The sequence below is a fragment of the Acetobacter sp. AC2005 genome (assembly GCF_037901235.1).
GTDB lineage: Bacteria > Pseudomonadota > Alphaproteobacteria > Acetobacterales > Acetobacteraceae > Acetobacter > Acetobacter oryzoeni.
This window is the reverse complement of sequence record NZ_CP149627.1, coordinates 1-57,671: the sequence shown is the minus strand read 5'-3', so window position 1 is coordinate 57,671 and position 57,671 is coordinate 1. Positions and strand designations below refer to the sequence as shown.

Here is a 57,671-nt window from a genome sequence, read left to right as displayed (position 1 = left end):
TGCCTGCCAGAAGCAAATGGAATGGCAAGGAAGGTTGCTTGATTGAGGTTAGAGAACAAACTTTATAAAATATAAATGCACAAAATAGCATTGGGTGATCCTGTAATGGGCTAACCCGATGCTATATAAGGGATGCTCTGGCTAAGGTTTTGACGGAGACGTTATCTTTTGCCAAAGCCTGAAAACGACTTCTCCCACTTGTCAGATTAAACTTGCCGTAGGTATAATCAAAAAAGTAATTTATCGATGGTTCTACGCGAGTAGATTAAAAGGGAACCCCGTGCTTCTGTAGGTTATACAGGAAAGTCGGGGGCTGCTCCCGCAACTGTAGGCGGTATGTTATCTCTTCGGTGCCAGAAATGGCAGGCCACTGGTGATTTCACTGGGAAGGCCAGAAGGGTGACGCGAAGCCGTGAGTCAGGATATCTGCCATTGATTGTGCAACCATACTGCCGGACGGGATGATCCGGAAGTGGGGGATATAGATCATGCAGATTATAATACCTGCATATTCCAGATTATTTTGCGTGCAGAACCTGCACTCTTTCAGCGTTGACCCTCTTCCTGCTTAAAAACTGATTATCAGTGCAGATCTATTGGCTTTGTGTTCATGCCATAGGGGTAAACTGCGCGTGTTGCTTTGTAAGTAAAAGCTGGAAAGTTTATGAGACATGACATTACAAAACTGCGCATCCCACTGTGCGGAGCTTGATAGCCTTATCCTGTGTTATTTGCAGGAACGACATAGTTTGTCTTTTGGCCGTGTAGAAAGGGTTCAATCGTGAGGTTACCTTTTATTTCTACAACAAGCCATGCTTCACATCCGTTGCTTGAAAAAATTATCATGCTTGCGCCAGACAGAACGTGTATTTCCAAATTTTTCGGGCCAGAATATTTTCTACCTGTTGAAGTACAACTGCAACAAAACGGCTATGATTTGTTCGAGTGTATGATTACAGGTTTACCCGTTCATCATCAGGCACGGGGTGATTATCTAGAAGCGCACTTTAGGCCATTGCTGGATGCAACACTGGATATGGTAATGGCATTGCAACATGTTTCTGCTTGCACGTCAGGAACAGAATATGTGCAAACTTATATTGCCGTGCAAAATCTTATTGGTGCACAAAAAGCTGCAATGGCTATGTATTGCAGTACTTACAATTACGAAAAAAAATCTGTTGAATAGAGAATGTTCTTTAAAAATCTTCAGCTATGCATAAGGAGAATTTGTTTTTCTGATAGACGTTTGGTAGGTAATTTTAACAAAATCGATGGTTTCGTGCAAACGGATTAAAAGGGAACGCTGTGATATCCATGCGCTGGTTGGCACCAGTAATGGATTAAGTCAGAGACTGTGCCCGCAACTGTAGGCAGAGATTTTTTCGGATATGTGTTTTATTGTAAACATAAAACAGTCACTGGTGCTGGCGTACCGGGAAGGCAGCCGAAAAAGATAGATCTGCAAGTCAGGAGACCTGCCATCGTTGTTTCACCATGTCGTCGGGCGGGATGAACCGAAGGCAGGACGAAAAACATGTACAGATCAGTATGGCAGATGGCTGCCTGTCGGTTAACGAATGTTATGGTGGCGAGCACTGGGTCGGAGCAGGTCCAATGCAGCGAAATGCTTTTGTTCGCAAGTGCATGAACCTGTCTTGGCCATAACCCCGACATACAGCCATGAGAGTTGCTATGAGCCACATCATCAATTTCCCGGCCCAAAGTGGAGCTTCCAGACCTTATCTGTCTTCGAAATTACTGACAGAAGGACAGCGCCGCTTTATTCTTTCTCTCCCCATAAGCGGAGATTATGGTATTCCAGCAACAGATATCGGAAGTATACGCACTTCTTTGATATTGATGGGGTATGTCGAGGCAGGGTATTCCTCTCGCTGGGGGCGTGCTGCTGCACGCCTGACGCGCAGAGGGTGTATATTGCATCAAAAACTGATGTCGAAAAAGGGCATCTGATGACACAGCAGGAAAAAAAACCTTCTAACCATCGCGAACTTTCTGTTGGCGAATTGGTCCATATCGCTACAACCGTTTGCCGTGGTGAGCAACAGGTGGTTTGGTCGGACTATTCTATTTTAACCCGTCAAAGATTGATGACAACGATATGGGATTTGACCAGAAACGGAAGTGTAGAAAAATATAATCATCTTACTATCTCCGAGCATGAAGAAAAAAATATCATAAATAAATTAGATGGTTTGTACTTATTAAATAATAAGAAAATATTGGATTTTATAAGAATGTTTTTAGGCTTTATAAGTCCGCTTCATGCGTTGCATTATAGGAATGAAATCATTAAAATTTTATCGTATTAACTATTTATTATTCCATATTTTCCGGCCCATGTCTTGCTTGTAGCAGGGAATGGGCCGGGGTACACATACAATGGTTTTTATGGATGATAGCCTTGTTGGCTATCATAATCCCCTTGAAAAATCATTTTATGAAACGGTGAATGTGTACATTTATGAAGATGCACGTTTTTGAGTATCATGATTCAGTCCTCCAGTATCAGGCGAGATACCTCGTGCACGCAAAAGTTGAATTGCCCCGGGTTTTGTGGAGACGTTTTTTATCTGATTTAAGCGGCTAATGCATGTGATTTCTGTTGTGCATAAAAGCGTGCCTCAGCTTCTGCTGGCGGGATGTTTCCAATGGAGGACAGGAGCCGCCGATTATTGAACCAGTCGACCCATTTAAGTGTTGCCAGTTCAACAGCTTCCCTGGCCCCTGCCGATAGATGAGTTCGGTTTTGTAAAGTCCGTTAATGGTCTCTGCTAAGGCGTTATCATAGGAATCCCCAACACTGCCGACAGAAGCAACGAGCCCCGCTTCAGCCAGTCTTTGCGTGTAACGAATGGACACATATTGACAGCCGCGGTCGGAATGGTGGGTCACTTTTCCCTCAGGTCGCCTCTGGCACAGAGCCTGCTCGAGAGCATCCAGCACGAAGTCGGTATGAGCCGTTGAGGAGACGCGCCAACCCACAATAACCCGTGCGAATACATCAATGATGAAGGCCACATAAACAAAGCCCTGCCATGTGGAAAGTAGAGTAGGAAGCGCATATGCGCTTCCCCTCTCCGAACCGTACGTGCACCTTTCAGCGCATACGGCTCTCCGTTCAGGCTCGGCTTAGAGCCATTGCCACATCATGATAACGGGAGGTGACCGTGCTCCGTGCTTCGTCCCTGAAGATATAGGGGTTTTGCTCGGGGTTCCGCCACCGGAATTGCGCTTTTGGGCTCGTGACGAGCCGTCGCAGCGCCTTTCCGACAAGATTGCCTTGTTCGCTTCGTCCATAGACCAGCCAAGTCTTGGACTGGCCCGTCTCCGGCACTCGATAGCATTTTCGCATCAGAGGCCTGATACGAGAACGATATTTCTGCGCCAGCCAGTGCGCCAGTTTCCAGAACACGACAGTGTCGATACGCCGGAATGTGCGCGCTGTGAAGTCCGTGAACCGGTAGAATGCCGCCCATCCTGCCAAGCGACGGTTCAGGGAGGCAATCATGTCAACCGCATTGATATCGTGATGTCCAGTGAGCGCCTCGGACAGTCCGTGAACAAAGGCCTTGGCTTTCTCCTTGGGTATTGTCGTGACCACGGACATACGCCCGCGTGATCCCCGTTTCCGAATGATCCGATTTCCCAGAAAGACAAAACCGTCGTCAACATGGGTGATATGGGATTTCTCCATATTCATCTTCAGTTTCAGACGGTTTTCCAGGAAATCCCGGCATTCCTCACGGATGGTTTCGGCATGTGCCTTTGTCCCTTTGACGATGACGACAAAATCATCGGCATAGCGACAATAGGCAACAGCGGGTTTCCACTGCCGGTTCTCACGAACCGTGATGGGCCGTTGCTGCTGTATGCCAAAATTCCATGCCCAACGGTCCTTTCGCGCTTTGTGGCTCAGGTATTTCGTCTCCAGCCATGTATCAAACTCATGGAGCATGATATTGGACAGAAGCGGTGACAGAACGCCACCTTGCGGAACACCCTCGCTGGCCGCCACGAACAGACCACGCTCGATGTGGCCTGCCTTAAGGATACGCCAGAGCAGATCAATGAACCGATCGTCCATTATCCGCCGCCGGATGCTGCGAAGAAGCAGCCTATGATGGACAGTGTCGAAGTAGCTCGCAAGATCACCTTCGATGACCCAGCGTCCCCTCGTGTCACTGCCATCCTGAAGCTGCAATTTCACCGTCCGGACAGCATGATGCACGCTGCGTTCCGGTCTGAACCCGTAGGAGAGACGATGGAAATCGCTTTCCCATATTGGGTCCATGACCATCAGCATAGCGCGTTGGACAATGCGGTCTGTCAAGGTCGGAATACCCAGCGGGCGCTGCTTGCCGTTCGCTTTCGGGATATAGATGCGCCTGACCGGCTTCGGGCAATACGTGCCGTTCAGCAGGTCCACACGCAGGTTTGCCAGATGTTGATCCAGCGTGTTCTGCATGTGACGCTTGTCTATTCCGTCTATGCCCGGTGTATGGGCGCCGCTCGACGCCAATACGATCCGGGCCGCTTCGGCAAGCCACTCCCGGCTGGCCATGAGCCGCAACAGGCGGTCGAACCGTCGGTTCGGGTCCGCTGCAGCCCATGTTGCAAGCTTGTGCTGCATTTCCCTGATTATCAAAGGTCTTCACCTCATTAGGTCAGTTAGTTTGCACTTCAAGCAGTCTGAACTGTTCCCCTTCGCCATGTGGCAGGCTTTCCCTGCCGCAGACTACTACGGGAACTCCGCCAGCTTGATGGACATCAGGGTCAACTCCCTTGGCATTCCACCAAGCCTTCCCTCGTTCGTATGCTGGACATCAGCGCGTTGGGGAGGCTGCCGGTCGCAGTCCTTTTCCTTGCGTTCCGCAAGTCGATACCGATGCCGTGGTCTGGCTGTGTTCTCCCCACGGCTCCCAGCAGACACCATACGTGTGTGCCTGCATTCGGACCCCGCTGACTTACATCTCCAGCGGCGTCATCAGTATTCCGCCTGTTAAACCGTGTAGGCAGAGGCGACATTTCAGCCCTCGGATGCGGGTTAACCGGTTCGTGTTCCTCAACCTTCCAACGCTTCAGCCTCGGGAACCATCTCGGCTTAACGGTTTCGCCTCAGTCCCCTTTACCTGCGGGCTACGTCACCCTGCCAGTTGACAGCAGGTCACCGCCGCTTGGGCTCATGTTCCCCCACAGCAGGGAACAAGGCAGTAGTTCTGTTCCTCCTTTCTCCTTTGCATTCCAGTCATACGCTCCCCCAGACCATCCGGGGCGAGGCGCACCGTAAGTAAAATCCGAAACCCAGAGTCTGTTGGGGGCAGGAGCATGAAACTGGCGCTGCACCAGATCCTGCGGACACGGACGTTGCGGATCAGGCCGTGTGGTTCTGCCCCCCTTGCCACGAATGACGCCTTTCAGCCCCATCCGGCGCATCAGCCGCTCTACCGTGCAGCGGGCGACATCCAGGCCTTCACGTCTGAGCTGATGCCAGACCTTGCGCGCTCCATAGACGCAGAAATTATTATTCCACACTCTACGGATGTCATCGCACAGTTCTTTGTCTTTCTGGCTGCGCACACACGGATTTTTCTGTCTGGCAACAGTTGCATAATAGGCAGATGGTGCAATCGACAGAACCCTGCAGATTGACCCGACACCATATGTCTGCCGGTGCTCCTCAATGAAGCGTGTCATGGCTTGAAGATGCGGTCGAGCTCTCCTTCCGCAAAATATGCCGACGCCTTACGCAGGATTTCATTGGCCTGCCGCAATTCGCAGTTCTCTCGCTCCAGTTGCCTGATCTTCTCTCGATCAGGCAGGTCACTCACCGCAGGCGCATTGGCACGTTCATGCAGACGGGTCCATTTTGACAGCGTGTCAGGATGAATATCCAGCTTTGGCGCTATCATCATCACTGCAGACCACCGCGAAGGATGGTTCTTCTCTTCCTCCAGAACCATGCGGGCTGCACGGTCACGAAACTCAGGCGGAAAACGCTTCGATTTATTGCTCATGAATTCTTCTTACCTCACGGGTCTTTCTGTCTCCACAAAACCCGGGGCAATTCACCCCGTGCGTCCCGGCTCGGGCATCAGTGGCGCGATGCGCGCCCATTCCTCCTCCGTCATATCAGACGGATAACGCTTCGTCTTGCGGGTAATCCTGGCCATGCGGCCTCTCTGCTCTGGCGTCCACATCCAGAGCTTGAATCACACTTCAGCGACTTTCCAAACAGGCTCTTATGTAAAAACCATATATAAAATATCTGAGTATTGTATTTTTATATTGATACCAATCAATAAACTCTAAGGTTCATAGGTATATACACTTGTCTTGCGGCATGGTCTGTGATGTCAGCCGCAAAATAGGAGGCGAGTTACTATGCCAAAATCAGTAGTTAATCCCGAATTCCTTCCCATTCTTGAGAAAATGCCATCTTTTGATGGTCTTTCGTCGCTTTCACTGCCAGAAGTGCGAGAAGTTTTTCTAACATCTGTGCGCCTTATAGAAGGTCGGCCTCTGCCAGATGTTATCACGCGGGAAGAATACGTACCGGGGTTGAACAATGCCCCAGATGTGCGTGTGGTTGTTTATACGCCGCGTGAAGTGCAGCCCAACGCACCTGCTATGGTTTATATTCATGGTGGCGGTCTTGTTTCTGGCCATCCAGAAGTGGATGACCCCAAATGCCAAAAGCTGGCCAGTGATCTGGGCTTTCAGATTTTCTCGGTAGATTATCGGCTGGCGCCTGAGGTCAAATATCCCGGTGCGATTGAAGACTGTTACGCAGTGCTGAAATGGGTGCATGAAAACGCCAGCAAACTTGGTATTTCGCGTGATAAGGTTGTTGTTGCGGGTGAAAGTGCAGGTGGTGGTTTAAGTGCAGCGCTGAGCCTGATGGCGCGTGACAAAAAAGAATATAAACTGGCTTTTCAGTTGCTTATTTACCCCATGCTGGATGATCGCACGGCAATAAACAGTGATCCGGGCGCTAATTTTGGCGAATTTGTCTGGACACGTTCTGCCAACAAATACGCATGGCAGGCTTATCTGGGTGATAAAGCGGGTGGCCCGCAAACGCCACCATATGCAGCAGCTGGCCGAGCAACTGATCTGGCAGGTTTGCCTCCCACCTTTATTGGTGTGGGATCAATGGATCTGTTTTTGAAAGAAGACCTTGATTACGCAACCCGCCTGATGGCAGCGGCCGTGCCAACGGAAGTTATGGTGGTGCCGGGGGCGTATCATGTGTTTGATATGTATGTGCCAGATGCCGAACTTTCCCGTAGGTTTATGGATGCCTACTGTGCAGCACTTAAACGCACATTGAATCTGTAATATCAACAGTGCCTGACAGGTTGTTTAGCCTGTCAGGCTGTGGTGTTAGCTTTACCCACCACCTCTGCATGAAGCCATTTCTCGGGTGGAAACTGCTTCCGATGCAGCCTTGCGAAGCTGCAAGGCACAACTTTGCGCAGAAATAATCATTCTTTGTGCGCTAGCAGAAAAGGGCAGCCTGCCGCCGCTTTTGCCTGCTGCAATAAGTGCAAGATCCTTATACGCATCTACAAAAATATTTTGTGCAACACTGCCAATATCCTCACAGCCGCCTAAATCTGTCGGCTGGAACATGTTTTTTGCGCGAAAACAAAGCAGAGAGATGGAGGGTTTGAAAAACCCTCTGGTTTTAGGTCTCTCTCTGTGATTCCCTCTTTTGTGTGATGATTGGGGGGATGGCTCATGAAACAGTCTGGTTTTTTTTGGACTTGTGACGGTTTTGTGCCGGTATGTGATCTCTTTTACGCGCCTTTGGCCTCGAAAGCGAGGGGGCTGATACTCCCGAGATAGGAATGGCGCCGTCGCGAATTATAGAAGCCGTTGATGTATTGAAAGATGGCGGCAGTTGCCTGACGCCGTGTTGGCCAACTTTGTCTCCAGAGCATTTCGGCCTTGAGGCTCTTGAAAAAGGTCTCGACCACGGCGTTGTCGTAGCAGTTTCCCTTGCCGGACATAGACGGTATCATCCTGTATTCCATTAATTTTTTCTGGAAATCATGGGAGCAGTATTGGCTGCCGCGATCAGAATGGAAAATGCAGCCAGACAACGGATTGCGTAGACGTACCGCCATATCGAGCGCCCTGATCGCGAGGTCCTTTCTCATCCGGTCACTGGCGGCCCAACCGATAACGCGGCGGCTGAACAGGTCAATGACGACGGCAAGGTAAAGCCAGCCTTCGCTGGTCCAGATATAACTGATGTCGCCTGCCCATTTCCGATTGGCGGTATCGGCCATGAAGTTGCGGTCCAGAATATTGTCAGCAAAACCAAGGGAATGCCGACTATCGGTCGTAACTTTGTGCCGACGTGTACGCACGGGACGAATATCGTTGGCTTTCATCAGTCGCCCCACACGACGCTCACCAACATCAAGCCCTGCTTCCTTGAGTTCCATGGTCATCCGCGGACGACCATAGGTCCGGTTGCTCAGGGCATAATGCTCGCGGATATGCGCTAGAACCTTCAGGTCAGTGCGCTGGCGCTCGCACAGGGGCCTGGAAACCCACGCCCGATAGCCACGCGTCGAGACTTGCAGGACCCGACACAAGCGCACGATGGGCCAGCGGTCACGATGTTCCCTGATAAACGCGAACCTCACGTCTTTTGGCTCGCGAAGAACTGCGTGGCTTTTTTTAATATGTCCCTCTCCTCCCGCAGAACACGGTTTTCCAGGCGAAGACGCTCGTTCTCCCGGGCGAGGTCCATCTGCGTTTCAGACACTGTCGCTGTCAGATCGCTCGACCGATACTGCGAAATCCAGTGGCTCAGCGTTGATTTGCCAATCCCCAGATCCGCCGCAACCCGTGCCCTGGGCAAACCGCTGCTCAGCGCGATCCTGACCGCCTCACGGCGAAACTCTTCCGTCTGCTTCAATGCCATGGTCTCATGCCTTTTCCTATTGAAAGCTTTAAACGCTTAGTCAACCGGCACAAAACCGTCACAAGTCCATCCTTCCACTCTCGTGAAAATATCACACCATCAAACCCCGGGACTAAACACCTAAGTTACGGCTTTCAATTCATAGTCCACATGGAACCCATCGTAAGGAAATACGACTTTATCGCCGATCTTTTCAAGCAGACCTGCTGCCAACAAGACTTGAATATCACCGTGAGTAGCTTTCACGTCCCGTCCAATGAGCTTACTCAGACCTCTTATCGACATGGGCTTTCGGCCTGACATCACCTGCAACAACTCCTGACGACGTGGTGTCAGCGTTCTCCACATGAGATCAAGCGTTATGAATGTATGACGGGGCTCCTGTTTTTTACCTTCAAACGCTGCAGCCAGTCGTTTGCCCACCTCATCCAAACCATCGAAACCAATCAGAAGAATTTCTTTCTTCTTCTGGCTACGCAGAACGTCTTTCATTTCAACCATTCTCTCACATCCTCCAAAAAATCATCTTTTAAGGTCTGCAAATCTTGAAATGTGTAAGAAACTTCTACGGCTCCTATGTGCTTATGGTCTCCTTTTCCTGACTCATTGTCATATCGCAGAACGCATTTGCCATCCGATATCAGAGCCAGACGATACTTGTAGTGGTGCAAACTGCCTCTCAAGGGAGAAGGAACCTCCCAGACCACCAATTCGATAAACACCCGTTCTGAAAGGGTGATTTTCTCTTTCATAATGGAACGGGCTTTCGTCATGGAGACGATTATAATTTAGCATGTTGTCGTTGTCCACAACAACAACGATTCCTTGGCGCGACGGCACCACTGATAGAACACCAATTGTTGAGTATATTTACCCTATACCATACTTAACTTCAAACTCCGTCTTTTATCCGAAACAGGCCCCCTTCCCCATATCTACTTGCGATAATTCCACTTATCGCAACTAGGTAGAGGACCATAAAAAAAGGCCCTGTGTGTCGAAAACCAGAAGATAATGATAATCCGCCGCTGACTGCCGTTTTTGTCGCCGAAAAAACCACTTAATCGCGATAAAAATGCAGAAGATAATGATAAAAATCCACTGATTGACGATAAATTAGACATAAGAGGCTACAAGCCAAAACGGTGCGGTGACGATCCTTCGCCCCGTATTCTCACCTTGGGGTGCAGCCAGACCATATAATTGTCTGCCGTGAGTGGTTCATTCGCCTCAAACAGAGGCTCAAATTAGATTGACTGCAATTAAGGGCCCAAATGGCGCCAGATTCTCCTCACAGTAAACGACTTTTTTCAACAGAATTCTTTGTAAGAGGACATTCACTCGGTAAGTCGGCTGATCTCGGCTGAATTTTGATACACTGAAAAGAATGTTCATGCTTTAAAGTGACCAGTTTAGTAGTCAGGAGTGTGATATGCAGACTGTGAATTTGGTAGATGCAAAAGCCCACCTCAGTCGCCTGATTGATCAGGCAATGCAGGGCGAGCCTGTTCGCATTATGCGTCGAGGAAAGGTTATTGCACAGATCAACAAGATTACACGCGAGCGTAGACCTATAAACTTGAATGCTTTACGCGCTCTAACGGCAAACATGACACCCCAGACAGTACCAGCAAGAGATATGATGCGGGATATGCGCGACGAGGCACGATATTGAACGTCTATATCGACACATCCGTGCTGGTTGCGGCGCTGACCAACGAAGCCGAGACAGAGCGGATGCAGTCGTGGCTTGCCAGACAAACTCCAGACGATTTGTTTATCAGTGACTGGGTTGCTACTGAATTCTCTTCAGCGCTTTCAATCAAGCTACGGGCAGCACAGATCACAGTGACCGATCGTGCTAATGCTTTAGCCCTATTCACCCGCCTTTCCGCTGAAAGCTTCGAACTTCTGCCTGTAACCACCCAGCAGTTCAAAACGGCAGCTCGTTTCTCAGATCAATATACTTTGGGGCTGCGAGCAGGTGATGCTTTACATCTCGCAATCTGCGCGGATCATGGAGCGACGTTATGCACTCTGGATCGACGCCTCGCTGAGGCAAGACCTCATGTCGGTCTTAGGACAGAATTACTGTAATTTGTTTGTTATGGGAGAATTCTGTTGGAAAAGTCAGGTCGAGGTGCCCAGTTAGAATTTCGTATGCAATCAGGAATGAAAATTCCCCACGATTACAGCATTCTAAATGTTGCAATATCGGACCTGATTGCTGCATAGAAGCTCTGTCGCGATCTTTTTAACAGAATTAAAGCAGGCATGCCACTCCCCGCCCCATCGCCGACATAAACGCTATAAAATAAGAGCTCAAATTTCACTTGCTGTTTTTATCACTAATCAGTGGTTTTTTCTCGGCCAAATAGAATATTATCCATATTAAATGGATTCATAACTCACTGATAAAACAGCATTCGAATTAACATTATCTTCTCGTTTTCGACAAGGTTTGTCGAAATTCCTTAGGCTCAGGACTCATTCTTGAAGATAGAAGATGAAGCTTGCTGCAATGTGGATTGCGGACATGAATGTATGAGCGCAGCGGTCGTATCTGGTCGCAACACGTCGCCAGTCTTTCAGATTTGCGAACATGTTTTCGATCAGATGGCGCTTTTTATACAGATGCCAATTGTAAGGTGGCTTTGATTTCCGGTTCTTCTTCGACGGAATACAGGCTGTGATATTGCGTTCTGCAAGCGATCACCTGATCTGGTTGCTGTCGTAGCCTCTGTCGCCGATGACTTCTTCTGTTTCATCGGGAAGGTCAGCCAGCAGAACATCAGCGCCTTTGAAGTCACTGACCTGCCCCGCAGTCAGATGTAGACGGACCGGTCGGCCATGATCATCGCACACGGCGTGAAGCTTTGAGTTCAGGCCGCCTTTTGTCCGTCCGATATGGCGGGGAAAAGCCCCTTTTTGAGCAGGGACGCCGATGTCCGGTGTGCCTTGAGGTGTGTTGCATCAATCATCAGACGCTTCGAACGGCCAGCCTGTTCTGTCAGGGCGACAAAGATCCTGTCAAAAACACCGAGGCGGCTCCACCGGATAAAGCGATTATACAAAGTCTTGTGCGGACCATACGCTTTCGGGGCATCCTTCCACTGAAGGCCGTTGCGGATGACATAAACGATCCCGCTCAGAACACGCCGGTCATCCACGCGTGGCACGCCGTGCGCCAGAAGAAAAAAAGGCTCAATCCGCTCCATCTGGCGCTCAGACAGCATAAACACATCACTCACAGGCTACCCTCCATCGGTAAACCTGTGAATCACAACCTCTTGCTCAGTTCAATAAATTAATAGGTCCTGAGCCTAGCTGCGGTTTGTCCAGGACACGGGTTGCGGCGGATATGGGGATTAGCAAATCAACGCTGAGCCACTGGATTTCGCAGTCCCGAAATCGGGCCACCGTCAACTGTTCGAAACAGTGAAGATAGGTGAGATACAGTGCTTAACACCCAATATCAGGTTGAGTCGGAACCAAGGCAGGACTGCCATAAAGACAGTTTCACTCTCTGCCTACGGGCTATTTCTCCACGCAGGCAGGAAAGGTAAGGCTTCAGAACGTGGCGGAAAGGCTCACGTTGAATGAACGGCCCATGCCCGGCAAGGCGCGGGTGGTGCCGATATAACGTGTATCACCAAGAGAGAGACCACCCAGCGGCAAGTAGTAAGGCTGGTTGAGCACGTTATCAATTCCGGCATCCAGCGTCAGCATCTTCCAAGTGTAGCTGCCGCCAAGGTTCAGCAGGGCATAGCCTGCGGTGCGGGGTTCGCCGCGCAGCCAGTCCACGGTGTCCTTGGGTTTGACAAAGTTCATCTCCACCCGACCGGTCCAATGGCCCACTGTTTCATGTACAGCCACCGTGCCGTTAAGCGGCATCATGTGGTACAGGCCGGAATGTGTGACCTCATCCTGTCCACGCACCCAGTTGAGGACGCCGGTGACTTCACCCTTGCCATATTTTGCTGTGTCCCACAGCGTGTAATGGCCGGATGCGTTAATGCCGTAGGTCTGGGCATTGTGATTGGCAAATTGCAGCAAATGGTGCCCGTTGGAGAAAGTGCTCAACTGTACCACGTTGATGTAATTGTGCACGTAACTGTAATAGGGCTGGACCGTCAGACCCCAGCGGTTGGCGGCAGTGGGGTCATGCCAGTCCAGCGTCACGCTGGCCGTGTTGGCGATTTCTGACTTCAGATCCATGTTGCCCACATAGCCGTTGCCATCGCCAAACCAGCCGATCATGCTGGAAGACATGGTGCCACGGCCCCACGCATAGCGTTCATACAGGTTGGGCGCGCGGGATTTACGGGCGTAGCCGCCTTCCAGCGTAAAGCTGTCTGTTACCTTCCAGCGAGCCATGGCGGTGACATCAAAATTCACATCCGTCCGCCCCCGGTTGTGGGCGTTGAAGGCGCGGGCAGCCATGGCATCCTTCATGTTCATCATGCCTGTCCATGAATAGGGAGCCACGGCTCCCGTGTTCATCATGATCAGATCATTGCGGAACCCCAGCAGGGTAGAAACGCGCGGCGTCCAGTGGGCTTCCCACTCGGCATAGTGGCCCAGCCGGTCGCGGTGGCCGTTATTGATGTTGTGGTAGGTGTCCGGCCCCATCATCATGCTGCCTTGCAGCGGTGGCCACCAGTCATTCAGTCCCACATGGTCAAACCCGCTGCCCAGCTTGAGGATATGAAAATGCCCTAGCGGAATGGTGGCCTTGAGCGAATAACCCGCCAGACGGGAGTCATTGTTCATGGGCATGCCGGTAGTGGCGGAATGGCCACCCTTGTCTGCCAGCATGTCCATGGCGTGGGTAATGCGCTGCCAGTAGCCACGGGCTTCAAACGTGCCCCAGTCAAATGATCCGGTATATTTGCCGTTTACAAAGGTGGAGCGGTTGTTGGTCATATCCATATACTGGTTGGCAAAGCCCTCGCGCGGGGTATCCTGCTGCCCCACGGTAATGGCCACCAGATGGTTGTCCTTGTGCAGGCCCACCGTTACGGCGTGATTATAGGTCAGGTAATTGGTGGAGTGCACGGTGCCCATGCCCGCGCCACCCCGATAATCGCCTGACTGATCATAAGAACCCGTATAGCGGATGCTGAGCAGATGGTTGGCAACCGTGACGGAACCGGAAGCCCCGTAGGCCCCGCCATTGCTGCGGTAGGTACCGCGCACCCGGCCTGTCACAAGAATTTTTCCCTTGCGGGCAAAGCGTGGGTCTGCCCGCTCCACATCAATGGTGCCGCCCAGACTGTCGCCCCCGCTGCTGACAGGGGTCAGGCCCGCAATGCTGGTGGCAGTCTGCACGCTGTCCGGATCAATGTAGGAGAGGGCGGGATTCATGTGGTTGGGGCAGGCGGGAGAGATGCGCACGCCATCCACAATAGTGGCGACGCGATCATCCGCCATGCCGTTCAGCACGGGCAGATTGGCCAGCCGCCCGCCGCCGTAGGAACTGAACCCCGGCTGGTTACGGAACAGCGAGGACACATCCGGGCTGGAAAGCCGGGACATGCGCTGTGAGCTGGCATCGGGCGAGGACGCTGTCAGTGGGGCATCGGAGAGGGAGGTTTCCTCTTCCTCATCCGTTGAGATATCCAGCCGGGGCAGTGTGACAACGGCACTGCCAGAGGCCGTGTTGCTCTTGCTGGCGCTGACCTGCGCAGCCGCTGTTTGCGCCAGCGCAGCGGAGATGGTGGAGGCCGCGCACACCGCAGCAATGCCCCACGCCCACGTCGGCACGCGGCATCGGTTGATAAGCGTGATCATAAAAACAATCCTGAAAACAAAGCGTGCAGAACCCTTTTTTCTTCGGTCATGAGGCCAAAAGGGCACGAAGAAGCTTTGTTCAGGCAGGAGGCCCACGTGAGGGCGGCAAGCCAAGCTGAACGCTGGGCGGTGCGCGTGGGGTGGAGGCGCTGCTGCCGCGCCGCATCCACCGCAGAATGGGCGGGGGCACCAGTAATAAGGCCACGGGGAGCGCCGCTGGGAGCGAAAGAAGCGGGCAAAGCGGGCACTGCTCCACCCCATGATGGTGGCCGGAATGCGGCTGCGTGGATTTACCCGCAATGGCCGCTGCCATGTGATGGGCATGTGCGGCCATCATATGATGGTGCTGGGTCGGGCCCACTCTGGTGGGCAGGCCCACCGCGCCTTCTGGCGAGGCAAGGCCAGAACCCTTCTGCCCTGCGCCAGCGGACGTTGCATCCAAGACTTCATCGGGCGCGGAGAGGGAAGCTGCAATATCCACGCCCAGAAGGCGGGCTATGGTGGCGCGGGGCAGTTCATCCGGTTGCGCAAAGCTCTGAAGGGCGAGCAGGCTGAGAAAGCCCACCAGTGTCACCACCACCAGCGACAATTTCAGCAGCGTATGCAACGGGTGGGTGGTGCGGGCCATCAGAGCAGCCGGAACTCCTGTCTGTGCGGGCCATGGTGGGTTGGACCAAAGGTGGGACGTGGCTTTGCTTTATTTATCTATGTGAGGATTTGTGTCAAACGTATGACTGCCGCAAAAGTGATCTTTCTGATTGAAGGCGGCGGCGAGAGGTATAAAATCACGGGAAAAAGCCCACACAGACCACGCAGAAAACAGGCAGGCACGCGTGCAGGTCGGCATAAGTGGCAAGGCGTCGCAGCTGTTTGGGTGCTTGGGTGTATCTGCCTTGTGTTGTGGGTATGGGCCGTTCAGGACCAAAGGATGAAGGAACGCGGACGGGTGAAACCGCACGGCAGACTAGGGCAGGATGACGATGCACTAACGCCAGACGTGCGTGCACGGTTAGAGGGGGGCGTATTTTCTGCTCGACAGAGCCGGACTAGCCGGGTGTGGCATCTGGCTCTTCTGGCAGCAGTAGTCGGGCACGGGGTAATTACAGCCTGCCTGCTAGTGACATTTCATCCATGGCATCCGTCGAAAGCACCGGGGCAGAAAGCTGTAGAGATGGTGTTTGAATCTCCTGTCAGCAAGCCCGTCAGCGCTGCGAACCTCACTTTTGTAACCCCGCCTCAGGAACTGGTTCCTACTCCTGAGCAGGTAGAACCACTCAGTGTGCCTCCTACGGCTAATCTCTTTTATGCCACTCAGTCCTCTGAGATAACACCGCCAGACGAGGCGCTTGCTTCCTCGCTGGGAGCGCCTCCCATGCCAGCGGATACACCACCCGTGCCGCGCATGACAAATATCTTTCCGCCTGTTGCCACACAGCGGGCCGCTCCAGCACATGAGCATCGGCCTTCAGCTCACTCTTCTCAAATATCCATGCCTCGCAAGGCGGCAGTACCATCTACACCCAAGACGAGTTTGACTTCGCATTCTCCGAAGGTGGCGACACCTCCTGTTTCCACTTCTGCTCGTACTGCGGCCAGTCAAATTCAGTTGGCTCCTGCAGCACAGAACTCTGCTGCTGCTGCGCAACCAGCGGCGGCATCGGTGGCTCATGTAGCCAACGGGAGCGGGGCACGCACGCTTACTTGCTCCCCACCGCAGACGCATTATCCTCCCATGGCCCGGCATCTGCACGAAGAAGGAGAAGGCGTGGTAGAGATCACTTTGGCAGCAGACGGAGCCATTACTACAACCCGACTGGTGCAGAGTACTGGCTATGATGATCTGGATGCACAGGCACTGGCTGCTGCTCGTGGGTTGCACTGTGCCGCACCGGCTTCAACACCTATGGTAGGGCGAATTCCGGTCGGATTTCATATTCGTTAGGTGGAGGGTTCGAAAAACCCCCTAGTTTTGAGTTCTACTCTGTGATTCCATTTTCCTTGCGTTGATTGGAGTATGGATCATGAAGCAGTCTGGTTTCTTTGATGTTGAAGAGCGGCTTGCCCGGTTGAGCGGGCTTGGCGATCAGCTCGAAGCATTTTCCCGGACTGTGGATTTTGAAGTGTTCCGCTCTGATCTGGACAAGGCTTTGGCCTATTCAGACGGGAGTAAAGGCGGGCATCCGCCATTTGATCCAGTGCTGATGTTCAAAATCCTGGTGATCCAGACGCTCAACAATTTGTCTGATGAACGGACAGAGTATCTGATCAACGACCGCCTGTCGTTCATGCGTTTCCTTGGCCTGGGGCTGTCGGACCGTGTGCCTGATGCCAAAACAGTCTGGCTGTTCCGTGAACGCCTGACCCAGGCGGGGGGCATTGAAAAACTGTTTGACCGGTTTGATGCAACTCTGCGGAACGCAGGCTATCTGCCGATCTCCGGGCAGGCCGTATCCCCGAAGACTGGCAGGACAAGCCGGCAAAGCTGTCGCACAAGGATCGTCATGCGCGATGGACGCTGAAGTTCACGAAGGCGAAGCGGCAGGATGATGGAACCATGCCCTCCAGCGATCTCGTCATTCCATTCTTTGGCTATAAATCGCAGGTATCGATAGCGGTGCCGGGTTTGATGCCATGGAGAAAGTCAGAGAAGCGCAGGCTTCGAAAACGTGCTTGTGGATCAGACCCGGTTCCCGGCATGCCGGGAACCGGGTCTATACTGTCAGGATGAACCAGGCCGGTTCGGGGCTAAAATCCCTGAGAGATCCGCCGATCGTCTCGTCTCCGTGAAGCATGAACCCGGCCCGGCCGCGCTGACGGGGCAAGAGTAACATGATTGTGGCGTCTGCTTTGAGTGAAGTTGATCGGCCACGAATGACACACCTGACTGTGACCGCAGCGTTGGTTCCCTCACCAGAAAGGATCGACCATGACATTCCGTACCATTGGTATTGATCTGGCCATTCGCGGAGATCACCTCGCTCAGATCTATGACGATGGCCGCCCTAATGGCCGTGCAATTCGTTTCAGGCATGATCAGCCCTCACTTGCCGCCTTTGTTCAGACTGCCGTGATGGGGCTGAGGGCGGATGACCACATTCAGGCCATCATGGAGCCAACCGGTATGAGCTGGTTTCCTGTTGCCCACCACCTTGCGGATGCTGGCGTCACCGTAGCCCGCGTCAAGGGAAAGCGGGTCAAGGCTCTACGCCGTTACCTTTCCGAACACGCCAAAACAGATATGGCTGATGCCCAGATCCTGGCGGCCATGCCATCATTTGGTGGACCACGCCTTGATCCAGTCCATATTCCGGATCCACGAAGCCACGCTCTTCAACGTCTGACCAAACAGAGAAGCCGCTTTCAGAACGAGATCGCGGATGCCAGGCGGCGTTTGCTTGATCTCATTCGTTGGGCATCCCCCAGGCTTGAAGCAGTCTTGCCCGACTTAGGAACGCGGCTCTCTTTGGCCCTGTTGCAGAAATGGTTTCACCCCTCGGATGTTTTGAAGGCGCGTCGTACGACGCTCGCCAAATATGTTGCAGCCCATGCGGGAGGGAACCATCCGCGCAGTGGGCCCTTTGTGGAAACGCTGATCACAGGGTTGCGTGAAGCGGCGCAATACGCTCAGGACCTTCATGGGACACACATTGATTTTTCGGAACTGCAGTTCGAGATCGCGATGGAAATTAAGAATGTTCTGGCGAAAATTCAGACTGTTGGAGATCTTGAGCGGCATATTGCTGACCTCTACAAACACCTCGACCCACAGGGTCTTGTGCTCAGTATTCCGGGTGTCGGCCGTCATCTCGCGCCGACCCTGATTGGTATCTTGCAGAACATTGAGCGGTTTCATTCTGAAAAACATTTACGGGGTTTTTGTGGCCTGTTTCCCAGAAGGGCTGATAGTGGTGGTGTGGAGCGAGCGGGCCAGACCCTGACCCAGGGTGGCAATAACCGCATCAAACAAGCACTTTATCTTGCTGCTGATACGGCACGAAAAACAGATCCTGAACTGGCAGAACTTTATTGGAGGCTGATGACAGTGAAAGGTCATCATCACAAACAGGCTTTATGGGGTCGTTTGCGGGAGGGGGCGAAATCCTACGCTAAGCTGAGAACGCGCTTCCCATAATCCCTGAGCTCGCCCTTCGGTCCGACATATCTGTATAGAGTGACGCGCTCGATCCCGAGTTCCTTGCACAGATCGGAAACAGACGTGTCGCGCTGCGCCATGGCGGCCTGGGCGAGACGCACCTGTGCTTTGGTCAGGGCGAATTTTCGCCCTCCCTTTCGTCCGCGCGCTCTGGCTGCGGCAAGGCCAGCCATGGTGCGCTCGCGGATCAGATCCCGCTCGAACTCGGCCAGAGTGGCAAAGATACCGAACACCATGCGGCCGGATGCGGTTGTGGTGTCGATCTGAGCGCCTTTTCCGGTCAGCACACGCAGGCCGATCCTGCGGTCTGACAGATCCTTCACGGTGTTGACCAGGTGGGCGAGCGAGCGCCCGAGGCGATCGAGTTTCCAGACCACCAGCACATCGCCGTCGCGCAAGGATTTGAGGCATGCAGCTAAGCCGGGCCGATCATCGCGGCTACCGGATGCACGATCATCATAAATATTACCTGGCTCGATACCGGCGGCACGCAGGGCGTCGTGCTGGAGGTCGAGGGATTGGGAACCATCGGCTTTGGAGACGCGGGCATATCCGATCAGCATGTTTCTTAAACGTTGGTTTGAAGCGGTGACGAACATGAGCACATAAGCTTGCACTATTGTGTATCTTAACCAGCATCGCAATCAAACTATCTCAAACCTTACCTTGGAAAGAATAAGGAGCATGTATGCCGCGTCGCGTGACCCTGACCGATCGACAGCGCGAGGCGCTGTTTCACTTACCGGTCGATCAAGGTGATCTGCTGCGGCACTATACCCTTAGCGATGAGGATCTCGGGCATATCCGCCAGCGCCGGCGCGCCCACAACCGTTTCGGCTTCGCGCTGCAACTGTGCGTCCTGCGCTACCCGGGCCGGGTACTCACCCCTGGCGAGCTGATCCCGGCACAGGTATCGGATTTCATCGCGGCCCAGCTCGGGCTGAGCCGTGACGATCTACTCCTCTATGCCGCGCGCGAGGAGACCCGGCATGAGCATCTGGCGGACCTACGCCGGATCTACGGCTATCGCTCCTTTTCGGGGCGGGGCGCACGGGATTTGCGCGATTGGATCGCTCGGGAAGCCGAGGCGGCGACATCGAATGAGGATCTTGCCCGTCGCTTCGTTGCAGAGTGTCGCCGCACCCGCACAATCCTTCCCGGTTTCTCAACGATTGAGCGCCTTTGTGCCGATGCACTGGTCAGGGCCGAACGCAGGATCGAAGATCGTATCGCCCATCGCATAACACCAGCCCTGAGCGAGAATTTGGCTCATCTGTTAGAGAATACGGTGGATGGTCGCATCACCCGCTTCGTATGGCTGCGACAGTTCGAAGTTGGCGCAAATTCGGCGGCGGCCAATCGGCTGATGGATCGACTGGAATATCTCCACAAGTTCGATCTTCCGGCAGATTTGCTGGACGGCGTTCCCGCGCATCGTGTGACCCGCCTTCGCCGGCAGGGCGAGCGCTATTACGCCGACGGCATGCGCGATCTGCCCGAAGGCAGGCGGCTTGCAATCCTCGCTGTCTGCACCATGGAATGGCGGTCATCTCTGGCTGATGTCATCGTGGAGACCCACGATCGCATCGTAGGCCGTCTCTATCGGGTCTCCGAACGCCTTTGCAGCACCAAGATCGCCGACGAAAAGGCGGCCGTTCGGGACACGCTGAAGTCTTTTGCTGAAATCGGTGGTGCTTTGCTTGGAGCGCAGGACGATGGCGCATCCCTGGACGGGATAATCACCACCGGTCCAGGCTGGGAACGGTTCAGAACCCTTGTCGCCACGGCCTCTGCGTTGACCAATGTGCTCGCTGCCGACCCGCTCAGCCGTGTGCTGGACGGCTATCATCGCTTCCGCCTCTATGCGCCCAGGATGCTGCGCCTGCTCGACATGCAGGCGGCGCCGATTGCCAAGCCTCTTCTGACGGCTATCGCGCTGCTACAGAGCGGGATCAAATCCGATCCTCCTATGGATTTTCTACGTCCCAACTCCAAATGGCATCGCCATCTTCGCGCTGCGCCCGCCGGCGACTACCGACTTTGGGAAATCGCGGTGCTGTTCCATATCCGCGACGCTTTCCGGTCCGGCGACATATGGCTGGCAAAATCGCGCCGCTATGGCGACCTCAAGCAGATCCTGGTCCCGCCACAGGCGATAGAGCAGACCGCGCGGTTCGCTGTGCCGCTGCAACCCGGCGAATGGCTTGCCGAGCGCAGGGCTCGACTGGATACACAACTGAAGGCGCTTGGCCGCGCGGCGCGAACCGGTACGATCCCAGGCGGCATCATCGAGAACGGCAAGCTGCACATCGACAAGCTGAAGGCTGACACACCCGAAGGCACTGAGGATCTCGTACTCGATCTCTATCAACAGCTCCCGTCCACGAGGATCACCGATTTGTTGCTGGAAGTCGATGAGCGAACCGGATTCTCCGAGGCTTTCACGCATCTGCGCACTGGCGTGCCTTGCCGCGACCAGATCGGCCTGATGAACGTGTTGTTGGCGGAAGGCGTCAATCTTGGTCTACGCAAGATGGCAGCGGCGACCAATACGCACAGCTTCTGGGAATTGCTGCGGATCGCACGCTGGCATGTCGAAGGCAGCGCCTATGATCGGGCGCTCGCCATGATCGTGGAAGCCCATGCCGCTCTGCCTATGTCCGCCTTCTGGGGACAAGGGAAATCCGCATCCAGCGACGGGCAGTTCTTCCTTGCTACCGAGCAGGGCGAAGCGATGAATCTGATCAACGCGAAATATGGCAACGTCCCAGGCCTCAAGGGATACAGCCATGTGTCCGATCAATATGCACCCTTCGCTACCCAGGTCATCCCGGCAACGGTCAGCGAGGCACCTTATATACTCGATGGGCTGCTCATGAATGACGCAGGCCGCCGCGTCCGCCAGCATTTTGCCGACACGGGTGGCTTTACCGATCATGTGTTCGCCGCCAGCTCCTTGCTCGGCTACAGGTTCGCACCGCGTATCCGAGATCTCTCTCAGAAAAGACTCTATGCCTTCACGCCCAACGCGACGCCCGCCAATGTGCGAGCGCTGGTTGGCGGCAAAATCAATGAACCGCTCATCGAGCGCAACTGGCCCGACATCCTGCGCGTCACGGCAACGATCGCAGCGGGCACCGTCGCCCCCAGCCAGATTCTTCGCAAGCTCGCTTCCTACCCGCGCCAGAATGAGCTGGCCCTCGCATTGCGGGAGATCGGTCGCATCGAGCGCACCCTGTTCATGATCGACTGGATTCTCGACGCCGGTCTCCAGCGCCAGGCTCAGATCGGTCTCAACAAGGGCGAGGCCCATCATGCCCTCAAGCGCGCCATCAGCTTCCATCGTCGAGGTGAGATACGCGACCGCTCAGGCGAAGGGCAGCACTATCGTATTGCCGGCATGAACCTGCTCGCCGCCATCATCATCTTCTGGAACACCATGAAACTCGGGGAGGTCGTGGACAGACGCGCCGTGGACGGCATCATCATCTCGCCTGATCTCCTCGCCCATGTCTCACCGCTGGGATGGGAACACATCAACCTCACCGGTGAATATCGCTGGCCTAAATCCTTAGCGTAGGATTTCGCCCCCTCCCGCAAACGACCCCTTCATGAATCTTGACGCTGTCCAGAAAATCTGGATTGCCGCCCGCACCGAACATCATCGTGTCAAGGCCGAAAACCGAAAGTATCGTTGCCCGATCCAAATGATTTATGCTCCCTGCCCAGTGGCTTTGGGCGGTCTTGCTACGGCCAACCTAAGCGCCTGTATTCTTGCTGGTTATTTCCCATAACGATCACCCCACTCTCGGCTCCAAGTGATAGCGGGGGACTGCGCGGACTATGTCCGCTATGCGAAAGGCGAGCCAACCCACTTTTATGTCCGACATGTAGGCGACTACCGCCTGTCTGCTCTGTTTCTGCTGAGCCGACAGACAGTTTAGGGAGTAAGCGGAATGTCTGGTCTGAGCGGAAAATTGAGGAAGCCGACGGTTGTGATCTCTGTTTTCTCACATAAAATAGCTTGACTTACGACAACATATCCACAAAAAAGGATATATGGATACAGAATCCGCCCTCGCTGCTCTGAGCGCCCTGTCGCAGTCCACGCGACTGGAGATCTTCCGCCTGCTGGTGCGCCACGAACCGGACGGACTACCCGCCGGAGACGTCGCGCGGCATCTCGATGTCCCGCAAAACACGATCTCGGCCCATCTCGCCACCCTGACCCGCGCCGGGCTGCTGACCTCGCAACGCCATAGCCGGCTGATCGTCTATCGCGCCTGTCTTCCGCGCCTGCGCGACCTGATGCTCTTCCTCGTCACGGACTGCTGCGCGGGCAGTCCCGAACTCTGCGCGCCCCTGGTCGCGAGCCTGTCCTCCTGCTGTCCGTCCCCGGAATCCTGCTCATGACCATCATGATCTACCACAACCCGGCCTGCGGCACGTCGCGCAACGTGCTGGCACTGATCCGCAATGCCGGGATCGAGCCCACGACCATCGAATATCTGAAAACGCCTCCCGGCCGTGCGGAACTGGTCGATCTGATCGCCCGTATGGGCGTTCCGGTGCGCTCGGTCCTGCGGGAAAAGGGCACGCCCTTTCACGAACTCGGCCTCGATAATCCGGCCCTGAGCGATGATGCGCTGATCGACGCCATGATGGCGCATCCGATCCTGATTAACCGGCCGATCGTCGTCACCCCCCTCGGTGCGGCACTCTGCCGTCCGTCCGAGACGGTTCTGGACATCCTGCCTAACCCGCAGAGAGGCGCTTTCGTCAAAGAGGACGGGGAGAAGATCGTCGATGAATCCGGCAAGCGGATCATCTGATGCTGGCGCTTCTGATTTTCGTTGCCACGCTGGTTTTTGTCATCTGGCAGCCTCGGGGGCTGGGTATCGGCTGGAGCGCAATGGCAGGTGCCGCCGTGGCCCTGGCGGCTGGTGTGATCCACTGGCACGACATTCCTGTCGTCTGGCACATCGTCTGGGACGCAACCTTTACCTTCATCGCGCTGATCGTCATCTCGCTGTTGCTGGATGAGGCCGGGTTCTTCCATTGGGCCGCCCTGCACGTCGTGCGCTGGGGCAAAGGGCGAGGCCGGACGCTATTCCCGCTGATCGTGGTGCTGGGAGCGGCCATTGCAGCGGTTTTCGCCAATGACGGCGCGGCCCTGCTGCTCACGCCCATTGTCATCGCCATCCTCACTCAACTCCGCCTCAGTCCTGCTGCGGCCCTGGCCTTTATTGTCGCCACGGGCTTCGTCGCCGATACCACCAGCCTGCCGCTGGTGATTTCCAATCTGGTGAACATTGTCAGCGCGAATTTCTTCGGCATTGCGTTCGATCGCTATGCCGCGATCATGGTCCCTGTCGATCTGGTAGCCCTTGGTGCAACGCTTGCCGTCCTGTGGCTGTGGTATCGACGGCAGGTGCCTGCGACCTATCCCGTCGCCGAACTGCCCGCACCTGCCACGGCCATTCGTGACCCTCATGTATTCCGGGCGGCATTTCCGCTACTGGCCCTCGTTCTGGCGGCCTATTTCCTGACAGCGCCGTTTCATATCCCGGTCTGTGTCGTAGCCTGCCTGGCCGCCGGAACCCTGTTACTCGTCGCCGGGTATGGCCGGGTGATCGCTGTTCGCAAGGTGCTGCGGGGCGCCCCGTGGCAGATCGTGATCTTCTCCCTGGGCATGTATCTGGTGGTGTATGGGCTGCGCAATGCCGGGCTGACCAACTATCTTGCGACCGCACTGGTCTGGCTCGGTCATCAAGGGACGTTCACGGCCACCATCGGCACCGGCTTTCTGGCGGCTGTTCTGTCGTCCATCATGAACAATATGCCGAGTGTGCTGGTCGGGGCGCTGGCGATCCAGCAGGCTCACGACATCACGCCGCTGACACGCGACCTGATGATCTATGCCAACGTCATCGGCTGCGACCTCGGACCAAAATTCACGCCGATTGGTAGTCTCGCAACACTGCTGTGGCTGCATGTGCTGGCATCCAAGAACCATCGGGTCACATGGGGGCAGTATATGAAAGTTGGACTGGCGATCACCCCGCCCGTCCTGCTGGTCACACTCGCGGCGCTGTCCCTGTGGTTGCCCTGGATCAGCCACTCGTAATGCACGAATGGACCAATATCACAATGACCGAACCTGACTTGCCGGCCCTCCACCCCGAATATCTTGAACGGGTCGATCTCGCGCGGCTGGAACCGCAACCGCGTGTGGACCATCCGCCGCGTATCCTGCTGCTCTATGGCTCTTTGCGTCCCCGATCCTTCAGCCGGTTGCTGGTGCTTGAGGCGGAACGTATCCTGAAGGTACTGGGGGCCGAGACACGGGTGTTCGACCCGACCGGCCTACCGATAGCGGATTCTGTGCCCACGACCCATCCGAAAGTGCAGGAACTGCGGGAACTCTCGATCTGGTCGGAAGGTCAGGTCTGGTGCAGCCCTGAACGGCACGGCAACATGACGGCAGTATTCAAAAACCAGATCGACTGGCTGCCTCTGACCGAAGGCTCGATCCGCCCGACGCAGGGCCGCACGCTGGCGGTCATGCAGGTTTCGGGTGGGTCGCAGAGCTTCAATTCCGTCAATGCCCTGCGGGTGCTGGGGCGGTGGATGCGGATGTTCACCATCCCCAACCAGTCCAGCGTACCAATGGCCTATACGCAGTTCGGTGACGATGACCGCATGAAGCCGTCCCCCCTCTATGACCGGATGGTGGATGTCATGGAGGAACTGATGAAGTTCACATCGCTGTTGCGCGACCGGGCCGACTACCTTGTGGACCGCTATAGCGAACGGAAGACGGAATTCCGTCTCCCGGAAAGCCTGTGAGCCGGGCAATGGCGGAACAGTTCGATGTTGTGATCGTGGGCGGTGGTCAGGCGGCACTCGCCGCATCGTATTTTCTACGACGGACCGGGCTGCGTTACGTCATTCTCGATAACGGGACGCAGGCGGGTGGTGCGTGGGTGCATGGCTGGGACTCCCTGCATCTGTTCTCGCCCGCGTCCTACAGTTCGCTCCCCGGCTGGCCGATGCCCGACACGCCCGATGGCAGCTACCCCACCCGCGACGAGGTACTTGACTATCTGCACCGCTACGAGGCGCGCTATGCGCCGCCGATCCGCCGTCCTGTGACGGTCCGACGTGTGGAACGCGCTGACCAGAAATTCCTGAATGTCCGAACGAACGCGGGTGATTTCCTCAGCCGCGCTGTCATCGGGGCGACCGGCACATGGTCTGCCCCCTTTGTTCCCGATTATCCGGGCCAAAGGTTATTTTCTGGGGCGCAAATCCATTCCTCCCATTATTGTAAAGCGGCACCTTTTACCGGCCAGCGTGTGCTCGTGGTGGGTGGGGGCAACTCCGGTGCGCAGATTATGGCGGAGCTGTCCCTTGTCGCCCAGGCAACATGGAGGGTTCGAAAAACCCTCTGGTTTTACAGCGTGTCGTCAGTTAAGCAGGATGATGATTGAGGCGAACTGCACGGCTGCGAGGAAGGTCGATTTCAGTTTATCGTAGCGGGTTGCGATAGCGCGAAACTGCTTGAGTTTATTGAAGAACCTCTCAACAAGGTTCCGTTCGCGGTAGAGAGAAAAATCGGTTTTCCGTCGTGTCGTTCTGCTGCGTTTTGGCGGGATGACCGGGGTAATCCCGCGCTGTATCAGCCGATCGATCAACCTGTCCGCGTCATACGCCTTGTCAGCAAGGAAAGCCTCCGGGTCGATGTTTTCCAGAAGCGGTTCCGCCTGGGTGATATCGGCATCCTGTCCCGGTGTGATGCCGAGTTCCACCGGATTGCCCAGAGCGTCGCAGATGGCATGGATCTTTGTAGTCAACCCGCCTCGTGATCGTCCGATGGCCTGATCCGTACCCCTTTTTTGAGAGCTCCTGCACTATGCTGATGCGCCCGGACAATTGTGCTGTCGATCATCATGTATTCGTTGTCGTGATCAGCGGCCAGATAACGAAATATCCGTTCGATGACGCCGCTTTCACACCAGCGGCGCAGACGCCGGTGCACGTTTTTCCAGTCCCCGAAACGGGCAGGAAGGTCGCGCCATGGAATGCCCGCGCGATAGCGATACAGCACCGCCTCCACGAACAGACGGTTGTCCGCCGCAGTGCCGCCGACATAGCCTTCTCGACCGGGAAGAAGATCCTTTATCCGCTCCCACTGGTCATCGCGTAAACTATAGCGCCGCATCTCTCTGTCTCCTCCAAAAAACGGGAAAACAGTCAGCACACGCAGACACAAACTACAACCCTCACGTGCCACACTCAGAGCTTAACTGACGACACGCCGTAGGTCTCTCTCTGTGATTCCCTCTTTTGTGTGATGATTGGGGGGATGGCTCATGAAACAGTCTGGTTTTTTTGATGTTGAAGAGCGGCTTGCTCGGTTGAGTGGGCTTGGTGACCAACTTGAAGCATTTTCCCGGACTGTGGATTTTGAGGCGTTCCGCCCTGATCTGGAGCAGGCTCTGGCCTATTCAGACAGGAGCAAAGGCGGCCGTCCGCCGTTTGATCCGGTGCTGATGTTCAAAATCCTAGTCATCCAGACGCTGAACAATCTGTCCGACGACCGAACGGAGTATCTGATCAATGACCGTCTCTCTTTCATGCGCTTTCTTGGTCTGGGGCTTTCGGACCGCGTTCCGGATGCCAAAACGATCTGGTTATTTCGTGAGCGTCTGACCGAGGCAGGCGCCATCCAGCAGTTGTTCGAGCGCTTTGACGCCACCCTGCGTAACGCTGGGTATCTGCCGATGTCCGGCCAGATCCTGGATGCCACGCTGGTGGCAGCGCCAAAGCAGCGCAATACCAACGGGGAGAAAGAGGATCTTCGTGAAGGGCGGATCCCACAGGACTGGCAGGACAAGCCGGCAAAGCTGTCCCACAAGGACAGGCACGCCCGCTGGACGCTGAAGTTCACGAAGGCAAAGCGGCAGGAGGACGGGACGCTCCCGGCCACGGACCTCGCCATTCCGTTCTTTGGTTACAAATCACATGTTTCCATCGATCGAAAGTTTCGACTGATCCGGAAATGGAAGACGACGGATGCCGCTGCCAGTGATGGTGCCAGACTGCGCGAGGGCCTGCTGGATAAAACCAATACGGCCTCAACGGTCTGGGCCGACACCGCATATCGCTCGAAAGCCAATGAGGACTTCATGGAAAAGGAGGGCTTTGTCTCGAAGGTTCACAGGAAAAAGCCGCATCTCAAGCCTATGCCACGCCATATCCAACGGTCCAATGCAGGGAAGTCGGTGATCCGCTCGCGTGTCGAGCATGTCTTTGCCGATCAGAAATCACAGACAGGGCTGTTCGTCCGAACAGTGGGTATCACCCGGGCCACAATGAGGATCGGCCTGGCCAATATTGTCTACAACATGCGCCGCTTCCTCTTCCTCGAGAGGTTGAATGCGGGCACGTAGTCACCCCGGTGGCGATACTCCCCGGTCTGCTCAAATCGCAGAGCAAAAATCAGGATAAGGAACCTGAAATCACGCACAAGAGCACTCAGTCAAAGGTTTTTCGAACCCTCCATCTGGCCCGCTCGGTCAGCCACCCACTCGCCGTTATCGAGCAACTGGATTACGCTGGCGCGCATTTCCGTAGTTTGGACGACCCCATCGACACTACGACCCCGCAGGGTATGTTCTCGCTGCAGGTGCTCGGCGCCGTAGCTCAGCTCGAGCGAGCGCTCATTTCCGAACGCACCAAAGCCGGTCTGTGTGCAGCCCGAAGCTGTGGGCGCGTCGGCGGCAATCCGGGCCTGCGGACTCGCGATGCAAATGCCATCCGCAAAATCCGGCAAAGTCGCAACGCCGCGTATCTCGACGCTGTTCTTGCACGCCTCGACACTTGGCTACCGATCGTGCGGCGAATGCGCCCAAGTCACCCTTGGGGTGATGTCGTACGTGTCCTGAATCGTGGACACCCTAGGTGTTTGGTCCCGGGGTTTGATGGGTTGGATTGATGATGAATCTTTCTGGCTCTGAAGTCCATATTTTGCAGACGTATTCGTAAGGCGTGAGGCCACTCAGCGTCTTGAGCCTTCGCCCGAAATTATAAGCTGCCATGAAGTCGTTGAGGTGTGTCCTCAACTGCTCATGACTGTCGTAATGGAAGCGTTTGACGGTTGCCTCTTTGATTGTCCGGTTCATCCGTTCAACCTGACCATTGGTCCAGGGATGATTGGGTTTCGTCAGACGATGTTCGATCCCGTGGGCTTCGCAGATCATGTCGAAGCGCATGGGACGCGACCAGGCCGTATTGCGATTACGGGGTTGGTCAGCGAACTGGATCCCATTGTCGGTCAGGATGGTGTGGATCCGGTAAGGGATGATGCTCAGGAGATGTTCGAGGAATTCCCAGGCCGTCTTCCGATCAGCTTTCTCGACCAGTTGTGTGACAGCGAATTTGCTTGTCCGGTCAATGGCAACGAAGAGGTACAGCTTGCCTTCAGCGGTCTGGACTTCCGCTATGTCGAGATGAAAGAACCCGATCGGGTAGCGTTTGAAGCGCTGGCGTCTGGCTTTGTCCCCCTCTATGTCCGGCAGTCGTGAAATCCCGTGACGCTGAAGGCAGCGATGCAGGGCCGAGCGTGTCAGATAGGGAATGCTGACCTGCAGGGCATAAAGGCAGTCATCCAGCGGCAGCAACGTATGCCGGCGAAAGGCCACGATCATCGCTTCGTCCGTCTCGGACAGGACCGTTGAGCGCGGCTCTTTAGGACCTGTCTTCTGATCTTCGACACTCTGTCGCTTCCGCCATTTAGCCACTGTCTTCGGGTTGATCCCGAACTCCTCGCTCAGCGCCGCGAGCGAAGCCTGCGATCGCTGTATTGCTGCTCGCACGGCGTGCGTGGTCGTGGCGCTCCCATGACGTATCTGTCCCATAATGCTTCCTTCCACTCTCGTGAAAATATCACACCATCAAACCCCGGGATTAAACACCTAACTCAATACACGTCTTCAAAGACTGATTTTGACGGCACCACTTATCCCAAGCCCTATACAGGTGGAAAGTGGAAAATCCTGATGGTAATCCCCCCATAAAAAGAGTGGCTTTTGGATGAGAATTTTCTCAGCGTAAGAAATGAGGAGATTCTGATGAAGAGTGATCGCTTTACTGACGCGCAGATTATGGGTGTGATCCGCCAGGCTGAGGGCGGCGTCCCGGTTCCTGATCTGTGTCGGGAGCATGGGATCAGCAACGCCACATTTTACCGGTGGCGGGCGAAATATGGCGGCATGGATGCTTTGATGATCAGTCAGATGAAGGCTTTGGAAGAGGAGAACCGTCGGCTGAAGCGCATGTATGCGGATCTGAGCATGCAGACGGATATCCTGAAGGAAGCCCTGGGAAAAAAATGAAGCGGCCAGCCCAGCGCCGGGAACTGGCCGCACAGGCTGTGGCGCATCATGGGGTCAGCATTGCGCTGGCCTGCCGGATTTTTGGGATATCGGAGACCTGCTTTCGCTATCGTCCACGACTGGCGGCGGAGAACGACAGGATTGCCGATCTTCTGGTAGGACTGACCCAGGTTCACAGGAGATGGGGATTTGGCCTGTGTTTCCTGTATCTGCGCAATGTGCAGGGACGTGTCTGGAATCATAAGCGGGTTTATCGGATCTATCGGGAACTGGAGTTCAACCTGCGGATTAAACCCCGCAGGCGTCTGGTTCGCGAAAAGCCTGAAAAGCTGTCGGTTCCGGCCCTTCCCAACAGGGTCTGGTCCATGGATTTCATGGCGGACAGGCTGATGGATGGACGTGCTTTTCGGCTCCTGAACATTCTGGATGATTTCAATCGTGAAGGACTGGCGATTGAGGCTGATTTTTCCCTGCCGGCCTGTCGGGTTGTCCGCTGTCTGGAGCAGGTTATGGAGTGGCGTGGCAGGCCAGAGGCTATCCGAATGGACAATGGCCCTGAATATGTCAGTCATACGTTGGTTTCATGGGCCGAAAAGCAGGGGATTACCCTGATCTATACACAACCGGGCAATCCGCAGCAGAACGCCTATATTGAACGCTACAACAGGACTGTCCGGCAGGAATGGCTGGAGCAGCATCTGTTTGAAAGCATCCAGGACGTACAGGAGGTCGCAACACAGGGCAGTTCACCTTCGGCGCGGACGCAGTGCTCGGCTTTTGAGGACAGGCAATTGTTAACGCAGCAACTCACATCTCGAAAGAGTTGGACTTGTAACGGTTTTGTGCCGGTCATCTGAGCGTTTTAAGCTTGTATCAGGAGACCGACGAAACCATGAAACATACGGAAGATTTCAAGCGCGAGGCCGTGAGGATTGCGTTGAGCAGTGGACTGTCACGCACGCGGGTTGCGACCGATCTGGGCATTGGCAAATCTACGCTGGCGAAATGGATAGTGGATTACCGTCCGGACGAGCCGGGATCGGGACAGCAGGCTGATCTGGCCCGCGAGAATGAACGTCTTCGCCTGGAGAACCGAATTCTGCGGGAGGAGAGGGAAATTCTAAAAAAAGCTACCCAGTTCTTCGCGAGCCAAAAGCTATGAGGTTCGCTTTCATCCATGGACATCGGCATGAATGGTCAATCGAGAGGCTGTGCCAAGTCCTGCGGGTCTCGGCGCGGGGTTACCGGGCCTGGACGTCCCGACCGGTCTGTCAGCACCAGCGCACCGATCTGAAAATGCTGGCGCATATTCGTGAACATTATGCCCTGAGCAACGGCTCCTACGGACGGCCGCGCATGACCATGGAACTGAGGGAAGCGGGGCTTGATGTTGGGGAACGTCGTGTTGGTCGTCTCATGAAGGACAACGGGATCCGGCCCGTACGCACCCGTCGCCACAAGGTCACGACCGACAGCCAGCACCAGTCTGGCATTGTGGCCAACCTTCTGGACGGCGACTTCCTTGCTGAAGGCCCCAACCAGAAATGGGCAGGCGATATCAGCTATATCTGGACTGCCGAGGGCTGGCTCTACCTAGCTGTCGTCATCGATCTGTTCAGTCGTCGTGTAATCGGGTGGGCTGCAAGCGGCCGGATGAAAAAGGATCTGGCCATCCGTGCCTTGGATATGGCGGTGCGGCTGCGTAACCCGGTGCCCGGCTGCATTTTCCACTCCGATCGTGGCAGCCAATACTGTTCTCATGATTTCCGGAAAAAGCTGCAGGCCCATGGAATGCTGGCTTCAATGTCCGGAAAAGGAAACTGTTTTGACAACGCCGCTGTCGAAACGTTTTTCAAAAGCCTGAAGGCAGAATGGCTCTGGAGGCAAAACTGGCCAACCCGTCGTCAGGCGGCTGCTGCCATCTTCCAGTATATCAATGGTTTCTACAATCCACGTCGACGCCATTCATATCTGGGTGGCATCAGCCCTCTCGCTTTCGAAGCAAGAGTGGCATAATCACTTCTGACCGGCACAAAACCGTTACAAGTCCAAGTGTGCGGAACACGCGGTTTGACCAATCAACATTACAGGAGATGAGATAGTGTCTTTAACAGCATCGGCCTCCGTTCAGGTCGGAAAGGGGGCAGCGGGACATGATGCTCGTCCAGCCGGCTTTGCCGCAATATTAGGCGCGCTCGGGGTCGTGTTTGGCGACATCGGCACCAGCCCGCTTTATGCGTTGCGCACGACTGCACAGGTCGTATCGGATCATGGAACCATCGCCGCGAGCGAGGTGTTGGGGGTCGAAAGCCTCCTATTCTGGACGCTGATGCTGATTGTGACGGTAAAATATGTCATTCTTGTTATGCGCGCAGACTATAATGGCGAGGGCGGCATTATCGCCCTGATGTCTCTGGCGCAGCAGACCGCGAAGCGTAGATCCGTCAAGCTTCTTCTTGGCATGACCGGTGTCATAGGAGCCTGCCTGTTCTTTGGCGATGGTATCATCTCACCAGCAGTCTCGGTCATCTCGGCAATCGAGGGCATTGAGGTTTCCTTTCCAGCCGCGAGCCATCTTGTGGTTCCGTTATCGATTGTCGTTTTGATCGGACTGTTCTCGATCCAGTTTCATGGCACGGGCAGGATTGGCATCATCTTTGGTCCGGTGATGGTGGTCTGGTTTCTGATGATCGGGATTTTGGGTGTTCTTGCGATCATTCATCATCCCGGCATTCTGCTCGCACTTTCTCCCATCTATGCAATCATGTTCATCGCCCAACATGGTTATCTGTCGTTCCTGGCCCTTGGTTCCGTAGTCCTGGCCGTGACCGGTGCCGAAGCCCTTTATGCCGATATGAGCCATTTTGGGCGCAGGCCAATTCGTGAAGCATGGTTATTTTTTGTCCTTCCCTGTCTGGCACTCAATTATTTCGGTCAGGGGGCATTGCTGATCTCTGATCCGGCAACGATCTCCAATCCGTTCTTTCTGCTGGGACCGCAATGGCTCCAGGTCCCCATGATCATCATATCGACAATTGCAACTGTCATCGCCAGCCAGGCGTGCATATCCGGTGGGTTCTCCTTGTGCCGGCAATTGATCCAACTCGGTTATGTGCCACGCATGCGAATCATACATACAAACCCCACGGAAGAGAGCCAGATATACCTGCCCGGTCTCAACCATTCGCTCATGGTGGGCGCGTTGCTTCTGGTCATCGCGTTCCGTAGTTCCGAAGCTCTGGCGTCTGCCTATGGCATCGCCGTGACCGGCACATTCCTTTGCACCTGCATTCTGGCGGCAGTTGTTTATCGGGATCGGTACAAATGGTCTCCCTGGGCGACCATCGCCGTGTTTGGCGGTTTTTTTATCATAGACGGAATTTTCTTCGCCTCGAACACATTGAAAATCATTGAGGGCGGATGGGTACCAGTCCTGCTTGCAGCGGTGCTTATCCTGATGATGTTCACGTGGAAAAAAGGACGAAGTCTCGTTCTTGCGCGGCAACAGCATGACGCTGTGCCCGTAGCGGCATTCATGGCACGCCTCCCTCATTCCCGAAGCATCATCCGCGTGCCAGGGACAGGCGTGTTCATGACCGCAAATCCTGAATTTATTCCTACATCTCTTCTTCAGAATCTCAAGCACAACAAGGTACTGCATGAGCATGTCATTCTTCTGACGGTAAAAAATCTCGATCTTCCGCAGGTGATGACTGATCAGCGCGCGGAAGTCGCGGAGGTCGCGCCGAATATTTATCGCGTCACTCTTCGTTACGGCTTCATGGAAATGCCCAACCTGCCGCCCGCGCTGGCGCAACTACAATTTGAGAGTACCGGTTTCGACGTTTCGCAGGCTTCCTACTTCGTCTCTCGCGAATTGCTTGTTCGTTCGCAGCCGTCCCATATCTCGCGTTGGCGCATGGCGCTCTTTCTTCTTATGACAAAAAACGCAACGCCTATTACCGACTTCCTGCGCATTCCACTCGATCGAGTTGTCGAACTTGGCGTCCGTATCGGGATCTGATGACCATCGCGCCGTACGAAGCGGCGTGGTATACCGACAAAAATAAGGTGCATGAAAAAATAGTATAAAATTAAAGCGAAGTTTGACCTGTTCGAACAATGTGTGATGACGATGTTGATTTTCACTGAGAACTGACCCGGGTTTTTCATCAGGAATTGACCCAGCCAGATGCTATTTCAGGCACAGTCGGGCGGGCGGTCAAGAAGAGGATCTGTCCTTTCTGTTTTTTGACGCGGCGGTGCTGGCGCGGAACCTGTAGCTGTCATTTCCTGTCTCGAGGATATGACAGTGATGGGTCAGCCGATCGAGGAGCGTCGTTGTCATCTTCGGGTCACCAAAGACGTCTCCCCATTCACTGAAGCTCAGATTGGTTGTGATGATGACACTGGTGCGCTCGTAGAGGCGGCTGAGCAGATGGAACAGCAGGGCGCCCCCAGACGCACTGAAGGGGAGATAACCGAGTTCATCAAGGATCACGAGATCCAGGCGGAGCAGCCTGTCGGCAATCTGCCCGGCCCGGTTGGCGGTCTTTTCCTGTTCGAGCGCATTGACCAGGTCGACCGTTGACCAGAAGCGCGCCTTCTTGCGGTGATGGGTGATCGCCTGGATGGCCAGCGCGGTCGCCAGGTGGGTTTTCCCGGTTCCCGGACCGCCGATCAGCACGACATTTTCAGCACGCTCGATGAAGTCCCCGCTATGGAGCTGGCGGATCATGGGCTCGTTGACCTGCGTATCGGCAAAGGAGAACCCGGACAGGTCCTTGTAGGCGGGGAACCGGGCGGTCTTTGTCTGGTAGGCGATGGAGCGCACTTCGCGTTCGGCCAGTTCCGCCTTCAGGAGTTGTGAGAGGATGGGGATGGCCGCCTCGAAGGCAGGTGCCCCCTGCTCGATGAGGTCGGCCGTGGCCTGGGACATGCCATACATCCGCAATCCACGGAGCATGACCACAAGTGAAGCAGCCGCAGGATCATGATGCATGGCGGCTGTCCCTTCGCAGGATGTCATACCGCCCTGTATCGGCGCACGGTTCGTGTTCGAGCACCAGGGCCTGTGGGGCATCGAGCCGGGGAACCACGGTTCTCTTGGCATCGATCAGGCGATGAAGCGTATTGAGAACATGGGTCTTGGTCGCCACGCCGTCTTCAAGTGCCAGTTCAACCGCGCAGAGGACAGCCTGCTCATCATGCTGCAGCACAAGGGCCAGGATTTCAGCCATTTCCCGGTCGCCTCCAGGCCGCCTGAGCAGTTGATCCTGCAGGGTCCGGAAGGCGGCTGGCAATTCGGTAAACGGTGCGCCATTGCGTAGGGCGCCCGGTTTGCGCTGGATGACCGCCAGATAATGCCGCCAGTCATACACCGTGCGGCCTGGCACACCATGCGAACGCGTGATGATCCGGTCATGCACGCACAGAACCTGCCCTTCGGCGATAATGCGCAGCCTGTCGGGATAAACCCGCAGGCTGACCGGACGATTGGCAAAGGAGGCCGGCACGCTGTAGCGGTTGCCATCGAACTGGATCAGGCAGGTTGGTGAGACGCGCTTGGTCTGTTCGACAAACCCGTCAAAGGGACGCCCCGGCACCATGAGGTGAGGACGCTCGCTAGCATGGACCTCGGCGATGCTCCGGGCCAGTTCGATATGCTGCAGCCGTTCCCAGCAGTCCAGGCAGCGGGCTTCCAGCCAGGCATTCAGCGCCCCCAGATCAGGAAAGGCAGGCAGATCCTGCCAGATCTGGCGCCGGGCATCCTGCACGGTCTTCTCGATCTGCCCTTTCTCCCATCCGGCTGCCGGATTGCAGAAGGTCGTCTCGAACAGGTAATGGCTGGCCAGGGCCATGAAGCGCAGATTGACCTGACGTGCCTTGCCAGAGCCAATCCGGTCCACAGCGGTCTTCATGTTATCAAAAATACCCCGCCGTGGCACGCCACCGAGCACGCGGAAGGCCTCGGTCAGCGCATCAAAAAGCATCTCGTGGGTCTGCAGGGGATAGGCCCTGAGTATGAAGGCCCGGCTGAAGGACAGTTTGGTGTGGGCAACCTGCAGCTTGACGCGACGGCCGGCAATGACCGCCCAGTCCTCGCCCCAGTCGAACTGGAACGCTTCCCCGGGCTGGAAGCACAGGGGCACAATGAATTGCCCCGGGTTTTGTGGAGACAGAACGACCCGAGAGGTAAGAAGGATTCATGAGCACCAAATCGAAGCGTTTTCCGCCTGAGTTTCGTGACCGTGCAGCCCGCATGGTTCTGGAGGAAGAGAAGAACCATCCTTCGCGGTGGTCTGCAGTGATGATGATAGCGCCAAAGCTGGATATTCATCCTGACACGCTGTCAAAATGGACCCGTCTGCATGAACGTGCCAATGCGCCTGCGGTGAGTGACCTGCCTGATCGAGAGAAGATCAGGCAACTGGAGCGAGAGAACCGCGAATTGCGGCAGGCCAATGAAATCCTGCGTAAGGCGTCGGCATATTTTGCCCAGGCGGAGCTCGACCGCATCTTCAAGCCATGACACGCTTCATTGAGGAGCACCGGCAGACATATGGTGTCGGGTCAATCTGCAGGGTTCTGTCGATTGCACCATCTGCCTATTATGCAACTGTTGCCAGACAGAAAAATCCGTGTGTGCGCAGCCAGAAAGACAAAGAACTGTGCGATGACATCCGTAGAGTGTGGAATAATAATTTCTGCGTCTATGGAGCGCGCAAGGTCTGGCATCAGCTCAGACGTGAAGGTCTGGATGTCGCCCGCTGCACGGTAGAGCGGCTGATGCGCCGGATGGGGCTGAAAGGCGTCATTCGTGGCAAGGGGGTCAGAACCACACGGCCTGATCCGCAACGTCCGTGTCCGCAGGATCTGGTGCAGCGCCAGTTTCATGCTCCTGCCCCCAACAGACTCTGGGTTTCGGATTTTACTTACGTTTCCACATGGCAGGGCTTTGTTTATGTGGCCTTCATCATTGATGTATTCGCACGGGTTATTGTGGGTTGGCGCGTCTCCTCAACGGCTCATACCGACTTCGTGCTGGATGCTCTCGAGCAGGCTCTGTGCCAGAGGCGACCTGAGGGAAAAGTGACCCACCATTCCGACCGCGGCTGTCAATATGTGTCCATTCGTTACACGCAAAGACTGGCTGAAGCGGGGCTCGTTGCTTCTGTCGGCAGTGTTGGGGATTCCTATGATAACGCCTTGGCAGAGACCATTAACGGACTTTACAAAACCGAACTCATCTATCGGCAGGGGCCATGGAAAAACAGGGAAGCTGTTGAACTGGCAACACTTAAATGGGTCGACTGGTTCAATAATCGGCGGCTCCTGTCCTCCATTGGAAACATCCCGCCAGCAGAAGCTGAGGCACGCTTTTATGCACAACAGAAATCACATGCATTAGCCGCTTAAATCAGATAAAAAACGTCTCCACAAAACCCGGGGCAATTCAGGATGACCAGAATTTTGAACATCAGCACCGGATCAAACGGCGGACGTCCGCCTTTACTTCCGTCCGAATAGGCTAGAGCCAGCTCCAGATCAGGGCGGAACACTTCAAAATCCACAGTCCGGGAAAAGGCCTCCAGCTGATCGCCAAGCCCGCTCAGCCGAGCAAGGCGCTCTTCAACATCAAAGAAACCAGGCTGCTTCATCTTCCACCATCCCCAATCAACGCCGAAGAAATGGAATCACACAGAACAGCTCGGAGCCAAAGGGTTTTTCGAACCCTCCAGGTTATGGCGCTGATTGCACAGCGCAGCACAGTGAACGTCAAGGGGCAGTAACCTGCACAGATACATGCACTGGTAGAAAAATGCTGGGGTTGAGGCGGTTCGGAACAATCGGACACAAAATGAGTTTCAGGCATCCATTCTTATATAATCTATTTGCTACCTATTATTTTGCTTAACGTATGGCATGGGAAAGGAGGGAATATAAAAAATAGAAGACCGGTCTATTTTTTATATGGACAGGCAATGTATTCGTCCATATATAAGCTCCTATGAAGATTGCAGAGAAACATCACGCTGCTCGGCAGCACATCCTGAAAGCGGCTAAACCGCTTATCGGCCAGCGTGGTTTTTCGGCTGTTGGTCTGACACAAATATTGGATGTTGCGGGAGTTCCCAAGGGCTCTTTCTACCATTACTTCGAATCAAAAGAAGTATTTGGGGAAGAGCTTCTTAGAACTTATATTGAAGATTATCTGGTAAAAATGGATGATCTTTTTGAAAATGCAGATGGTAATGCAGCCGAAAAAATAGCGCGTTACTGTCAGTTCTGGCGCGATACGCATCTTAGTAAGCAGATTGGGAATAAATGCCTGATTGTTAAACTTGCAGCGGAAGTCTGCGACCTTTCGGAACGGATGCGGGCCATTCTGGAAGGTGGCACCAAGAGTGTTATTGACCGGCTTAGCGCACTTATCACGGCGGGGCAGGGAGAAGGCTCAATAGGCAACCGGCAGGAGCCGGAAATGCTTGCGGCCTCACTTTACCAGCTCTGGCTGGGTTCGACCCTGATAGTGAAAATTACACACAGTTCTCAGCCGTTTGACCAAGCATGGCAGGCAACCAAACGGCTTCTGGAAATCTAGAAAGCAGGGAAAGCGCACAGCGTTTTACTTTGCGCAATAAATAGACGACCGGTCTACTATAAAGATCGATCTTAATAAGGTGTCTCAATGCAGAACTTTGAATTCTATAACCCTACACGCATCCTGTTTGGCAAAGGCATGATAGCTCGGCTTGATGAACAGCTATCGCCCGAAGCCCGCGTGCTTGTGCTTTATGGTGGTGCAAGTGCCGAACGTAGTGGCACGTTGGCTGAAGTTCGGGCAGCGCTGGGGAACCGCACTTTCCGTGAGTTTGGCGGTATTGAAGCCAACCCTACATATGAAACCCTTATGAAGGCCGTGGCTCTGGTGCGGGAGGAAAAGCTCGACTTCCTTTTGGCTGTTGGTGGCGGCTCTGTCATGGATGGCACCAAGTTTGTCGCGGCTGCTGTGCCGTATGAAGGCGAGCCGTGGGATATTCTTGTCAGCAAGGGTAAAGCCGCAACAAAAGCGCTTCCGCTGGGCACGGTTGTCACCTTGCCTGCCACGGGTTCAGAAATGAACTGCCTAAGCGTTATTTCTCGCCAGTCTACGGGTGACAAGTTGTTGTTCTCCAACCCGTTGGTCTATCCGCGTTTTTCTGTGCTGGACCCCATGCGCACCATGAGTTTGCCCATGAAGCAGGTGATTAATGGGGTGGTGGATTCCTTTGTCCATGTGATGGAACAGTACATGACCTATCCGGTCGATGGCATGGCGCAAGATCGCTTCTCAGAAGGGCTGCTGTCCAGCCTGGTTGAGATCGGGCCGCGTATTGTCGCGACACCAGATGATTATGATCTGCGCTCCAACCTCATGTGGGTTGCAACGCTTGCCCTGAATGGCTTGATCGGCGCGGGTGTGCCCCATGATTGGAGCACGCACATGATTGGTCATGAAATTACGGCAAAATACCACATTGATCATGCCCGCACGTTGGCCATCGTATTCCCTGCGTTAATCAAGGTTCGTCGTGCCGAAAAGCGCGCCAAGTTGCTGCAATATGCAACGCGGGTATGGAACCTGACCGATGGTACGGAAGATCAGCGGATTGATGTTGCCATTCGTAAAACTGAGGAATTTTTCGAAGGTTTGGGCGTACCAACCCGTCTGTCTGCCTATGAGATTGGTGCTGAAGGCATCAACGATCTGGTTGGTCAGCTTGAAGATCATGGCATGACGCATCTGGGTGAAAACGGTGATGTTACTCTAGATGTAAGCCGCAAAATTCTGGAAGCCGCTGCCTGACCTGAAGTGTCGCTATCGCCGGGGTGAAGGGGAACAGCCCGTTATCCCGGCAACCAATAAATTAATGAGAAACGAGACTTAAAAATGGCTTACGCCACAACCAATCCTTATACTAACGAAGTTGTTGCAACTTTCCCAGAGGCTACTGATGCGGAAGTTCAGACCGCATTGGCCGAGGCGCATGCTGCTTTCGAAGCTTGGCGCGATACATCCTTTGCAGAGCGAGCAAAGGTAATGAATGCCGCTGCTGCCATTCTGCGTCGTGATGTTGATAAGTATGCCCGTTTGGGCACGCTGGAAATGGGCAAGCTGTTTGAAGAATCTAAAGCAGAAATTATTCTTTCTGCTGAAATTTTTGAATACTATGCAAAACATGCAGAAGCACTTCTGAAGCCGGAATTGTTGCCTGTAGCAGACCCGGCAGAAGGCAAAGCCATGCTGGTGCATGAGCCGCTTGGTATCGTGCTGGCAATTGAGCCGTGGAACTTCCCCTTCTATCAGGTCGTGCGTATTATTGCGCCGCAGCTTTCCGCTGGTAACGCCGTGCTGCTCAAGCATGCTTCCAACCTGCCGCAGTGCGCTGCTGCCTTTGATACACTTATGGCAGAAGCCGGGCTGCCCAAAGGGTTGTTCCGCAACCTGTATGCAGCACGCCCGCACACAGCCATGATTTTGAATGACCCTCGCGTATGCGGTATCGCACTCACGGGGTCAGAAGGCGCAGGCACGGTTATTGCTGGTATTGCTGGCAAGGCACTGAAGAAGGCCACCATGGAACTCGGTGGAGCAGATGCTTTCATTGTGCTTGATGATGCTGACGTTGAAAAAGCAGCGCGTTGGGCGGTCATCGGTCGCCACTGGAATGCTGGCCAAGTTTGTGTTTCTGCAAAGCGCCTGATTGTAGCTGATGCTATTTATGATCAGTTCGTTGCTCTTTACAAAGAAGGTGTCGCAGCTCTCAAAGCAGGTGACCCGATGGACCCCAAAACCACGCTGGCTCCGTTGTCATCTCAGGCTGCTGCTGATGACTTGCGCGATCAGGTCACGCGGGCGATGGATCTTGGTGCCAAAGTTGAGGTAATTGGGGCGCCAGTTCCCGAACAGGGTGCTTTCTTCCAGCCGTTGCTTATGTCCAATCTGGATCAGAAAAACCCTGCACGCCATTGGGAATTTTTTGGACCTGTTACCCAGATCTACCGCGCGAAGGATGAGGCCGACGCCATCCGCATTGCCAATGATTCGCCCTACGGTCTAGGCGGCAGCGTATTCACAAAGGATGAAGCCCGAGGCACCCGTGTAGCACGGGCCATCCGCACCGGTATGGTGGTGATTAACCATCCACTATCGCCCAAGGCAGACCTACCTTTTGGTGGGATTAAAAACTCAGGCTATGGCCGTGAATTGATTGGCCTCGGCATTAAGGAGTTCATCAACCACAAGCTCATCAATGTAGTGGATATCGACGCAGCGTTCTGATTTGTATGATTGGAAGTGGCCAACATTTCTGGATGATTTTCCAAAGATGATGCCTGCACCGTATAGTGTGAAAGCCGCATAGGCCGTAACAGACAACCTAAAAAGGGGCTTCCATTGTGGAGGTCCCTTTTTTGTATGGGGTTTGGTTGCGCTAAAATGGGATTACGGACTTCATCTCTTACGCAACATGTCGGCTTTATTCAGAGGCAGGCTGATGACGATTGCCATCATGATTTGTGATGAACATTAGGTGTTTGGTCCCGGGGTTTGATGGGTTGGATTGATGATGAATCTTTCTGGCTCTGAAGTCCATATTTTGCAGAGGTATTCGTAAGGCGTGAGGCCACTCAGCGTCTTGAGCCTTCGCCCGAAATTATAAGCTGCCATGAAGTCGTTGAGGTGTGTCCTCAACTGCTCATGACTGTCGTAATGGAAGCGTTTGACGGTTGCCTCTTTGATTGTCCGGTTCATCCGTTCAACCTGACCATTGGTCCAGGGATGATTGGGTTTCGTCAGACGATGTTCGATCCCGTGGGCTTCGCAGATCATGTCGAAGCGCATGGGACGCGACCAGGCCGTATTGCGATTACGGGGTTGGTCAGCGAACTGGATCCCATTGTCGGTCAGGATGGTGTGGATCCGGTAAGGGATGATGCTCAGGAGATGTTCGAGGAATTCCCAGGCCGTCTTCCGATCAGCTTTCTCGACCAGTTGTGTGACAGCGAATTTGCTTGTCCGGTCAATGGCAACGAAGAGGTACAGCTTGCCTTCAGCGGTCTGGACTTCCGCTATGTCGAGATGAAAGAACCCGATCGGGTAGCGTTTGAAGCGCTGGCGTTTGGCTTTGTCCCCCTCTATGTCCGGCAGTCGTGAAATCCCGTGACGCTGAAGGCAGCGATGCAGGGCCGAGCGTGTCAGATAGGGAATGCTGACCTGCAGGGCATAAAGGCAGTCATCCAGCGGCAGCAACGTATGCCGGCGAAAGGCCACGATCATCGCTTCGTCCGTCTCGGACAGGACCGTTGAGCGCGGCTCTTTAGGACCTGTCTTCTGATCTTCGACACTCTGTCGCTTCCGCCATTTAGCCACTGTCTTCGGGTTGATCCCGAACTCCTCGCTCAGCGCCGCGAGCGAAGCCTGCGATCGCTGTATTGCTGCTCGCACGGCGTGCGTGGTCGTGGCGCTCCCATGACGTATCTGTCCCATAATGCTTCCTTCCACTCTCGTGAAAATATCACACCATCAAACCCCGGGACTAAACACCTAACTGACGACACGCCGTAGGTAGCTTTTCCAGATGTACGAAAATTCCGGTAACTGGCGGTTCTGAGGACGAAGCAGCCGTGAAAAGCCGTTTAGGTGAATGTCCGATGCCGTGGTTACGGATCTCAATAACCGACCTTCTGCATTCCCCCCCGATCTGCCTGTCTGCTCAGCGATACAGGAGCAGACAGGCAGCAGTCGCCTACATGTCAGACATAGAAAAGAGCCAAACAATGCTCCGAAAGCGGACGTTATCTCTAGAATTAAAATGCTGAGATCTCCGAGTTAACTCGTTATTTTATTATTGCCACGAACGAGCCAATAGACGATCCCCAAGGCCAGGATTGCCGCCGAGAGTGCCAGAACCTCCATGACGTCGAGGCCGCTGAGATCCAGGACAATAAATTTGCGAACGGTCGCCATCATACCGATGAGAAGGACGGACCGCATTCTGACCATGCTGTGCGAGGGTGTGTCGGGCGAGACAAGAATAGAGTGTTTGAATTCCAGTGCAATCAGGACTGTAAAAAACAGACCAAAAAGGCTCTGTAGAACCACAGGATTGGTCGGGGAAAGGGTTGCTGTTCGGAGCATTTCAAAAACGGCGTATAGCACATGTATGAGACCAAGGGCCGCGACGACCATGATGCAGAGCGTAAGAACCAGCATAGCGATCTCTTCAAAAAGATCGAAAATAGAAGAAATCTTCTCAAATCCTGGTATGTTTTTAATCATAGCCTTTGCCGTCCTTTTTAGCCTATGTCTGCGTAGTTAGAAACCTAATACCGCATCAGCTCCGAAAGTGAACTGACCAACATTTCTAAGGTCATTAAATGGCCTCGTTCCGTTCAATGAGCGATCAAACCGGACTTCAGGACGGATCTCGAACAACTTGACGGAATGACCGAGCACGGGACGCCAGGTAGCACCCAGTGTCAGGGCACCGTACGTCGTCGGCGGTGCTGATTGCGTGACGGTGGGTTTACCGAGCGTCGCTTGCATGTAGGCATTATTTGCGATGAAGGATGTTACAAACAGACCGGTATCATCACGATAGATCTCGCCGCGGTAATTTAGAAGAAGTGTGGGAGTTAATTGATAGGAAAGGTAGCTTACGAAGCTGTAGGTGTTGGCATGAAGCCCTTCATCGTGCAGGAAGTTCAGCTCACCGGTGAAGGTCAGTCGGTCTGAAATCTTGTAACTTCCGCTAAGATCATTCCAGTAACGTTGAGCCGAGTTTGCACGCTGTCCGAGGGACCGGGTAGAGTTTTCAGGACCGACGCGACCGAGGTATGTCAGAGACAGTTTGCCATTTGCCAGACTGGACGCTGTCAGACCGAAATATCCCGCAGCAGTATGATTGTTGTCACCTCCCCCGAACGAGACCTGATTGCCCGTGTCCACTCCGAATAATGCGTCGATATGGTCGGTCAGGTGCCATTGAAACATTGCGCCCACATGCTCGAACGGCGTGGAATACTCAGTCGTATAGGACAGGGTATAGAAAGGACGGAGTGAGGGGTCGAGGGATTCCACGCCCATAGGGGAGGCCAGTATGCCAGCCTGCATGTCCAGACCATGGCGGGTTAACCAAGGCAGGTGAACGTCGAGATGGGCCTGAGGCACAATGAACTGGTAACGACTGGTCATTAACCGGTCTGTGATGCCTGCAATATTAAAGTACCGCCCGTCGGCACCGTAGAGCCCCCGGACCATGAAGCCCACGTCGTAAGACGATGCTGTCGTATCGACTGCACGCGCAGCCGTCAGCGTCAGCTGGTCGAGTTGCGCCTGATTGGCCCTGTCACCGAAGAACTGTCCGAAATTAATCCCATTTGCAGGGCGAGAAACGTTTGCGTTTATTCCTCCCTCGATCTGCCCTGCAAGGGTGATGTCATCGAGCCACTCCGTGGCAGGCTTCGCGATCGCATCGTTCATGTCCAGAAGAACCATCGTAATGGCTGCTGTCAGGAAAAAACCTACATTTCCAGATCGGGGCGTCCATTTCAGGAATGCAGATTTGTCCAGATAAACTCTTGTCATCATTGTCGTGCTCTCGCCGGAAAGAAACGCCGCATAAAACGGATCTGACATCAGAAGTCCGGTCGAGCGACATTTCGGAGCTAGTCTCCGAAGACAGGGCGCGACAAGTCGGGAAAGGGATAGAACCAGCGTTTTAGGGCAAATTCCTATGACTTTCCTATAAAGATCGTAGACTTCTTATCTGTCATTCCTATGCGGTCCAGCTGGATATTTAGAGATGCACACAAGGAGCATTCTCGCATGCTGGATATTCTGTATCTCACACTTGGGGTGTTCGGCTTCGGCGTCTGCGTCGCCTACATCTCCATTTGCACGAGGGTCTGATCATGACCTTTGAACTCATCATGGCCAGCGTCGTCACGCTCGGCCTCCTAGGCTACATGACGGCGGTTCTCCTGCGTCCGGAGAAATTCTGACAATGTCATTTTATGGCTGGGTCGCCATCATGGCCTTCCTCATCTGCGTTATTGCGATGACGAGACCGCTTGGTGGTTTCCTCAAACGTGTTCTCGAAGGAGAACAGCATGTTCTCGGGCGGATCTTCGGTCCGGTCGAGCGCGGCATCTATCGCATTGCGGGCATTCACAAGGATCGGGAACAATCCTGGTCGCAATATGCGATCGCGGTCATCGTCTTCAAGGTTATTTGCTTTATTGCAGTTTACACGCTTTTGCGTGTTCAGGGCGTCTTGCCGCTCAATCCAAATGGCATGGGCGGCGTTGCGCCCGATCTTGCCTATAATACCGCCATAAGTTTCCTGACAAATACAAACTGGCAGAGCTATGGCGGCGAAACGACCATGAGTCATCTCACCCAGATGCTTGGGTTGACGGTCCAGAATTTCGTCTCGGCGGCGGCGGGTATTGCGATCGCCGCAGCGGTCATTCGTGGATTTGCGCGTCGTAGTGCAACGTCAATTGGCAATTTCTGGGCTGATCTCGTACGGACGACGCTCTATGTCCTGCTACCGATTTGTGTCGTCTTAGCGTTGTTTTTCGTGCTTGAAGGCGTGCCTCAGACTCTTCTGGGTTCTGTCACTGTCTCCACATTGGAAGGTGCGCGTCAAACGATAGCCTTTGGTCCTGTAGCATCTCAGGAAGCAATCAAAATGCTCGGGACTAATGGGGGCGGTTTCTTCAACGTAAACTCTGCCCATCCGTTTGAAAATCCGAATGCATTAACCAATTTCGTGCAAATGCTCGCCATTTTCGCTTTGGGTGCCGGACTGACCAATATGTTCGGGCGCATGGTCGGCAGAGAGCGGCAAGGATGGGCGATCTTCTCCGCTATGGCCTTGCTTTTTCTTATTGGTACAGGAGTTGCCTACTGGTCGGAAGCCCACGCCAATCCTTTGATCACTGCGCTCGGCGCCGATCCATCTGCGGGAAATATGGAGGGCAAGGAAACGCGCTTTGGGATTATTGGCTCCGCATTGTTTGCGACTGTCACGACAGACGCATCTTGCGGTGCTGTCAACTCAATGCATGAAAGTTTCTTGCCCTTAGGCGGTATGGTGCCGTTACTCAACATAATGCTTGGGGAAATTATATTCGGCGGCGTCGGATCGGGTCTTTATGGCTTCCTGCTGTTTGCCATCATTGCCGTTTTCATGGCGGGCTTGATGGTCGGACGCACACCGGAATATCTCGGAAAAAAAATTGAGGCGCGTGAGATTAAAATGACGATGTTGGCAGTTCTTTGCCTGCCGCTCGTTATGCTGGGTTTCACCGCGCTTGCTGTTGTCGTGTCACCCGGGTTATCGGCTTTATCTGCGAGCGGGCCTCATGGTTTTACTGAAGCACTTTATGCATATACTTCTGCGGCAGGGAACAATGGTAGCGCTTTTGGTGGGCTGACCGCGAACACGTTCTGGAACGTGACGCTCGGTATTGGCATGATGGCAGGCCGTTTCTTCGTCATCATTCCGGTACTGGCCATCGCAGGGGCGATGGCAGCTAAGAAAACAGCCACTCCCACGCCTGGCACATTCCCTACCGATACGGGTCTCTTCATCGCCCTCGTGACAGGCGTGATCCTTATCGTGGGTGGACTCACCTTCCTTCCTGCACTCGCTCTCGGGCCGATCGTCGAGCATCTTGCGATGCTGGGCGGCACCCTGTTTTAAGAGGCGCATCGTTCATGGCACTCCATTTACCTCATTCCGAAGCCCCTCATGGAGGGCGGCATTCGGAACATCGCAGTCAGAGCAGTCTGATGCAGGCGTCGCTTTTGCTGCCTGCGATCAGGGAGAGCTTCCGCAAGCTCGATCCGCGCATCATGTGGCGCAACCCGGTCATGTTTGTCGTGGAGGTCGTGACCATTCTGACGACCGTCCTGCTCATACGCGACATAGTCGCCGGGGGAACACATCTTGGCTTTGCGATCCAGATCAATCTCTGGCTCTGGTTTACACTCCTTTTCGCCAATTTCGCTGAAGCCGTCGCGGAAGGACGTGGCAAGGCGCAGGCCGACAGTCTGCGTCGCACCCGGACTGAAACACTTGGCAAGCGTCTCTTGATGAATGACGAGGGCGGCTATTCGCATCTCGGGTTGTATGAGGAAGTGCCAGCTCCCGAACTCGTAGTGGGGGACGTCGTGCTGGTTCAAGCTGGCGACTTCATTCCAAGCGACGGCGAAGTCGTCGACGGCATTGCGTCGGTTGATGAATCTGCCATCACCGGTGAATCCGCTCCAGTAATCCGCGAAAGCGGTGGTGATCGCTCCGCAGTGACAGGCGGCACGCGCGTCCTGTCAGACTGGGTCATTGTGAGGATTACAGCAGCCCAGGGTTCCACCTTCCTTGATCGGATGATTTCGCTTGTCGAAGGCGCACAACGCCAGAAAACGCCTAACGAGATTGCACTGACGATCCTGCTGGCGGGCATGACGCTGATCTTTATCTTCGCGGTCGCGACGATCCCGAGCTTCGTGCATTACGCGGGCGGCCATATTTCGGTTCTGATCCTCGTCGCGCTGTTCGTGACGCTGATCCCGACGACCATCGGTGCTCTGCTTTCGGCAATCGGTATCGCGGGTATGGATCGGCTGATCCGCTTCAATGTTCTCGCCATGTCGGGTCGCGCGGTAGAAGCAGCAGGGGATGTCGATACGCTGCTACTCGACAAGACTGGTACGATTACTATTGGAGACAGGCAGGCTACAGCGTTTGTTCCTGTTTCTGGCGTAACGGAACACGAACTTGCGGATGCCGCACAACTTGCATCTTTGGCTGATGAAACGCCGGAAGGGCGTTCGATCGTGGTGCTGGCCAAGGAGAAATTTGGTATCCGGGGGCGTGATATGCGTGACCTCGGTGCGCATTTTGTCCCATTTACGGCGCAAACCCGCATAAGCGGGGTAGACGTTGGGGACAGGCAGATCCGTAAGGGTGCGGTGGATAGTGTAATCGCAAGCCTCGGGGAAACCCTGCCATCTGTCGAACAGATCCGTCAGATTGCCGACGACATCGCTCGTCAGGGTGGCACGCCGCTGGCAGTCGCGGATAATACGCGCCTGCTTGGCGTAGTACATCTGAAAGACGTTGTAAAAGGAGGAATTCGCGAACGCTTTGCGGAACTACGCCGGATGGGGATCCGGACCGTCATGATCACCGGGGATAATCCCATGACGGCCGCAGCCATCGCAGCGGAGAGCGGCGTGGACGATTTCCTGGCTCAGGCAACGCCAGAAGCGAAGCTTGCACTGATCCGTTCGGAACAGGCATCAGGCAAATTGGTGGCAATGTGCGGAGATGGTACCAACGATGCTCCAGCGCTAGCCCAGGCCGATGTTGGCGTGGCCATGAATACTGGGACTGTTGCCGCGCGTGAGGCCGGCAACATGGTTGATCTGGACAGTGATCCGACGAAACTCATTGAGATCGTGGGGATTGGTAAGCAGCTGCTCATGACGCGTGGTGCCCTGACGACGTTTTCGATCGCCAACGACGTCGCCAAATATTTCGCCATCATTCCCGCCATGTTTGTTGGCTTCTATCCAGCACTTTCCGCGTTGAACATCATGCATCTTGCTACACCAGAAAGTGCGGTGCTCTCGGCGATCATCTTTAACGCCCTGATTATCATCGCGCTCATTCCTCTGGCGCTGAAGGGGGTTCGTTATCGTCCGGTCGGCGCGGCATCGCTTCTGCGGCGTAATCTTCTGGTTTACGGTATTGGCGGCCTTATCGTCCCGTTTATCGGAATCAAACTCATCGACATGCTCGTGACGAGCATCGGTCTGGCCTGAGGACACTGGCATGACTCTTATCCGTCAACTTCGTCCCGCGCTGGTGATTTTCGGGTTTCTTTCCGTTCTCACCGGTCTGCTCTATCCCCTCGGCATCACTGCCATTTCGCATCTCTTACTGCCAGAAAAAGCGGGCGGCAGTTTGGTCCATGAAAATGCCCAAACGGTTGGTTCCGCGCTGATCGGTCAGAATTTTACGCAACCGCGCTATTTTCATGGCCGTCCCTCGGCAACGACAGGTGCTGACCCGAATGATCCGACGAAAACCGTCCCGACACCCTATAACGCCGCGGCTTCGATGGGGTCCAACGCCAGCCCGACGTCCAGGGCGCTCATCGAACGTGTCAGGATTGCTGTGGCGCAATTGAAGACAGAGAATCCGGACGCCATTGCGGCGGGCTGGTCGATTCCCATGGATCTTGTGACCACGTCCGCCAGTGGGCTGGATCCTGATATTTCGCCGCAGGCCGCTCTTTTTCAAGTCAAGCGTGTTGCACATGCACGTAACCTTCCCGAGCAGACGGTCAGGCAACTGGTGGAACACATGATTGCACATCCCCTAATGGGGTGGCTTGGCGAACCGCATGTTAATGTGCTGGAACTCAACATGGCTCTGGACGCCCTGCACAGGTAATGGAGGCACATCTCATTCGCCCGGATCCTGACGCCCTTCTTCGGCAGACTGTGTTGGACGGTGAAAGCCGCAAACGAGGTCGTCTCAAGGTATTTCTTGGGGCGGCTCCCGGTGTAGGTAAGACATTCGAAATGCTGACTGTTGCGCATCAGTTGCAGCGCGATGGTGTGGACGTCGTGATTGGGGTGGTCGAAACGCATGGCCGTGCTGAGACAGCTGCGCTGGTGAATGGGCTGGAACTGGTGCCACTACGTACCATGACTTACCGGGACCGGATGGCGCAAGAGATGGATCTTGACGCGGTGCTCAGGCGAGCTCCGTGCGTCGCGGCCGTCGATGAACTGGCGCATACGAACGTGCCAGGTTCACGCCATCCGAAACGCTGGATGGATGTCGAAGAGCTGCTCGCTGCCGGAATTGACGTTCTGACGACCGTCAATATCCAGCATCTTGAAAGCCTCAACGATATTGTTGCGTCTATTACGCGGATCCGCGTGCGGGAAACAGTTCCCGACCACGTGATCGGAGATGCAGATGAGGTCGAACTTATCGACCTCACTCCGAACGATTTGCTACAGCGGATGCGAGACGGCAAAATCTATGCCGAGCATACTGCCGGACGGGCGATGCTCCATTATTTTTCACCAGGCAATCTGACGGCGCTGCGTGAGCTGGCGCTGCGCCAAACCGCGCAGCAGGTGGACGCACAGCTCGTTGACCACATGAAGGCCAATGCGATTGTTGGCCCATGGGCGGCAGGTGAACGAATAATGGTCTGCCTGACTCTTCAGGACGGGGATGCCAGTCTCTTACGTTATGGTAAGCGTCTGGCAGATCATCTTCACGCTCCCTGGATCGTGCTGCATGTCGAGACGAACCGTGATCTGAGCGATGCCGCTCGCGCAACAATGGCCTCACAGATGCATCTGGCGCAATCGCTCGGCGCGGAGCTTGTCACGATACCAGGACAGGACGTGGCACTTGATGCTGTCGCCTATGCGCGGACGCAAAATGTGACGCAGATCGTAGCCGCGCATCCGGTTGGGCGGGGCTGGAGCGCCCGAGTTCGGCAATGGCTCGGCAGGTCGACGACGGAACGCCTGATACAGTTTGCGCAGGGCTTTCCTGTCCACGTTGTACCGCGCTCTCCAGGCGAGAATGCCCCAACCGAACAACTACTTAATATCGCTCCTTTCACGGCACGCCCTTATGTCGTCGGGACCCTGATTGTGCTCGGTGCATTAGTCGTGGCACTTCTCCTGCGTCAGAGCTTCGAGGTCAGCAACGTGTCGCTGGCCTTTCTGACCGCGATCCTCGGTGTGGCGGTCGCCTATGGTCTTTGGCCCTCGCTATGGGCTTCTCTGATGGCGATGCTCTGCTTCAACTTTTTTTTTCTCCCTCCTTTTTATACGCTGACAATTGCGGCTCCAGACAATGTGGTGGCCCTATTTTTTTTCTTGGTAACGGCACTCATTGCTAGCAATTTAGGTGCGCGTGTTCGCAATCAGGCCGTCGTGGCACGGCATCGGGCGGACATCACACAGTCATTGTATCATTTCAGCCGTACGATCACCGGGATCCTCCAACTCGAAGATTTGCTGTGGTCGGCAAGCCATCAAATTGCGACAATGCTTGACTGTGATGTGGCCATGTTGCTCCCTGACGGTGAGATTCTGAAAGTCAAGGCATCCTACAATGGCGGAAAAGCCGTTGGGGCTGCCGATCTGGCGGCGGCAACATGGGCCTGGAAGAACAATAAAGTAGCTGGCCGAGGATCGGATAATCTGCCGGGTGGGCGATGGCTTTTCATTCCTCTGCGGACCGGACGTGGACCAGTCGCCGTGATCGGTCTTCATGCAGAAAGAACAGGACCCATTCTCGACCTTGAACAACAGGGGCTGCTGGATGCATTGGCCGATCAGACCGCCTCCGCCATTGAGAGTATCCTTCTGGCCGGCGAACTGGATCAGGCACGCCTTGATGTCGAAACCGATAAATTACGGGGGGCATTACTGACGTCGATTTCCCACGATTTGAGAACGCCTCTGGCCTCTATTCTGGGCGCAACGTCCAGCCTCGAAAGTTATGGCGAGGAGCTCGACGAAAATGCGCGCAAGGAACTGCTCTCGACCATTCATGACGAAGCCGACCGGCTCAATCGGTTTGTCGCCAATCTGCTCGACATGACCCGTCTTGAAGCCGGAGCGCTCCAGCCTCGTAAGGAACGTGTGGATATTGGCGAAGTGATCGCCAGTGCTCTTTGCCGTGCAGCTCGTTTGCTCTCTGATCACGAGACAGAAATGGTCATCGAGCCTGATCTGCCGATGCTACTTCTGGATGATGTCCTTCTAGAACAGGCACTCTTCAATATCCTCGACAACGCTGGGAAATATACGCCTGTTGGGACGAAAATAGTTGTCACGGCGTCCGTCGCTGCTGATACTCTGCTTATTCGTGTGACAGATGAGGGCGACGGATTTGCGGCTCACGATCCGGAAACCGCTTTCAGTAAGTTCAAACGTTTTAAATCTGCTGATCGGTCTCGTCCTGGAACTGGTTTAGGGCTTGCCATCTCTCGGGGTTTCATTGAAGCCATGGGAGGAAAGATTGTGTCACGCAATCGTCAGGACTGCTCTGGAGCAGAGTTGGTTATGACGTTTCCTTTGGACGAGAAAAATACAAAATGAGCAATCCATCGGTCTTGGTCGTGGACGACGAGCCTGCCATTCGGCGCCTCCTCAGAACAGCCCTCGGCAGTCAGGCATGGCGTGTGATCGAAGCCCGGACGGGGGAAATGGCCCTGAACATGGCCATGGAGGTTGTGCCGGATATTGTTGTGCTTGATCTGGGGCTTCCTGACATGGATGGCGTGGACGTTCTTCGACGCCTGAGAAGCGCTCATCCAACTTTGCCTGTCGTGATCCTCTCGGTTCGAGATGACGAACGGGGCAAGGTCGCGGCACTTGAAGCCGGTGCTGATGACTATGTGACCAAACCATTCAGCATGGCTGAACTTGTCGCGCGCATGCGCAACGCAGTGCGACACGCACTCCAGCAGGAAGGTACCATTCCGCTCTTCGTGTCAGGCGATTTGAGTATTGATCTCGTGCGCCGCCAGATATCTCGTGGCGAAAGTGAAATCCGACTTTCACCGCGTGAATGGGATATTCTGCGCATGCTGGTTCGTTATGCGGGGCGTGTCCTGACCCATCAGACCATCATGAGTCAGTTGTGGGGTGCAACAGGAGATGTACAGCAACTTCGTGTCTATATCAGGCAGATACGTCAGAAGATCGAAATCGATCCGGAGAGGCCACGTCATATCATCACTGAAACGGGAGTTGGATACCGGATGGTTCAATTGTAAAAATTTTCTGACCATCTCTTCATATATCAACATGATTTTTATGAATTGAAATAAATTAGGTTTGCTTCAGGCGAATCTTAGTCGAAAACTGGACCCACGCTTTTCCCCTGATGCGCCTGTCCGCTCAATGATGCAGGAGCAGACAGGCGGCAGTCGCCCTCATTTGAGACAAACAGGGGCCGAATTGACGTATCTTGAAGCAGACATGGACTCCGGATCCCTTTACCGCTCTTGCCATTTTTCTTGACTACGGCCTGCTTGCCCTATAGGCGAGTGACTAATCACTCATAAGAACGTATCGAGATGGCCAGACCCTTAAGCGAAGAAAAACGTGCCGCCATTCTGCGCGCCGCAACCGAATTGGTGGCAACCATAGGTATAAGTGCTGCCACATCCCAGATCGCAAAGCGCGCAGGCATCGCTGACGGGACCTTGTTCACTTACTTTCCAACGAAAGACGATTTGCTCAACCAACTCTATTTGAGCATCAAATCTGCTCTGGCCGAAGCGATCATGGCAGATTACCCATCACGGGCCGGGGTTTTCGAGCGTACTCGACACTGCTGGGACAGGCTGGTGAACTGGGGAGCAGAGCACCCCGCGCAGCACAAGGCGATGCGGCAGCTTTCTGTGTCAGACAGAATATCAGAAAACACTCGTGATGCGGTTAATCTCGCATTCCAAGACATCAACAGAATGATTCGAGATAACCTTAACCGTGGCGCTGCTGGCGATGAATCTGCAGCCTTTGTCGGTGCGCTCATTATAGCGATGTCGGATGTAACGCTCGACTGTATCGCAGCCCATCCCGAGAAGATCGACCTGTATCGGGAGAGCGGCTTTCAGGTCTTTTGGAACGGCATAAGGTCGTAAGTGTAATTGTCTTTATTAAATGAGTGAGTAATCAATCGAAAGGATCGGAAAATGTCTAAAATCTGGTTTGTAACTGGCAGTTCACGCGGGCTGGGGCGTGATATTGTAGAAGCGGCTCTGGCGGCAGGTGACAGCGTCGTTGCAACAGCGCGTAAACCGGCTGATCTGGATGCCGTGGTTGCGCAATACGGCGACCGCGTATTCCCTCTTGCCCTTGACGTTACCGATGCCAGAGCCGCGCAGGCCGCTGCCCTGCGGGCGAAAGAGCACTTCGGACGTATTGATGTTGTGGTGAATAATGCAGGCTACGCCAATATTGCCTCAGTCGAAGACATCACGATTGAAGACTTCACGCAGCAGGTCCAGACAAACTTCTTCGGAGTGGCCTATGTCAGCAAGGCCGTTCTTCCAATCCTGCGTGAACAGGGACATGGACATATCTTTCAGATCGCCTCCATTGGCGCGCGTATCGCAACTCCCGGCCTGAGCGCCTATCAGGCGGCAAAATTCGCAGTACGTGGCTTCTCTCTTGCGTTAGCGCAGGAAATGGCACCGCTTGGTCAAGGTCACAACGATTGAGCCGGGCGGAATCAGAACCGACTGGGCTGGTTCATCCATGAAAATCCCGCCAATCAGTGCACCCTACGAACAGACAGTCGGGACATTTGCCAAGATGATACGTGAGAGTTCGGGTCATCAGAGTTCGGATCCGGCCAGGATCGCAAGTCTGATTGTCGATCTGGCGAACCGTGCGGATGCTCCAACGGAACTGCTCGTCGGTGTGGACGCTGTTGAATATGCGAAGCAGGCTGCTGAAGCCGTAACAGAAAATGACCGTAAGTGGCGGAGCCTCTCAATCACGACTGCGGCAGACTGACACAGTATGACAGGACAGCAAATGAAACGCGCACATATCCTCATTTACACCTCATCTGCGACCAAGATCCCTCTTGTAGGAGGAGGAACGCATGATGTCGGCATTTTTCTTGGTGAACTGGTAGAGCCGATTGAACCTTTGATTCGGGCCGGACATCTCGTGGAGTTTGTCAGCCCTGATGGAAAGGGCTGCGTGATTGATCCGGCATCTTACAGAATAACAAATTGGGGACTGTCCAGAAGCAGGATGGAGCATGCCAGAAATTTCTTTGAGACAACTCTCCAGGAACTGGGAGTTGGAAACCCGGTGAAACTGTCTGACATCCTTGCCGACAAAACCAGACTGAATAGCTACGACGTCGTTTTTATCCCTGGGGGACATGCTCCTATGACAGATGTTCTGCATAAGGACTGGCTGGAGTGATGAATACAACGACCAGACCGGTGAGTTGTTATTGCATTTTCATAAGAACAATAAAATTACGTCCGCCATCTGTCATGGATCTGCTGCACTTGGAGCGGCTCCCCAAGTGAATGGCAAATGGATCTATGCCGATTACAATATGACCTGTGTCAGCATGGCCGCTGATGGCTGACGGAAGATATTCCGTTTTTCAATATAGGCGGCCATATGCCGGATTATCCGGTGCGTATTTTGAAACGACTTGGCGGCAAGGTTCATACTAAAATGCTCGGCAGAAGCAACGTAGTAGAAGATAGAGAACTGATTACGGGCCAAGATCCTTATAGTGCCAAGGAACTTGGAGAAAAGCTCATGAAAAAAATTGAAGTGAGACAAAACTTCTGAACGCAATAATGTTTCCATCCGATCACCAATAAGCCACGCCTGATCCGCGTGGTTAAAGGAGCCTGATTAGCGTTAATCCTCAAATGCGCAGATTGGCGGCGTGCCATAGAACCGGCTCAGGCGAAGGATTTACCGGGATCGTCAGTATGTATCAGATATTGTTCCCAAAGAGCAAAGATGTCCGCTTCCCCCCCATTGCTGACGTAACTTCCGCCAGAATACGCAGTTAAATTCTCACGAAATTAGCCTGCTATTTTTATCATTAATAAGTGGATTTTTATGACCTAGGTAGAACATTATCCGGATTAAATGGATTCATAAGCCGCTGATAAATAATAACTTTGATTATCATTATCTTCTGGTTTTCGACAGAGGTGTCGCGTTTCCCTAGATGATGACAAAGATCACATTGACGCTGCTTCGGGCCGTTTTTTGAAGCCTAATTGACTGCAAAATGTTCCCTCATTCCTGACAAAAAATACCCTGGTTGATTGCACTTGAATCTGTACGAACGACCGTTGGCACGCGCAGGTGGCTTGGCCACCTTTGCAAACGATCGTTTACGAATGTCTTCTTGAATTGTAAAAATCGACTCAGAAGGAGCTTTGTCGCCCTGGTGCCACCCAAACCTCGAAAAATACCCGTTGGCGGCCGTTTTATCGGCTACGCTCGTGTCTCCACAGACGATCAGGGCACCGACGCACAGTTGAATGAGCTACGCGCCGCTGGCTGCACGATGATTTTCGAGGAACATGTCTCGGGTGCCGACCGGAACCGCCCTGTGCTTATACGCCTGCTAAGGGATATGAACGCTGGTGATACCTTGGTCGTGGTCCGGCTCGATCGTCTGGCCCGCTCGGTCAGCCACCTACTCGCCGTTATCGAGCAACTGGATTATGTTGGCGCGCATTTCCGTAGTTTGGGTGACCCCATCAACACTACGACCCCGCAGGGTATGTTCTCGCTGCAGGTGCTCGGCGCCGTTGCTCAGCTCGAGCGGGCGCTGATTTCCGAACGCACCAAAGCCGGACTATGTGCAGCCCGAAGCCGTGGCGCGTCGGTGGCAATCCGGGTCTGCGGGCTCGCGACCCAAATGCCATCCGCAAAATCCGGCAAAGTCGCAACGCCGCGTATCTCGACGCTGTTCTTGCACGCCTCGACGCGGAAATCTCACAGAAGGGTTGTACATCGGGTTAGATTATGAAAAAGTCTGTTTTGTAGAAAAGAAATTTCCATAATCATCAAGAAAACCCGATGCAGACAGAGTGTAGCGCAGGCGCGTATGAGTTTCCAGCCTCCTGTGGACGGCGTGTTGTGGCCCGTTTTGACGGGGGTCGCATGAGTTCGGATGGGGGCGTCATTCTGGTGAAGCAGGCTGATGACATTCTGGGGCTCAGCCGCCGCTTTGCTGCCTGTTTTCGCGATAAGCGGCATCCCGGCTTTGTGGAATACCGGGTTGAAGACCTTGTCCGTCAGCGGATCATGGCCTGGCACTGGGCTATGAAGATCTCAATGATCACGATGCCCTGCGGCATGACCTGATCTTTGGTCTGGCCTCGGGTCGTCTGTCAGGAGGCCGGGCAAACTGCGCAGCATTGGCTGGCAAATCTACACTGAACCGGTTGGAGCGCAGTGGGCACAAGGCAGATCGTTACTGTCGGATCATTGCTGATCATGAGGCCCTGGCTACCCTGTTCGTCACGCTCTTCCTTGACCAGCATGAGCACGCACCCGCCCGGATCGTTCTGGATGTGGATGCCACCGATGACCGTATCCATGGCCATCAGGAAGGCCGCGCCTTTCATGGATATTACGGCCATAACTGCTATCTTCCCCTGTATGTCTTCTTCTGTGGTTGCCGTCCGTTATGCAAGAGTTTTCTGACCCATATTGACGTGTGATCGTGTGCGGTCTTCTGTAAGGCCT

46 protein-coding genes, 13 pseudogenes, 2 riboswitches and 2 other annotated features (1 of these 63 running past the window's edge) are annotated in these 57,671 nt (G+C 54.4%); of the genes and pseudogenes, 38 read left to right on the top strand and 21 right to left on the bottom strand.

All coding sequences use genetic code 11. From position 1 onward, the window contains the following. The 4 genes from QQM41_RS13975 to QQM41_RS13960 form a co-directional block, all read left to right on the top strand. Positions 1 to 42, top strand: partial view of a CbtA family protein gene (locus tag QQM41_RS13975; protein WP_339078262.1) — the end only. It extends 693 nt beyond the left edge of the window; only the last 42 of its 735 coding nucleotides appear in the window; its start codon lies beyond the left edge, outside the window; the stop codon is at positions 40 to 42. A gap of 188 nt (positions 43 to 230) precedes the next feature. Further along, positions 231 to 449, top strand: a riboswitch (cobalamin riboswitch). Positions 450 to 781: 332 nt separating this feature from the next. Next, positions 782 to 1,189, top strand: coding sequence for a hypothetical protein (locus tag QQM41_RS13970; RefSeq protein WP_281854885.1), 408 nt, complete (start codon positions 782 to 784; stop codon positions 1,187 to 1,189). 69 nt (positions 1,190 to 1,258) lie between these two features. Next, positions 1,259 to 1,501: riboswitch (cobalamin riboswitch) on the top strand. 194 nt (positions 1,502 to 1,695) lie between these two features. Beyond that, entirely contained in the window at positions 1,696 to 1,974 is a 279-nt protein-coding gene (locus QQM41_RS13965; RefSeq protein WP_250698235.1) for a hypothetical protein, read from the top strand. Continuing rightward, positions 1,974 to 2,333 carry a hypothetical protein gene (locus QQM41_RS13960; protein WP_012813171.1) on the top strand — a complete coding sequence of 120 codons (360 nt, stop codon included), beginning with the start codon at positions 1,974 to 1,976 and terminating at the stop codon, positions 2,331 to 2,333. The genes QQM41_RS13965 and QQM41_RS13960 overlap by 1 nt, the downstream gene beginning before the upstream one ends. Positions 2,334 to 2,599: 266 nt before the next feature. Here the strand turns inward: QQM41_RS13960 and QQM41_RS13955 are convergent. The 5 genes and pseudogenes from QQM41_RS13955 to QQM41_RS13940 form a co-directional block, all read right to left on the bottom strand. Continuing rightward, positions 2,600 to 3,075 (bottom strand): annotated as a pseudogene (locus QQM41_RS13955) (IS3 family transposase); the annotation flags it as partial. Positions 3,076 to 3,142: 67 nt separating this feature from the next. Next, positions 3,143 to 4,654: a group II intron reverse transcriptase/maturase gene (gene ltrA / locus QQM41_RS13950; protein ID WP_339078261.1), complete on the bottom strand. Its 1,512-nt coding sequence runs from the start codon at positions 4,652 to 4,654 to the stop codon at positions 3,143 to 3,145. A gap of 506 nt (positions 4,655 to 5,160) precedes the next feature. After that, positions 5,161 to 5,718, bottom strand: a complete 558-nt coding sequence (locus QQM41_RS15750; protein WP_408874590.1) for an IS3 family transposase — start codon at positions 5,716 to 5,718, stop codon at positions 5,161 to 5,163. After that, positions 5,644 to 5,760: a sequence feature (AL1L pseudoknot), on the bottom strand. Its footprint overlaps the gene before it by 75 nt. Before the next feature lie 80 nt (positions 5,761 to 5,840). Further along, a pseudogene (locus QQM41_RS15745) lies at positions 5,841 to 5,984 on the bottom strand (IS3 family transposase); the annotation flags it as partial. Between the two features lie 108 nt (positions 5,985 to 6,092). Then, positions 6,093 to 6,221, bottom strand: a pseudogene (locus QQM41_RS13940) (transposase); the annotation flags it as partial. Between the two features lie 184 nt (positions 6,222 to 6,405). Here QQM41_RS13940 and QQM41_RS13935 point away from each other — a divergent pair. Continuing rightward, positions 6,406 to 7,362 carry an alpha/beta hydrolase gene (locus QQM41_RS13935; RefSeq protein ID WP_003624578.1) on the top strand — a complete coding sequence of 319 codons (957 nt, stop codon included), beginning with the start codon at positions 6,406 to 6,408 and terminating at the stop codon, positions 7,360 to 7,362. A gap of 51 nt (positions 7,363 to 7,413) precedes the next feature. Here the strand turns inward: QQM41_RS13935 and QQM41_RS13930 are convergent, their stop codons facing one another. The 4 genes from QQM41_RS13930 to QQM41_RS13915 all read right to left on the bottom strand — a co-directional run bounded on the left by QQM41_RS13930 (position 7,414) and on the right by QQM41_RS13915 (position 9,714). Further along, entirely contained in the window at positions 7,414 to 7,656 is a 243-nt protein-coding gene (locus QQM41_RS13930; protein WP_124297158.1) for a hypothetical protein, read from the bottom strand. 167 nt (positions 7,657 to 7,823) lie between these two features. Further along, a protein-coding gene (locus tag QQM41_RS13925; RefSeq protein ID WP_339078260.1) for an IS3 family transposase occupies positions 7,824 to 8,962 on the bottom strand; the annotation gives its coding sequence in 2 pieces (ribosomal slippage) (positions 7,824 to 8,719 and positions 8,719 to 8,962; 1,140 coding nt in all). 120 nt (positions 8,963 to 9,082) lie between these two features. Next, positions 9,083 to 9,463, bottom strand: a complete 381-nt coding sequence (locus QQM41_RS13920; RefSeq protein WP_339078259.1) for a transcriptional regulator — start codon at positions 9,461 to 9,463, stop codon at positions 9,083 to 9,085. Further along, positions 9,451 to 9,714, bottom strand: coding sequence for a DUF6516 family protein (locus QQM41_RS13915; RefSeq protein WP_231862534.1), 264 nt, complete (start codon positions 9,712 to 9,714; stop codon positions 9,451 to 9,453). Before QQM41_RS13915 ends, QQM41_RS13920 begins: the two co-directional genes overlap by 13 nt. A gap of 680 nt (positions 9,715 to 10,394) precedes the next feature. On the opposite strand from QQM41_RS13915, the gene QQM41_RS13910 reads away from it, so the two are divergent. Both QQM41_RS13910 and QQM41_RS13905 read left to right on the top strand, forming a co-directional pair. Beyond that, positions 10,395 to 10,637, top strand: a complete 243-nt coding sequence (locus QQM41_RS13910; protein WP_063355034.1) for a type II toxin-antitoxin system Phd/YefM family antitoxin — start codon at positions 10,395 to 10,397, stop codon at positions 10,635 to 10,637. Continuing rightward, on the top strand, positions 10,634 to 11,059 hold the full coding sequence (locus QQM41_RS13905) for a type II toxin-antitoxin system VapC family toxin (protein ID WP_339078258.1): 426 nt from the start codon (positions 10,634 to 10,636) through the stop codon (positions 11,057 to 11,059). Before QQM41_RS13910 ends, QQM41_RS13905 begins: the two co-directional genes overlap by 4 nt. A gap of 390 nt (positions 11,060 to 11,449) precedes the next feature. On the opposite strand, the pseudogene QQM41_RS13900 reads toward QQM41_RS13905, so the two are convergent. From QQM41_RS13900 to QQM41_RS13890, 3 genes and pseudogenes are all read right to left on the bottom strand, one after another. Beyond that, a pseudogene (locus tag QQM41_RS13900) lies at positions 11,450 to 12,213 on the bottom strand (IS5 family transposase). Positions 12,214 to 12,532: 319 nt separating this feature from the next. Continuing rightward, positions 12,533 to 14,755 carry a TonB-dependent receptor domain-containing protein gene (locus QQM41_RS13895; RefSeq protein ID WP_339078257.1) on the bottom strand — a complete coding sequence of 741 codons (2,223 nt, stop codon included), beginning with the start codon at positions 14,753 to 14,755 and terminating at the stop codon, positions 12,533 to 12,535. A 79-nt stretch (positions 14,756 to 14,834) separates the two neighbouring features. Further along, positions 14,835 to 15,383: a hypothetical protein gene (locus tag QQM41_RS13890; RefSeq protein WP_003626866.1), complete on the bottom strand. Its 549-nt coding sequence runs from the start codon at positions 15,381 to 15,383 to the stop codon at positions 14,835 to 14,837. A gap of 300 nt (positions 15,384 to 15,683) precedes the next feature. Between QQM41_RS13890 and QQM41_RS13885 the strand changes: the two genes are divergently transcribed. The 3 genes and pseudogenes from QQM41_RS13885 to QQM41_RS13875 all read left to right on the top strand — a co-directional run bounded on the left by QQM41_RS13885 (position 15,684) and on the right by QQM41_RS13875 (position 18,887). Then, positions 15,684 to 16,697, top strand: a complete 1,014-nt coding sequence (locus QQM41_RS13885; RefSeq protein ID WP_339078256.1) for a TonB family protein — start codon at positions 15,684 to 15,686, stop codon at positions 16,695 to 16,697. A gap of 76 nt (positions 16,698 to 16,773) precedes the next feature. Continuing rightward, positions 16,774 to 17,366: pseudogene (locus tag QQM41_RS13880) on the top strand (transposase); the annotation flags it as partial. A gap of 315 nt (positions 17,367 to 17,681) precedes the next feature. Further along, positions 17,682 to 18,887 carry an IS110 family transposase gene (locus QQM41_RS13875; RefSeq protein ID WP_339078255.1) on the top strand — a complete coding sequence of 402 codons (1,206 nt, stop codon included), beginning with the start codon at positions 17,682 to 17,684 and terminating at the stop codon, positions 18,885 to 18,887. On the opposite strand, the gene QQM41_RS13870 is transcribed toward QQM41_RS13875, so the two are convergent. Beyond that, positions 18,857 to 19,471, bottom strand: a complete 615-nt coding sequence (locus QQM41_RS13870; protein WP_010512305.1) for a recombinase family protein — start codon at positions 19,469 to 19,471, stop codon at positions 18,857 to 18,859. The genes QQM41_RS13875 and QQM41_RS13870 overlap by 31 nt on opposite strands. Positions 19,472 to 19,596: 125 nt before the next feature. Between QQM41_RS13870 and QQM41_RS13865 the strand changes: the two genes are divergently transcribed. The 7 genes and pseudogenes from QQM41_RS13865 to QQM41_RS13835 form a co-directional block, all read left to right on the top strand. Next, the gene (locus tag QQM41_RS13865) at positions 19,597 to 22,488 is read left to right on the top strand and encodes a Tn3 family transposase (RefSeq protein ID WP_339078254.1); all 2,892 of its coding nucleotides are present in this window, start codon (positions 19,597 to 19,599) and stop codon (positions 22,486 to 22,488) included. A gap of 31 nt (positions 22,489 to 22,519) precedes the next feature. Beyond that, positions 22,520 to 22,702 (top strand): hypothetical protein, encoded by a 183-nt coding sequence (locus QQM41_RS13860; RefSeq protein WP_167506903.1) that lies wholly within the window; start codon positions 22,520 to 22,522, stop codon positions 22,700 to 22,702. A gap of 265 nt (positions 22,703 to 22,967) precedes the next feature. After that, a complete protein-coding gene (locus QQM41_RS13855) occupies positions 22,968 to 23,321 on the top strand; it encodes a helix-turn-helix transcriptional regulator (RefSeq protein ID WP_006115729.1) in 354 nt (117 codons plus the stop codon). Beyond that, on the top strand, positions 23,318 to 23,740 hold the full coding sequence (gene arsC, locus QQM41_RS13850) for an arsenate reductase (glutaredoxin) (protein ID WP_006115730.1): 423 nt from the start codon (positions 23,318 to 23,320) through the stop codon (positions 23,738 to 23,740). Before QQM41_RS13855 ends, arsC begins: the two co-directional genes overlap by 4 nt. Beyond that, complete coding sequence (locus QQM41_RS13845) at positions 23,740 to 25,035, top strand: arsenic transporter (RefSeq protein WP_339078253.1); 1,296 nt, start codon at positions 23,740 to 23,742, stop codon at positions 25,033 to 25,035. Before arsC ends, QQM41_RS13845 begins: the two co-directional genes overlap by 1 nt. Positions 25,036 to 25,058: 23 nt before the next feature. Then, positions 25,059 to 25,757 (top strand): arsenical resistance protein ArsH, encoded by a 699-nt coding sequence (gene arsH / locus QQM41_RS13840; RefSeq protein ID WP_014095369.1) that lies wholly within the window; start codon positions 25,059 to 25,061, stop codon positions 25,755 to 25,757. Positions 25,758 to 25,765: 8 nt separating this feature from the next. Then, a pseudogene (locus tag QQM41_RS13835) lies at positions 25,766 to 26,341 on the top strand (NAD(P)-binding domain-containing protein); the annotation flags it as partial. 36 nt (positions 26,342 to 26,377) lie between these two features. Here QQM41_RS13835 and QQM41_RS13830 read toward each other — a convergent pair. Beyond that, a protein-coding gene (locus QQM41_RS13830) for an IS5 family transposase (protein WP_088365012.1) occupies positions 26,378 to 27,132 on the bottom strand; the annotation gives its coding sequence in 2 pieces (ribosomal slippage) (positions 26,378 to 26,802 and positions 26,802 to 27,132; 756 coding nt in all). A 151-nt stretch (positions 27,133 to 27,283) separates the two neighbouring features. Between QQM41_RS13830 and QQM41_RS13825 the strand changes: the two genes are divergently transcribed. Further along, positions 27,284 to 28,363: an IS5 family transposase gene (locus tag QQM41_RS13825; RefSeq protein WP_070325589.1), complete on the top strand. Its 1,080-nt coding sequence runs from the start codon at positions 27,284 to 27,286 to the stop codon at positions 28,361 to 28,363. A gap of 95 nt (positions 28,364 to 28,458) precedes the next feature. Then, positions 28,459 to 28,869 (top strand): annotated as a pseudogene (locus tag QQM41_RS13820) (recombinase family protein); the annotation flags it as partial. A gap of 1 nt (position 28,870) precedes the next feature. Here the strand turns inward: QQM41_RS13820 and QQM41_RS13815 are convergent. Further along, positions 28,871 to 29,830, bottom strand: a complete 960-nt coding sequence (locus tag QQM41_RS13815; protein ID WP_339078252.1) for an IS481 family transposase — start codon at positions 29,828 to 29,830, stop codon at positions 28,871 to 28,873. Positions 29,831 to 30,043: 213 nt separating this feature from the next. Here QQM41_RS13815 and QQM41_RS13805 point away from each other — a divergent pair. From QQM41_RS13805 to QQM41_RS13795, 3 genes and pseudogenes are all read left to right on the top strand, one after another. Further along, positions 30,044 to 31,047, top strand: a pseudogene (locus QQM41_RS13805) (IS3 family transposase); the annotation flags it as partial. A gap of 152 nt (positions 31,048 to 31,199) precedes the next feature. After that, positions 31,200 to 32,323, top strand: a protein-coding gene (locus QQM41_RS13800; RefSeq protein WP_339078251.1) for an IS3 family transposase whose coding sequence is annotated in 2 segments (ribosomal slippage) — positions 31,200 to 31,428 and positions 31,428 to 32,323 — 1,125 coding nt in all. Because the reading frame shifts where the segments join, the coding sequence is not laid out codon by codon here. An 85-nt stretch (positions 32,324 to 32,408) separates the two neighbouring features. Next, entirely contained in the window at positions 32,409 to 34,331 is a 1,923-nt protein-coding gene (locus QQM41_RS13795) for a potassium transporter Kup (RefSeq protein WP_124297972.1), read from the top strand. A 198-nt stretch (positions 34,332 to 34,529) separates the two neighbouring features. On the opposite strand, the gene istB is transcribed toward QQM41_RS13795, so the two are convergent. Together istB and istA are read right to left on the bottom strand one after the other, a co-directional pair. Continuing rightward, entirely contained in the window at positions 34,530 to 35,309 is a 780-nt protein-coding gene (istB, locus tag QQM41_RS13790; RefSeq protein WP_064775954.1) for an IS21-like element helper ATPase IstB, read from the bottom strand. Next, a pseudogene (istA, locus tag QQM41_RS13785) lies at positions 35,299 to 36,459 on the bottom strand (IS21 family transposase); the annotation flags it as partial. The pseudogene istA and the gene istB, both read right to left, overlap by 11 nt. A gap of 56 nt (positions 36,460 to 36,515) precedes the next feature. On the opposite strand from istA, the gene QQM41_RS13780 reads away from it, so the two are divergent. Continuing rightward, a protein-coding gene (locus QQM41_RS13780; RefSeq protein WP_339078250.1) for an IS3 family transposase occupies positions 36,516 to 37,726 on the top strand; the annotation gives its coding sequence in 2 pieces (ribosomal slippage) (positions 36,516 to 36,801 and positions 36,801 to 37,726; 1,212 coding nt in all). Next, positions 36,794 to 36,910 (top strand) — a sequence feature (AL1L pseudoknot). (Overlaps the previous gene by 117 nt.) Before the next feature lie 41 nt (positions 37,727 to 37,767). Here the strand turns inward: QQM41_RS13780 and QQM41_RS13775 are convergent. Continuing rightward, positions 37,768 to 37,968: pseudogene (locus QQM41_RS13775) on the bottom strand (IS5/IS1182 family transposase); the annotation flags it as partial. A gap of 350 nt (positions 37,969 to 38,318) precedes the next feature. On the opposite strand from QQM41_RS13775, the gene QQM41_RS13770 reads away from it, so the two are divergent. From QQM41_RS13770 to QQM41_RS13760, 3 genes are all read left to right on the top strand, one after another. Continuing rightward, the gene (locus QQM41_RS13770) at positions 38,319 to 38,912 is read left to right on the top strand and encodes a TetR/AcrR family transcriptional regulator (protein ID WP_012813128.1); all 594 of its coding nucleotides are present in this window, start codon (positions 38,319 to 38,321) and stop codon (positions 38,910 to 38,912) included. 87 nt (positions 38,913 to 38,999) lie between these two features. Next, positions 39,000 to 40,157 carry an iron-containing alcohol dehydrogenase gene (locus QQM41_RS13765; RefSeq protein ID WP_003631147.1) on the top strand — a complete coding sequence of 386 codons (1,158 nt, stop codon included), beginning with the start codon at positions 39,000 to 39,002 and terminating at the stop codon, positions 40,155 to 40,157. A gap of 84 nt (positions 40,158 to 40,241) precedes the next feature. After that, entirely contained in the window at positions 40,242 to 41,633 is a 1,392-nt protein-coding gene (locus QQM41_RS13760) for an NAD-dependent succinate-semialdehyde dehydrogenase (protein ID WP_003631146.1), read from the top strand. Between the two features lie 246 nt (positions 41,634 to 41,879). Here QQM41_RS13760 and QQM41_RS13755 read toward each other — a convergent pair whose 3' ends face one another. The 3 genes from QQM41_RS13755 to QQM41_RS13745 all read right to left on the bottom strand — a co-directional run bounded on the left by QQM41_RS13755 (position 41,880) and on the right by QQM41_RS13745 (position 44,990). After that, positions 41,880 to 42,839 (bottom strand): IS481 family transposase, encoded by a 960-nt coding sequence (locus QQM41_RS13755; protein WP_339078249.1) that lies wholly within the window; start codon positions 42,837 to 42,839, stop codon positions 41,880 to 41,882. A gap of 342 nt (positions 42,840 to 43,181) precedes the next feature. Next, entirely contained in the window at positions 43,182 to 43,631 is a 450-nt protein-coding gene (locus QQM41_RS13750; protein ID WP_012813131.1) for a phosphate-starvation-inducible PsiE family protein, read from the bottom strand. 36 nt (positions 43,632 to 43,667) lie between these two features. Then, positions 43,668 to 44,990 (bottom strand): outer membrane beta-barrel protein, encoded by a 1,323-nt coding sequence (locus QQM41_RS13745; protein WP_012813132.1) that lies wholly within the window; start codon positions 44,988 to 44,990, stop codon positions 43,668 to 43,670. Between the two features lie 275 nt (positions 44,991 to 45,265). Between QQM41_RS13745 and QQM41_RS13740 the strand changes: the two genes are divergently transcribed. The 12 genes and pseudogenes from QQM41_RS13740 to QQM41_RS13685 all read left to right on the top strand — a co-directional run. Further along, complete coding sequence (locus QQM41_RS13740; RefSeq protein ID WP_082179775.1) at positions 45,266 to 45,355, top strand: potassium-transporting ATPase subunit F; 90 nt, start codon at positions 45,266 to 45,268, stop codon at positions 45,353 to 45,355. Positions 45,356 to 45,357: 2 nt separating this feature from the next. After that, on the top strand, positions 45,358 to 47,064 hold the full coding sequence (gene kdpA, locus QQM41_RS13735; RefSeq protein ID WP_012813133.1) for a potassium-transporting ATPase subunit KdpA: 1,707 nt from the start codon (positions 45,358 to 45,360) through the stop codon (positions 47,062 to 47,064). A gap of 89 nt (positions 47,065 to 47,153) precedes the next feature. Next, positions 47,154 to 49,187 carry a potassium-transporting ATPase subunit KdpB gene (gene kdpB, locus QQM41_RS13730; RefSeq protein ID WP_041633169.1) on the top strand — a complete coding sequence of 678 codons (2,034 nt, stop codon included), beginning with the start codon at positions 47,154 to 47,156 and terminating at the stop codon, positions 49,185 to 49,187. Between the two features lie 10 nt (positions 49,188 to 49,197). Beyond that, entirely contained in the window at positions 49,198 to 49,821 is a 624-nt protein-coding gene (kdpC, locus tag QQM41_RS13725; protein WP_012813135.1) for a potassium-transporting ATPase subunit KdpC, read from the top strand. Continuing rightward, positions 49,821 to 52,508, top strand: coding sequence for a sensor histidine kinase KdpD (locus QQM41_RS13720; protein ID WP_014095385.1), 2,688 nt, complete (start codon positions 49,821 to 49,823; stop codon positions 52,506 to 52,508). Before kdpC ends, QQM41_RS13720 begins: the two co-directional genes overlap by 1 nt. After that, positions 52,505 to 53,188, top strand: a complete 684-nt coding sequence (locus QQM41_RS13715) for a response regulator (RefSeq protein WP_012813137.1) — start codon at positions 52,505 to 52,507, stop codon at positions 53,186 to 53,188. Before QQM41_RS13720 ends, QQM41_RS13715 begins: the two co-directional genes overlap by 4 nt. Before the next feature lie 303 nt (positions 53,189 to 53,491). Further along, entirely contained in the window at positions 53,492 to 54,061 is a 570-nt protein-coding gene (locus tag QQM41_RS13710; RefSeq protein ID WP_012813329.1) for a TetR/AcrR family transcriptional regulator, read from the top strand. 51 nt (positions 54,062 to 54,112) lie between these two features. Further along, positions 54,113 to 54,938: pseudogene (locus tag QQM41_RS13705) on the top strand (SDR family NAD(P)-dependent oxidoreductase). A gap of 21 nt (positions 54,939 to 54,959) precedes the next feature. Further along, positions 54,960 to 55,361 (top strand): hypothetical protein, encoded by a 402-nt coding sequence (locus QQM41_RS13700; protein WP_339078248.1) that lies wholly within the window; start codon positions 54,960 to 54,962, stop codon positions 55,359 to 55,361. A gap of 207 nt (positions 55,362 to 55,568) precedes the next feature. After that, complete coding sequence (locus QQM41_RS13695; protein ID WP_339078247.1) at positions 55,569 to 55,745, top strand: hypothetical protein; 177 nt, start codon at positions 55,569 to 55,571, stop codon at positions 55,743 to 55,745. Positions 55,746 to 56,358: 613 nt separating this feature from the next. Continuing rightward, positions 56,359 to 56,897, top strand: a pseudogene (locus QQM41_RS13690) (recombinase family protein); the annotation flags it as partial. A gap of 102 nt (positions 56,898 to 56,999) precedes the next feature. After that, a pseudogene (locus QQM41_RS13685) lies at positions 57,000 to 57,601 on the top strand (IS1380-like element IS1380A family transposase); the annotation flags it as partial. Positions 57,602 to 57,671: the final 70 nt, after the last annotated feature.

Excerpts from the sequence above, each read along its gene's own strand:
- QQM41_RS13965 (WP_250698235.1), top strand. The coding sequence starts at position 1,696 with ATGAGCCACATCATCAATTTCCCGGCCCAAAGTGGAGCTTCCAGACCT.
- QQM41_RS13960 (WP_012813171.1), top strand. The coding sequence starts at position 1,974 with ATGACACAGCAGGAAAAAAAACCTTCTAACCATCGCGAACTTTCTGTT.
- ltrA (WP_339078261.1), bottom strand. The coding sequence starts at position 4,654 with ATGCAGCACAAGCTTGCAACATGGGCTGCAGCGGACCCGAACCGACGG.
- QQM41_RS15750 (WP_408874590.1), bottom strand. The coding sequence starts at position 5,718 with ATGACACGCTTCATTGAGGAGCACCGGCAGACATATGGTGTCGGGTCA.
- QQM41_RS13935 (WP_003624578.1), top strand. The coding sequence starts at position 6,406 with ATGCCAAAATCAGTAGTTAATCCCGAATTCCTTCCCATTCTTGAGAAA.
- QQM41_RS13930 (WP_124297158.1), bottom strand. The coding sequence starts at position 7,656 with ATGTTCCAGCCGACAGATTTAGGCGGCTGTGAGGATATTGGCAGTGTT.
- QQM41_RS13920 (WP_339078259.1), bottom strand. The coding sequence starts at position 9,463 with ATGGTTGAAATGAAAGACGTTCTGCGTAGCCAGAAGAAGAAAGAAATT.
- QQM41_RS13915 (WP_231862534.1), bottom strand. The coding sequence starts at position 9,714 with ATGAAAGAGAAAATCACCCTTTCAGAACGGGTGTTTATCGAATTGGTG.
- QQM41_RS13910 (WP_063355034.1), top strand. The coding sequence starts at position 10,395 with ATGCAGACTGTGAATTTGGTAGATGCAAAAGCCCACCTCAGTCGCCTG.
- QQM41_RS13895 (WP_339078257.1), bottom strand. The coding sequence starts at position 14,755 with ATGATCACGCTTATCAACCGATGCCGCGTGCCGACGTGGGCGTGGGGC.
- QQM41_RS13890 (WP_003626866.1), bottom strand. The coding sequence starts at position 15,383 with ATGGCCCGCACCACCCACCCGTTGCATACGCTGCTGAAATTGTCGCTG.
- QQM41_RS13885 (WP_339078256.1), top strand. The coding sequence starts at position 15,684 with ATGAAGGAACGCGGACGGGTGAAACCGCACGGCAGACTAGGGCAGGAT.
- QQM41_RS13875 (WP_339078255.1), top strand. The coding sequence starts at position 17,682 with ATGACATTCCGTACCATTGGTATTGATCTGGCCATTCGCGGAGATCAC.
- QQM41_RS13870 (WP_010512305.1), bottom strand. The coding sequence starts at position 19,471 with ATGCTGATCGGATATGCCCGCGTCTCCAAAGCCGATGGTTCCCAATCC.
- QQM41_RS13865 (WP_339078254.1), top strand. The coding sequence starts at position 19,597 with ATGCCGCGTCGCGTGACCCTGACCGATCGACAGCGCGAGGCGCTGTTT.
- QQM41_RS13860 (WP_167506903.1), top strand. The coding sequence starts at position 22,520 with ATGAATCTTGACGCTGTCCAGAAAATCTGGATTGCCGCCCGCACCGAA.
- QQM41_RS13855 (WP_006115729.1), top strand. The coding sequence starts at position 22,968 with ATGGATACAGAATCCGCCCTCGCTGCTCTGAGCGCCCTGTCGCAGTCC.
- arsC (WP_006115730.1), top strand. The coding sequence starts at position 23,318 with ATGACCATCATGATCTACCACAACCCGGCCTGCGGCACGTCGCGCAAC.
- QQM41_RS13845 (WP_339078253.1), top strand. The coding sequence starts at position 23,740 with ATGCTGGCGCTTCTGATTTTCGTTGCCACGCTGGTTTTTGTCATCTGG.
- arsH (WP_014095369.1), top strand. The coding sequence starts at position 25,059 with ATGACCGAACCTGACTTGCCGGCCCTCCACCCCGAATATCTTGAACGG.
- QQM41_RS13825 (WP_070325589.1), top strand. The coding sequence starts at position 27,284 with ATGAAACAGTCTGGTTTTTTTGATGTTGAAGAGCGGCTTGCTCGGTTG.
- QQM41_RS13815 (WP_339078252.1), bottom strand. The coding sequence starts at position 29,830 with ATGGGACAGATACGTCATGGGAGCGCCACGACCACGCACGCCGTGCGA.
- istB (WP_064775954.1), bottom strand. The coding sequence starts at position 35,309 with ATGCATCATGATCCTGCGGCTGCTTCACTTGTGGTCATGCTCCGTGGA.
- QQM41_RS13770 (WP_012813128.1), top strand. The coding sequence starts at position 38,319 with ATGAAGATTGCAGAGAAACATCACGCTGCTCGGCAGCACATCCTGAAA.
- QQM41_RS13765 (WP_003631147.1), top strand. The coding sequence starts at position 39,000 with ATGCAGAACTTTGAATTCTATAACCCTACACGCATCCTGTTTGGCAAA.
- QQM41_RS13760 (WP_003631146.1), top strand. The coding sequence starts at position 40,242 with ATGGCTTACGCCACAACCAATCCTTATACTAACGAAGTTGTTGCAACT.
- QQM41_RS13755 (WP_339078249.1), bottom strand. The coding sequence starts at position 42,839 with ATGGGACAGATACGTCATGGGAGCGCCACGACCACGCACGCCGTGCGA.
- QQM41_RS13750 (WP_012813131.1), bottom strand. The coding sequence starts at position 43,631 with ATGATTAAAAACATACCAGGATTTGAGAAGATTTCTTCTATTTTCGAT.
- QQM41_RS13745 (WP_012813132.1), bottom strand. The coding sequence starts at position 44,990 with ATGTCAGATCCGTTTTATGCGGCGTTTCTTTCCGGCGAGAGCACGACA.
- QQM41_RS13740 (WP_082179775.1), top strand. The coding sequence starts at position 45,266 with ATGACCTTTGAACTCATCATGGCCAGCGTCGTCACGCTCGGCCTCCTA.
- kdpA (WP_012813133.1), top strand. The coding sequence starts at position 45,358 with ATGTCATTTTATGGCTGGGTCGCCATCATGGCCTTCCTCATCTGCGTT.
- kdpB (WP_041633169.1), top strand. The coding sequence starts at position 47,154 with ATGCAGGCGTCGCTTTTGCTGCCTGCGATCAGGGAGAGCTTCCGCAAG.
- kdpC (WP_012813135.1), top strand. The coding sequence starts at position 49,198 with ATGACTCTTATCCGTCAACTTCGTCCCGCGCTGGTGATTTTCGGGTTT.
- QQM41_RS13720 (WP_014095385.1), top strand. The coding sequence starts at position 49,821 with ATGGAGGCACATCTCATTCGCCCGGATCCTGACGCCCTTCTTCGGCAG.
- QQM41_RS13715 (WP_012813137.1), top strand. The coding sequence starts at position 52,505 with ATGAGCAATCCATCGGTCTTGGTCGTGGACGACGAGCCTGCCATTCGG.
- QQM41_RS13710 (WP_012813329.1), top strand. The coding sequence starts at position 53,492 with ATGGCCAGACCCTTAAGCGAAGAAAAACGTGCCGCCATTCTGCGCGCC.
- QQM41_RS13700 (WP_339078248.1), top strand. The coding sequence starts at position 54,960 with ATGAAACGCGCACATATCCTCATTTACACCTCATCTGCGACCAAGATC.
- QQM41_RS13695 (WP_339078247.1), top strand. The coding sequence starts at position 55,569 with ATGCCGGATTATCCGGTGCGTATTTTGAAACGACTTGGCGGCAAGGTT.